The organism is Methylobacterium nigriterrae, from assembly GCF_037106235.1.
Taxonomy (GTDB): Bacteria; Pseudomonadota; Alphaproteobacteria; order Rhizobiales; family Beijerinckiaceae; genus Methylobacterium; species Methylobacterium nigriterrae.
Map to the genome: position 1 here is coordinate 224,797 of NZ_JBAWTG010000001.1, position 55,123 is coordinate 279,919.

The following is a 55,123-nucleotide window of genomic DNA, read 5'->3' on the forward strand; positions in this document are numbered from 1 at the left end:
GCGCGACCTGTCCGAGAGGCAGCAGCCAGATGGCGTGGTCGAGCAGCACGAGGTCGGGATGGCGTTCCAGCAATGGCCGCACGAGCTTCCTGATCTGTCTCGCTGTCGTCATCTTCGCGGCCTCACTTGAATAATGATGATCCTTGTAGTCTCCGGAAACATTCGCTTCGCTACCGTTGCGAAATAAAGAGCGCGCGAAGGTTCCAGCCCTTTTCGTCCGGTTTTGTAGTCGTAGACGCAGACGGTACCGGGCACGGTCCGCTCATACAGGTCGAGCCGTACGCTACCCTTCTTGCTGCCTCCCGGGTCCTTTCCATCTTTAGCGACGGATACTTCAGCACGTAAATTCGGATCCCCCTTGCGATTAAATATATCGGCAAGTTTGTAGTGCAAGATATCTCCAAACCGTTGAGGCGTCAGGGGCAAGCCCGACCGCCGGAGTTCCTCGGCGACCCTGTCCGTCTCCGCCTGGATCTCTTCGGCACGCGGACATGCGCGATTAAGGTCATCCAAATCGACAGTGCCCACCCAAATGGCCGGGTCCTGCTTGAAATCCTCGCTCGGCTTGTATTCCTGAGCCGACAGGCCCAGCACCGACCCGAACCCGCCATTCCGGGCGGCCAGAACCGCCAAGAGTATCGCGGCCAGTTCGACCGTCGCCGGGACGACGAGCGGAAGCGCCGGCAGAAAGGCCGGTTGGAGGGTCGCAGCCGGCTCCGCGCCCGTCGCTGTGAAGACGCTGCGCCCCAGCACCTCGCCCGTCGCCCCATCCCGGATGGTCTGCGTGTCGCCCGAGGTCTCGAAGACCCGGCTCTCCCCGTCCGGGCCCGTGACGGTGTGCTCCTCGTCGCCCGCGCGCGGGCCCGCATGGATCCGGATGCTGAGGACCTCGGACCCGTCCTCGAGCAGCGTGCGCTCCCGGCTGCGTTCCCCGGCGCCCGCATCGTCCTCGGAGGCGAGCGAGGTCCAGCGGCCCGGGCCCACGAGCGCGGGATCGACCAGCGCGGGATCGACCATCACGGGATCGGCCGTCGCGGGATCCCGCGTCGCCTCGGCGCCATCCCCGCCCGGCCCTCCGTCCTCGGAGACCCATCGCCCGCCATCCGGCTGCCCGGCCGGGGCGCGCGGCTGGTCGGGCCTGTACTTGCGGGAGAGGCTGCGCGAGAGCCGCACCAGCTCCGTCTCGACCGCGAGGCCCGCCAGCACGTGGCGGATCCGGCCGATCTCGCTCTCGCGCGGTGTGGGACTCAGCATCGGCTGCACCTGGGTTCATGTTTTGTTCTAGTTTGTGGTACAGATTCCTAGGTCTCCTGTCATATCACTTGCGCGTGAGAACCCGGCGCGGCGCGGCGCAACCACGAGAAACGCCGCCCCGCGGGGGCGGGGCGGCGTCAACGAAGACCGGATCTCGGGGCAGAGCTTGAGGCGTTTCGGGGCCTCAAGCGGCCTGGCGGGCCTTACCCAGCAACTTGCGATTGATGAGGACCTCGGCGATCTGCACGGCGTTCAGCGCCGCCCCCTTCCGCAGGTTGTCCGACACGCACCAGAAGGCGAGCCCGTTCTCGACCGTCGCGTCCTCGCGGATGCGCGAGACGTAGGTCGCGTCCTCGCCCGCCGCCTCGTGAGGCGTCATGTAGCCGCCGGGCTCGCGCTTATCGACCACGAGCACGCCCGGCGCCGCGCGCAGGATCTCGGTGGCCTGCTCGGGCGAGAGCGGGCGCTCGAACTCGACGTTGACCGATTCGGCGTGCCCGATAAAGACCGGCACGCGCACGGCGGTGGCCGTGAGCTTGATCTTCGGGTCGAGCATCTTCTTGGTCTCGGCGACCATCTTCCACTCTTCCTTCGTGTAGCCATCCTCCATGAAGACGTCGATATGGGGGATGACGTTGAAGGCGATGCGCTTACTGAACTTCTCGACCTTCACCTCGCCCGCCGTGAACACGGAGCGGGTCTGGTTGAAGAGCTCGTCCATGGCGTCCTTGCCGGCGCCCGAGACCGATTGGTAGGTCGAGACCACGACGCGCCGGATCGTCGCCGCCTCGTGGAGCGGCTTCAAGGCCACGACGAGCTGCGCGGTCGAGCAGTTCGGGTTGGCGATGATGTTGCGCTTGGTGAAGCCCACGACCGCGTCGGCATTCACCTCCGGCACGATGAGGGGCACGTCGGCGTCGTAGCGGAAGGCCGACGAGTTATCGATCACCACGCAGCCCTGGGCGCCGATGCGGGGCGACCACTCCTTCGAGGCCTCGCCGCCCGCCGACATCAGGCAGATGTCCGTGTCCGAGAAGTCGTAGGTGTCGAGCGCTTTGACCTTCAGGATCTTGTCGCCGAAGGAGACGTCCTGGCCCTGGCTGCGGCGCGAGGCGAGCGCCACGACCTCGTCGGCCGGGAAGGCCCGTTCGGCCAGGATATCGAGCATCTCGCGGCCCACGTTGCCCGTGGCACCGACGACGGCGACCTTGTAACCCATCTCTCCAACTCCGCTTGACCCCTCAACCCGGGGCAGCGCCGGCGCTCAGGCGACCATCAACGCATCCCGGGGCCTTCAGGCCGGGCCGCGCCCTCTCCGGGCAGCCGTTCGGCGAAGGCATCTCGACGCCCGGCAAGCGGGCGCACCCCCGACCCTGATTCACGATTACGCAGGTGGGTCTTCCGGGCGGCGAGAGCAAGACGCTCCGCATCCGCGCCTGTCAAGGGTGAAGATCCGGCAACGTCGACAATGCGGGCCGCAAGATTCGATTCACCGCAGCGGCAGAAAGGCCGGTCGCCGGAGCCTCGCGGCAACCGGATCGGAGGGGCCGGGCGCCAGCATGGCGGGAGAGAGACGGGGCGCAGTCCCGTCGCCCCGATGGCTGTGAGGCACCATGCACCGCGACCGCATCGAACCGCGCTTCGACGCCGATGAGGCGGATGACGCGCCCGAGACGCCGCGCGAGGGGAGAAGGCAGCGCCTCGGCGGCACCCCGCTCACCGGATCCCTCCTGCGCCTCGCCTGCGCGGCGGCCGTCATCGCCGGCATCAGCGTCGTCGCACGCGAGACCATGCGGGCGCAGCCACCGGTTCGCGCGCCGGAGGCGCCGCTCGGGCTCGCCTTCGTGCCGACCTCCGCCCTGCCGGTGCACCCGGCCGTGCCGGTCCTCGAGAACGGCCCGCGCTTCCGCCTGACCGGGACGGAGGCCGCCGATCCGGTCCGGACCGAGCCGGCGCGGCTCAGCCCGGCCACGGGCCTGCGCGAGACCGTCCTGTCCCAGGGCGAGTTCGCGGCGATCGAGGCGCCCCACCTGCGGCTGACCGTGACCGAGGGCGGGGGCGGCGAGACGGGCCCGGGCCTGTTCGTGACGATCGCCCGCCGCGCCGCTGACGGCCCCGGCCTCTCGGTCACCCGCACGGGCGAGCGCGGCCGGATCGACACGAAGTTCGGCGCGGTCGAGACCCTGGAGGCGACGCTCGTCGGCAGCGGCAGCCGCATCTGCACCGGATTCACCAGTCTCGAGGCAGCGCCCGCCCGGATCGACGGCTGGCTCTGCGCGCCGCTCGGCCAGCCACCCGAGCCCCGCGCCCTCGCCTGCGCGCTCGACCGGCTCATGCTCGACGGCTCGGGCGATGCCGCGATCGAGGCGGTGTTCCGCGAGGCGGACGGGCGGCGCGATCCCGGCTGCCGGCCGCCGCAGAGGCAGGCGACGGCGGCCGAATCCGCCGGTCAGACCGGCTCGATCTCGGTACAGCGCCGCACGCCCACGAAAAAATGAGGCGAATTTGGGGCGAAACGCGCAAGCTGGGCCGTGAGGCGGGAACAACGGCCGAGCTGGCACGTCATCCCCTCAGACACGCACCGGACACCGGACAATCTTAAACAGTCGGTGCCACGATCGCCCTCGATTTAAACAAGGTGCCTCATGCGCTCGTTCAAGATTGCCCTGATGGGTGCCCTCGCCGTGGCCGGTCTCGGCCTCTCCACCGCCGCCGATGCCCAGGGGCGCTACGCGCCGGGCGGATACTACCGCGTCAGCGGTCCGCTCCCGATCCGCATCCGCCCCCGCAGCTGGCTCGATGCCGGCAACGTGGTCGAGCCCGGCAGCACGGTGGCGGGCCTCGGAAACCCGGCCACGAACCCGCAGCTCATCGCGGCGTCGAACGCGCTGAACCCGGTCTGGGGCCGCAACGACCGCTTCGGCGCCGGCGCCCTGCCCGACCCGATCACCAACGGGCCCTTCATCGGCGCCCGCTCCTCGGCGATCCGCAACGTCGACTTTTCGGCGTTCGACGCGATCGACCCGACCTCCTACGTCTCGCGCTACGGCAACCCCTACTGAGGCGAGCCTCCGGGAATGCCGAAGGGGCGCCGTTCGGCGCCCCTTTCGTTTGTGCGGTGGCGGAGCCCGCACGTTCACGGGATCGGAGGCGCCTCCGCGACCCTTTGCGGGGCGGGAGTGTGCGCGACCCTCAGCCCACGCGCGCCTTCAGCGCCGCGATGACCGCCTCGCCCATGCCGGCGGTGCCGATTGCCCGAGCGCCGTCGCCCGCGATGTCCCTGGTGCGCGCGCCGCCGGCGAGCGCGTCGGTGATGGAACCGTCGAGGAGGTCGGCAGCCTCGCCGAGGCCGAAGGAGTAGCGCAGGCACATGGCGAGCGAGCCGATCATGGCGAGCGGGTTGGCGAGATCCTGGCCCGCGATGTCGGGGGCGGAGCCGTGGACGGGCTCGTAGAGCGCCTTGCGGGTGCCGCGCGCATCGACCGCCCCGAGCGAGGCGGAGGGCAGCATGCCGAGCGAACCCGTCAGCATGGCGGCCGCATCCGACAGGATGTCGCCGAACAGGTTGTCGGTCACCAGTACGTCGAACTGCTTGGGGCGCCGCACGAGCTGCATGGCGCAATTGTCGGCGAGCACGTGCTCGAGCTGCACGTCCGCGTAGTGATCGGCGTGGACCCTGGTGACGACCTCCTTCCAGAGGACGCCCGACTTCATCACGTTGTGCTTCTCGGCGGAGGCGACGCGGCCCGAGCGCTTGCGGGCGAGGTCGAAGGCCACGTGCGCGATCCGCTCGATCTCGGCGGTGGTGTAGACCTGCGTGTCGACGGCGCGCTTCGAGCCGTCTTCCAGGGTCGTGATCTCCTTCGGCTCGCCGAAATAGACGCCGCCGGTGAGCTCGCGCACGATCATGATGTCGAGCCCCTCGACGAGCTCGCGCTTCAGCGCCGAGGCGTCGGCCAGCGCCGGGTAGCAGATCGCCGGCCGCAGGTTCGCGAACAGGCCGAGATCCTTGCGCAGGCGCAGCAGGCCGGCCTCCGGACGGATGTCGTAGGCGACGCCGTTCCATTTCGGGCCGCCCACCGCCCCGAGCAGGATGGCGTCGGCGCCGTCCGCCCGCGCCAGGGTCTCGTCGGCGAGCGGTTTGCCGTGGGCGTCGATCGCGGCGCCCCCGACGAGGTCGGTCTCGGTCTCGAAGCGGGCGAGGCCCGCCTCGGCCAGCGCGTCGATGACCCGCTGCACCTGCGCCATCACCTCGGGGCCGATCCCGTCGCCGGGCAGGAGCAGGAGCTTGTAGGTGGTCATGGCGGCACTCATTCCGGGTTGAAACGCCGGGCGGCTGTATCGGCGCCGTCCGGGTGTTGGCAAGGTGTCGGCGGCCGCACCTCAGGCCTTGCGGGCCACCGTGAAGCGGGCGGCCTCCCGCAGGGTTGCGGCCCCGGCGCCCCAGCGGGACACCGCCTCCTCGCAGACGCCGACGAGCCGGTCGCACTCGGCGCGCGCCCCGTCGAGGCCGAGGCGGTCGACGAGCGTCGCCTTGCCGGCCTCCTTGTCCTTGCCGGTGGCCTTGCCCATCGCCTCCGGCGAGGCCTCGCGGTCGAGGATGTCGTCGGCGATCTGGAAGGCTTGGCCGAGCGCGAGCCCGTAGCGCAGGAGCGCGGCGCGCTCGTCACGGCCGGCGCCGCCGACGATCGCGCCGGCCTCGACCGAGAAGGCCAGGATGGCACCCGTCTTCATGGCCTGGAGCTGGAGCGTATCCTCGACGTCGAGCGAGACCGGGCCGAAGCGCCCCTCCGCCCCGAGGTCGAGGAGCTGGCCGCCCACCATGCCGCCGAGGCCCGAAGCCCTGGCGAGGCCGAGCACGAGGTCGGCCCGGATCGCGGCATCGGGCTGCCAGGCCGCGTCGGCCAGGATCTCGAAGGCCAGCGTCTGCAGCGCGTCGCCGACCAGGATCGCGGTCGCCTCGTCGTAGGCTCGGTGCACGGTCGGCTTGCCGCGGCGCAGGTCGTCGTTGTCCATGGCCGGCATGTCGTCGTGGACGAGGGAGTAGCAGTGCACGAGCTCGATCGCCGAGCCCGCCGCGAGCGCGCCCGCCTCCGAGCCGCCGAGCATGCGCGCGGTCTCGACCGCCAGGAACGGGCGCAGCCGCTTGCCGCCGCCGAGCACGGCATGGCGCATCGCCTCCATCAGCCGGGCCGGCCGGGCGATCTCGCCCGCGCGCGCCTCCGGCCCGAGCCGTTCGGCCAGGAAGGACTCGACCGCGTCCGCCACCGCGCCGAGCCTGTGGGAAAACGCCTCGGCCGAGGCATCCGCCTTGACCGGGGCGCGGGAAGCTTGCGTTGAGGTCATCGAGGGGCTCATCGGAACGTGGCCTTGGTGGGGAATGGAAGCGGCACGGTGGACAGGGAGGGCGATCGCGATGGGGAGCCGGACGGCGGCGTGACGCGCGCCGGCTCGGGCGGCACGCGCTCTCTCAGGCGGGTCGCGGGGATGGGGCGGCGCTGGCGGCCGCGGCGGATCGTCAACCTGATCCTGCTCCTGCCCATCCTGGGTCTCGTCCTCATGCTCATGCTCGCGCTCGTCTATAGCGCGGTGACGCCGCCCTCAACCCTGATGCTCGGGCGATGGTTGACGCGGCAGCCCGTGCAGCGCGAGGCCGTGGGGCTCGACGCGATCTCGCCGCACCTCGTGCAGGCGGTCGTCGCGTCCGAGGACCAGCGCTTCTGCGCGCATGACGGCGTCGACTGGGGCGCGCTGCGCACCGTCGTCGACGACGAGGAGGGACCGAGCCGCGGCGCCTCGACCATCACCATGCAGGCGGTCAAGAACGTCTTCCTGTGGCCGGGCCGCTCCTACATCCGCAAGGGCCTCGAGATCCCGCTCGCCGTCCTGGCCGACGCGATCTGGGGCAAGCGGCGGACGATGGAGATCTATCTCAACATCGCCGAGTGGGGGGAGGGGATCTTCGGCGCCGAGGCCGCGTCCCGGCACTGGTTCCGCAAGAGCGCGCGCGACCTGACCCGCAGCGAGGCCGCGCTGCTCGCCGCGACGCTGCCGAACCCGATCGCCCGCAGCGCGGGCCGGCCCTCGCGCGGCGTTCGGGCGGCCGCGGCCCGCATCCAGAGCCGGACAGGGCAGGTCGAGGGGCTGATGGGCTGCCTGAGGCGCTGATCGGGCGGAGATACAACTCAACTTAGGATGAAATCAGTCTCGATACCCACTATCAGAAGTACAGATCCATAATTACGGGCACCGACATGCATCTCTGAAGTATTAACCGAAAACATACACTCCTGCGCGATGGTGGATAATCAGCCGGATCGGATCGCGCCGATGCCGGCGGACGACCTCCTTCGACGAGGGGCCCATGAAACATGTCCTGGCCGGGGCGATCTTGGCCCTCGCGGGCCTCTGCGCCAGCCCATTCGCGGCCGGGGCCGATCCCGACGCGCTGAAGGCGCAGTTTCGGCGCCCGACCGCGATCCCGTTCCCCGAGGCGGCACCCTACTCGCCCCAGATGGCCACCCTCGGCAAGATGTTGTTCTTCGATCCGCGCCTGAGCGGCATGCAGAACATCAGTTGCGCGAGCTGCCATAACCCGTCCTTCGGATTCGAGGTGCCGGTGCCGGGCGCGATCGGCGCCGCGAACAAGCCGCTGCCCCGCAAGGCACCCACGGTTCTGAACGCCGCCTGGACTCCCGTCTTCTTCTGGGACGGCCGCGCGCCGAGTCTGGAGATCCAGGCCCAGGGGCCGATCACCGCCGATGTCGAGATGAACGGCAAATTCCCGGAGATCATCGCCCGCCTGAACCGGATCCCGGAATACAGGGCCCAGTTCGCGCAGCTCTTCCCGGGCAGCGGCGTCACGCAGGACAACATCCTGACGGCCATCGCCACGTTCGAGCGCACGGTGGTGTCGGGCTGGGCGCCGTTCGACCGCTGGGTCGAGGGCGAGGCCGACGCGATCCCGCCGGCCGCGCAGCGCGGATTCGCGCTGTTCACCGGAAAGGCAGGCTGCGCGGGCTGCCACACCGGCTGGAACTTCACCGACAACAAGTTTCACGACGTCGGCCTTCCGACCAAGGATATCGGCCGCGCCACGTTCGATCCGGACGAGCCGGCCGCCGCCTTCGCCTTCAAGACCCCGGGACTGCGCAACCTGACCTATCGCGGCCCCTTCGGCCATGCCGGCCAGTTCGCCGATCTCGACGCGATCCTGACCTTCTACGAGAGCGGCGGCATCGATCGCCCCTCCCGGTCGCCGCTGATGCGGCGGCTCAGCCTCAGCCCCGATGAGCACCAGGACCTCCTCGCGTTCCTGCGGGCGCTCACGGCGGACAGGACCGAGACGGCTCTGCCGAACCTGCCGAACTGAGCGCCCCTCCCGTCACCCCGCCAACGCCGCGACCCGTCACGCCCGCCTTCCGGACTACCGCATTTCGATCAGACACAAGATCCTCCTGCCCCTGCTCGCGTTTCTGGTCGCGGCCGGGATGCTCGCGGGCACGGTCGGCCTGCAGAGCCTGTCGGCCTTCGGCGCGATGACCGCCCTCACCGAGAGGACCATTGCGGTCGACGACGCGGCCCGGGGCGCGCGGGACGCTTTCGGGGCCGGCGATCAGATCCTCCAGCGCGTCCTCGCGATGACGGACTTCGTCGAGCCCCGGAAGGTCGAGACCGAGTTCTCGCGCGCCGCCGCGCGGCTCGCGGCCGATCTTGAGCGCCTCAAGGCGGCGGCCGCCTCGGAAGCGATGGAAACGCTCGCCCGGAAGACCGGCGCGGCCGCCGCCGAGTGGCGCGCCGACGCCGAGATCCTGCTCGGGATCCGGAATGCGGCGGCGATCCCCACCTCCGAGAGGCTTGGCCGCCACAGCGTCACGCTGCGGCGGCACTGAACGAAGCGATCGCGCTGGCAGGCGAGGAGGCCCGCAGCCAGATCGCCGGGGCGGGAGCGAGCCTCCGGGCGCAGGTCTGGTCGATCCTCGGAATCGGGGCGCTGGTCGGGCTCCTGGGCGCGGCCCTCGCCGTGCGGATCGCGGCTTCCGTCTCGAAGCCGCTCGTGCGCCTCGTCGCCGATGCGGGGCGTCTCGCCGCGGGCGACGTCAGCGTGACCTTCGTCGGTCTCGGGCGCCGCGACGAGATCGGCGGCGTCGCCAGGGCCATCGCGGGCTTCCGCGACGGCGTGGTGGAGCGGGCGTGCCTCGACGCGCGTTCGGCCGAGGAGCAATCCGCGCGGATCGAGCGCGGCCGCAGGGTCGAGGGTTACGTGCGGCTGTTCGAGGGTGAGGCCGGCGCGGCCCTCGGGCTCGTCGATCGGACGATCGACGGCGTGGCGGGCTCGGCCGATCGTCTCGGCGCGGTCGTGGGAGCGATGCGGCAGGAGGCGGATGGCGCGACCCGCGCCTCGGAGCGGACACGCTCGAACGTCGAGGGCGTCGCCGTTGCAGCTGGGCAGCTCGCCCGCTCGACCGAGTTGATCGCGGGGCGCATCGAGGAGGCCTCCCGCATGGTCGGCAAGGCCAACACCGATGCGCACGGGACGAGCCGGGCCGTGGCGCATCTCGCCGAGGCGGCACAGCGCATCGGCGACGTGGTCGGGCTGATCCATCAGGTCGCCGGTCAGACGAACCTTCTCGCCCTCAACGCGACCATCGAGGCGGCCCGCGCCGGCGAGGCGGGGCGCGGCTTCGCCGTGGTGGCCAGCGAGGTCAAGGTTCTCGCCAACCAGACCGCGCAGGCCACAGAGGAGATCGCCCGGCAGGTTGCGGGCATCCAGGCGGCCACGGGCGGCACCGTCGAGGCCATCCACGGCATTGCCGGGGCGATGGACGCGATCAACGCCATCGCGAGCGAGATTGCGGGCGAGATCGGGGAGCAGAAGCGGGCGACAGCCGAGATCAGCCGGAGCGCCGAGGCCGCGCGGCACCTGACCGCCGAGACCGGCACCGGGATCGACGCCACCGCGGAGGGAATCGGCCACACCGCGGAGGCAATCGACGGCGTGCGCCAGGCGGCGGGCGACGTGCATGCAGGCACGGCGCGGCTGCGCCAGGCCGTGCAGGATTTCGTCGCGAAGGTCTCGGCTGCCTGACCCTGCGCGACGCCTGCCCGTGTCGGATGCGGCCCGCACGGGTTCGCGTCCGCGCGAAATAGGGTAGTGAGCCTCACGGCATCGCGGGGCGCAGCTTGCATGAGCGGACAGGACATCGACGTCACCCTGGAGCGGATCGCGCTGATCCGCCGCCTGGTGGTGGCCTGGAATACCGGGGGGGAGGGCGCGCCGATCGTGCATCCGGACGCGCCCTACGGCAGCGCCGCCTGGGACGAGGACATCGCCAACGTCACGGGCGACGACGAGGGCGCGGCGGAGGAGCACCGGGCGGTGGGGGCGGCGCTCGCGGCCTTCGTGCGCCACGCGGTGCTGAAGCCCGGCCGCTACACCTACCACAACCCCCTGGAGAAGCTCGACACGCGCGATGTCGGCGACGTGTTCCGCGATGCCGGGACCGGCCGCTCGCCCGCCCAGATCACCTTCGACGTCACGGCCGAGCACCTGCGCCTGATCCCGCATCTCGCGGTCGCCTGGGACGAGGCGTGGGCCGTGCCGGCCGTCGACACGGCGCGGCCCTATGGCGGCACGGACCTCGCCGCGACGATGGCGGGGCATCTCGGCGTCGCGCCCGGCGAGACGGCTCGCCTCGACCGGCTGCACCACGAGATGCAGCCCGCGCTCCAGATCTTCCTGCGCTACGCCGATATCGCGCCGGGCCTGTACCGGTAGGGCGGAGCGTCCCGCAGCGCGACGCGCCTCTCCTCACCGCAGGGTGAGGGAGACCCGTCGCGTGTCAAAGACCTGCCGTCGCGCGCAGACGCGCGGCGGGCAGGCGCGCCTCAGCCGCCGATCTTCTTCTTCCGCTGGGCGAGCGTGCGCAGCCGCAGCGCGTTGAGCTTGATGAAGCCCGCCGCGTCGCGGTGGTCGTAGGCGACCGCGCCCTCCTCGAAGGTGACGAGGTCCTGGTCGTAGAGCGAGTTCGGGCTCTCGCGGCCGATCACGTGGACACCGCCCTTGTAGAGCTTGAGCCGGACCGTGCCGGTCACCTGCTCCTGGCTCCTGTCGATCAGCGCCTGCAGCATCTCGCGCTCGGGTGAGAACCAGAAGCCGTTATAGATGAGCTCCGCGTAGCGCGGCATCAGCTCGTCCTTGAGATGGGCCGCGCCCCGGTCCAGCGTGATCGACTCGATCGCCCTGTGGGCCGGCAGCAGGATGGTGCCGCCCGGCGTCTCGTACATGCCGCGGCTCTTCATGCCGACGAAGCGGTTCTCGACGAGGTCGAGCCGGCCGATGCCGTTGTCGTGCCCGAGCTGGTTGAGCCGGGCGAGGAGCGCGGCGGGCGAGAGCGCCTCGCCGTCGATCGAGACGGCGTCGCCCCGCTCGAAGCCGATCGTGATGATGGTGGGCTCGTCCGGCGCCTCCTCGGGCGACAGGGTGCGGGAATAGACGTAGTCCGGCACCTCCTCGGCGGGGTCCTCCAGCACCTTGCCCTCCGAGGAGGCGTGCAGGAGGTTCGCGTCCACCGAGAACGGGCTCTCGCCGCGCTTGTCCTTGGCGATCGGGATCTGGTGCTGCTCAGCGAAGGCGATGAGCGATTCGCGGCTCCGGAAGTCCCACTCGCGCCAGGGGGCGATCACGGTGACGTCGGGCTTCAGCGCGTAGTAGCCGAGCTCGAACCGGACCTGATCGTTGCCCTTGCCGGTGGCGCCGTGGCAGACCGCGTCCGCCCCGACCTTCTCGGCGATCTCGATCTGCTTCTTGGCGATGAGGGGGCGCGCGATCGAGGTGCCGAGCAGGTAGACCCCCTCGTACTGGGCGTTCGCCCGGAACATCGGGAAGACGTAGTCCCGCACGAATTCCTCGCGCAGGTCCTCGATGAAGATGTTCTCCGGCTTGATGCCGAGGAGCTCGGCCTTGCGGCGCGCGGGCTCGAGCTCCTCGCCCTGGCCGAGATCGGCCGTGAAGGTCACGACTTCACAACCATAGGTGGTCTGCAGCCATTTCAGGATGATCGACGTGTCGAGGCCGCCGGAATAGGCGAGCACGACCTTCTGCACGGGCTTCTTGTTCGAGTCGGACATCGGCTTCCGGGACTTCGGTTCGGACCAGATCGCGGCGGCTTATCGCGGTGGCACGCCGCCTGCAACCGGCGCGCCGGGCCGGACGTTCGTGAGACGCCCCCTTTCGCCTTATCGCCGACATGGTGCGGCGCGAAACGTCGGGACGGGACACGTTCCGGAGATTGCACGACATGGCGCGGCGGCCGACCCTGGAATTCTGGTACGAGTTCGCCTCCACCTACTCGTATCTCGCGGCCATGCGCGTGGAAGGGCTTGCCCAGGCGGCCGGCGTCGAGGTGCGCTGGCGCCCCTTCCTCCTCGGGCCGATCTTCGCCGCGCAGGGCTGGACCTCCTCGCCCTTCAACCTCTACCCGGCCAAGGGCCGCAACATGTGGCGCGACCTCGAGCGCGAGGCGGCACGCCTCGGCCTGCCCCCGGTGACGCGGCCGAACCCCTTCCCGCAGAACAGCCTGAGCGCGACGCGGGTGGCGACCTACGGGGCGGATCAGGACTGGCTGGTGCCCTTCTCCAAGGCCGTCTACGAGACCGCCTTCGCCAAGGGCCGGTCGATCGCCGAGCCGGCTTCGGTCGCGGCGATCCTCGACCGCCTCGGGCTCGACGGCACCCAGATCGTGAAGGCGGCCGCGAGCGAGGCGAACAAGACGCGCCTGCGCGTCTCCGGCGAGGAGGCGCGCTCGCGCGGCATCTACGGGGCGCCGACCTTCCTGACCGACGACGGCGAGCTGTTCTGGGGCAACGACCGGCTGGAGCAGGCGCTCGCCTGGGCGGCCGGCGAGCGCCCCGGCGGATTGCGCTGAGGCCGCCCGAGCCTTTCCGTCCCGACCCCGAGCCCTTCCGTCCTAACCCCGTTCTTTCCGTCCCGACCCATTGACGCTTAGAACGCATCCGCGCCCATCACGACGGATTGCCATGCAGATCGACCGACGCCGCCTCCTCGCCGCCGCCGCGGGCTTGGGGACCGCCCTGGGACTTGCCGGCGTCGCGGCCGCGCAGGGCTACGGCCAGACCTTCGCGGCGACGAACGACGATGGCAGGCCCATCGCCAACATGCGCCTGCCCGGCGAGATCACCGGGGAGATCCCGTCGCTGAAGGGCGTCACCTATCTCGGCCCGCGCGAGGCCGAGACCACGCTCTACGAGTTCTTCGACTTCAACTGCCCCTATTGCCGGAAGGCGGCCGCCGACGTCTCGGCGCTCGCCGCGAGCGATCCGGCGCTGCGCATCGGCCTCGTCCACAACCCGATCCTGTCGGTGCAATCCGCGCAGGCCGCGAAGGTGGCGCTCGCCGTCCAGCGCAAGCTCGGCTCGGCCGCCGCCTGGAACCTGTACGGGCAGCTCCTCGGGAAGCCCGGCCGCATCGACGGGCCGGCGGCGCTCGCGGTCGCCGGAAGCCTCGGCGCGCCGGCCTCCGAGCTCGAGGCGATCGCCGACAGCGAGGAGGTGCGCCTCGCCCTCAAGAGCCACATGCGGATGGCGGCCGATCTCGGCCTCTACGCCACGCCCTCGTACGTGCTCGGCAATACCGGGATCCTCGGCCATCCGGGCGTGCGCTCCCTGGCGCGGATGATCGCGTCCCTGCGCCGCTGCGACCGCATCGCGTGCTGAGATCCCCGCCTCACCTTCGCCACCGTTCACCATCACGCAAGCGGGTTTTCGGGGCCTGCCCAACGCCGGATCGCGGCGTCGGTTGCGTCGCCTTGCGCGCTTCCGGCTCCCATGCTAGGCGGTCGCCGCGTCGGCGGAGGGGGTTCCTGAGCGCTCCCGACGGGCCGGCACATTCCCAATACCCACGGTGCCAGTGCCGAACGCCGCCTCAGGCGTGATCCGGCCGGCACCACGGGCAAGGATAAGAGAGAGCGGCGGGTGGCGCAGAACGGTTCCGAAGCGGGTCCCCTGGTCGCGGGCGTAGCAGGCCGCTACGCCTCCGCCCTGTTCGAGTTGGCCCGCGACGAGCGTCAGGTCGACGCCGTCGCCGAGAGCCTCGACCGGTTCGACGCCCTCCTGAAGGAGAGCCCCGACCTGAGCCGCCTCGTCCGCAGCCCCGTCTTCTCCGGCGAGGAGCAGGCCGCCGCCCTCGGCGCCGTGCTCGACAGGGCGGGCATCTCGGGGCTCGCCGGCAACTTCATCCGCCTCGTCGCCAGCAACCGCCGCCTGTTCGCGCTGCCGGGCATGATCCGCGCCTTCCGCACCCTCGTGCGGGAGTCGAAGGGGATCGTCCGCGCCGAGGTGCGGGTGGCCGAGAAGCCCTCCGACGCGGTGCTGGAGGAGATCAGGTCCTCGCTCCGCGACGTCGCCAAGTCCGACGTCGACATCGACCTGCAGGTCGATCCGAGCCTGATCGGCGGCCTCGTCGTGAAGATGGGCAGCCGCATGGTCGACGCCAGCCTGCGCACCAAGCTCAACGGAATTCGCCTTGCGATGCGGGAAGCCCGGTAAGCGCGTCGGACGCGCAGCCCGCTCCCGTCCCTGACACCACACGTTTGAAGTAAGAGGCCCGACGATGGACATCCGCGCCGCCGAGATCTCCGCGATCCTGAAAGAGCAGATCAAGAACTTCGGCGAAGAGGCCGAGGTCACCGAGGTCGGCCAGGTCCTGTCCGTCGGCGACGGCATCGCCCGCGCCTACGGCCTCGACAACGTCCAGGCCGGCGAGATGGTCGAGTTCGAGTCGGGCGTGCGCGGCATGGCGCTCAACCTCGAGCAGGACAACGTCGGCATCGTGATCTTCGGCTCCGACCGCGAGATCAAGGAGGGCCAGACCGTCAAGCGCACCGGCGCCATCGTGGACGTGCCGGTCGGCAAGGGCCTGCTCGGCCGGGTCGTCGACGGCCTCGGCAACCCGATCGACGGCAAGGGCCCGATCGTCGCCGAGGAGCGCCGCCGCGTCGACGTCAAGGCGCCCGGCATCATCCCGCGCAAGTCCGTGCACGAGCCGATGGCGACGGGCCTCAAGGCCATCGACGCGCTCATCCCGGTCGGACGCGGCCAGCGCGAGCTGATCATCGGCGACCGCCAGACCGGCAAGACCGCGATCGCCCTCGACACGATCCTGAACCAGAAGCCCGCCCACCAGGGCACCGACGAGAAGGCCAAGCTCTACTGCGTCTACGTCGCGGTCGGCCAGAAGCGCTCCACCGTCGCCCAGTTCGTGAAGGTGCTGGAGGACCAGGGCGCGCTGGAATACTCCATCGTCATCGCCGCCACCGCCTCCGACGCCGCGCCGATGCAGTTCATCGCGCCCTTCTCGGGCTGCGCCATGGGCGAGTACTTCCGCGACAACGGCATGCACGCCGTGATCGTGTACGACGACCTCTCCAAACAGGCGGTGGCCTACCGCCAGATGTCGCTGCTGCTGCGCCGCCCGCCGGGCCGCGAGGCCTATCCGGGCGACGTGTTCTACCTGCACAGCCGCCTGCTCGAGCGCGCCGCCAAGATGGGCGACGCCGCCGGCGCCGGCTCGCTGACCGCGCTGCCCGTCATCGAGACCCAGGCCAACGACGTCTCGGCCTACATCCCGACGAACGTCATCTCGATCACCGACGGCCAGATCTTCCTCGAGACCGACCTGTTCTACCAGGGCATCCGCCCGGCGGTGAACGTCGGCCTCTCGGTCTCGCGCGTCGGCTCGGCGGCGCAGACCAAGGCGATGAAGAAGGTCGCCGGCAAGATCAAGGGCGAGCTCGCGCAGTACCGCGAGATGGCGGCCTTCGCGCAGTTCGGCTCGGACCTCGACGCCTCGACCCAGCAGCTCCTGAACCGCGGCTCGCGGCTCACCGAGCTCCTGAAGCAGCCGCAATTCTCGCCGCTGAAGATGGAGGAGCAGGTCGCGGTGATCTACGCGGGCGTCAACGGCTACCTCGACAAGCTGCCGCTCAACAAGGTGCGGGCCTTCGAGGATTCGCTGCTCTCGACGCTCCGCTCGAAGCACCAGGACCTGCTCACGGGCATCCGCGACTCGAAGGACCTCTCCGACGAGAACGCGGCCAAGCTGAAGGGTGTCGTCGAGGGCGTCGCCAAGACGATCAGCTGAAGGACGATCGGCTGATCGTCGTCCCTCCCCCCGGCGGGGAGGGATACGGGATCGAGGATCCCGCGTGGGGGTGGTGCCGCCCGAGGCTCGGCGCCTCCTGAACCATCCCCACCCCCGGCTTCTCCCCGCAAGGGGGAGGAGAGATTGCCCGAGTTGAACCGAACCGGCCTGGAAATCCCCCGATGGCGAGTTTGAAGGATCTGCGAAACCGCATCACCTCGGTGAAGGCGACGCAGAAGATCACCAAGGCGATGCAGATGGTCGCCGCCGCCAAGCTGCGGCGCGCCCAGAACGCCGCCGAGAGCGCGCGGCCCTACGCCGAGAAGATGGCGCAGGTGCTCGGCAACCTCGCCGGAAACCTCGTCGGCGGCGTCGGCGCCCCGCGCCTCCTCGCCGGCACGGGCGAGGACCGCACGCACCTGCTCGTCGTCTGCACGGCCGACCGCGGCCTCTGCGGCGCCTTCAACTCGTCGATCGCGCGCCTGGCCCGCGACCACGCCAACCGCCTGATGGCGGAGGGCAAGACAGTGAAGATCATGACCGTCGGCAAGAAGGGCCACGACATCCTGCGCCGCCAGTTCCGGCAGCAGATCATCGAGACCATGGACCTGCGCGGCAACAAGCCGGTCGATTACGAGTTCGCCTCCGAGATCGCCGAGAAGATCCTCGCGCGCTTCGATGCGGGCGAGTTCGACGTGGCGACGCTGTTCTATTCCGAGTTCCGCTCCGTCATCTCGCAGATCCCGACGGCCCAGAAGCTGATCCCGGCCGAACTGCCGGAAGGCGGCGAGAGCGCCACCGGCGCCCCGGCCGATTCCGCCATGGAGTTCGAGCCGAGCGAGGAGGCGATCCTGGCGACGCTCCTGCCGCGCAACCTCACCGTTCAGGTCTTCCGGGCGCTCCTCGAGAACGCGGCCTCGGAGCAGGGCTCACGCATGGGCGCCATGGACGCCGCCACCCGCAACGCGGGCGAGATGATCAAGAAGCAGACGCTGATCTACAACCGCACGCGCCAGGCCATGATCACCAAGGAACTGATCGAGATCATCTCGGGCGCCGAGGCTCTCTAGCGCGCTTTCCGCCAAAGTGGTTGCCGGTTTGGCGATCAGAAGGCGCGCTAAATCAATGGTTTGGAGCATTTTCCGTGATCCAAAAATCACGGAAAATGCTCTAGGAGCCGCCCGGACGCCCGCCCGCACAGAATCGAAGGACACGCACATCATGGCGAACACCGCTTCCCCCGCCGCCTCCAACAGGACCGGCCAGATCACCCAGGTCATCGGCCCCGTCGTCGACGTGCAGTTCGACGGTCATCTGCCGGAGATCCTGAACGCCCTCGAGACCAAGAACAACGGCGCCCGCCTCGTCCTCGAGGTGGCCCAGCAGCTCGGCGAGAACACCGTGCGCTGCGTCGCCATGGACACCTCGGAGGGTCTCGTTCGCGGCCAGGAGGTGACGGACACGGGTGAGCCCATCAAGGTGCCGGTCGGCGCCAACACGCTCGGCCGCATCATGAACGTCATCGGCGAGCCGATCGACGAGGCCGGTCCGATCGAGACCACCACCTTCCGGGCGATCCACCAGCCCGCCCCCTCCTACGCCGACCAGTCGACCGAGGCGCAGATCCTCGTGACCGGCATCAAGGTCGTGGACCTCCTCGCTCCATACGCCAAGGGCGGCAAGATCGGCCTGTTCGGCGGCGCCGGCGTCGGCAAGACCGTGCTGATCATGGAGCTGATCAACAACATCGCCAAGGCCCACTCGGGCTACTCGGTGTTCGCGGGCGTGGGCGAGCGGACCCGCGAGGGCAACGATCTCTACCACGAGATGATCGAGTCCAAGGTGAACATGGACCCGAAGGAGCATAACGGCTCGGCCGAGGGCTCGAAGTGCGCGCTGGTCTACGGCCAGATGAACGAGAGCCCCGGCGCCCGCTCGCGCGTCGCGCTCACCGGCCTCACCGTCGCCGAGCAGTTCCGCGACGAGGGCCAGGACGTGCTGTTCTTCGTCGACAACATCTTCCGCTTCACGCAGGCGGGCTCCGAGGTGTCGGCGCTTCTCGGCCGCATCCCGAGCGCCGTGGGTTACCAGCCGACGCTCGCCACCGACATGGGCGCCCTGCAGGAGCGCATCACCACCACGACCAAGGGCTCGATCACCTCGGTGCAGGCGATCTACGTGCCGGCCGACGACCTGACCGACCCGGCGCCCGCCGCCTCCTTCGCCCACCTCGACGCCACGACCGTGCTGTCGCGCTCGATCGCCGAGAAGGGCATCTACCCGGCGGTGGACCCGCTCGACTCAACCTCGCGCATGCTCTCGCCCGCGATCCTCGGCGAAGAGCATTACGAGGTCGCCCGCCGCGTCCAGCAGACCCTGCAGCGCTACAAGGCGCTCCAGGACATCATCGCGATCCTGGGCATGGACGAGCTGTCGGAAGAGGACAAGCTGTCGGTGGCCCGCGCCCGCAAGATCGAGCGCTTCCTGAGCCAGCCCTTCCACGTGGCCGAGGTCTTCACGGGCTCGCCGGGCAAGCTCGTCGCTCTCGAGGACACCATCAAGGGCTTCAAGGGCCTGGTGAACGGCGAGTTCGACGACCTGCCCGAGGCCGCCTTCTACATGGTCGGCACCATCGAGGAGGCCAAGGAGAAGGCCAAGAAGCTCTCGGCGGCCGCGTAACGGGGCCTCGCCCCTCTCCCTTGCGGGGAGGGGAAAAGGGGTGACGGTGGCGCCGATTGAAGCTCAGCGGCGCCTCCCGCTCCACCCTCACTTCCCGCTCCTCCCCGCCAGGGGAGGAGAGCTTCCGAAGAGATCCTGATCCGATGGCCACCTTCCAGTTCGATTTCGTCGGCCCCGAGCGGACGCTGTATTCCGGCGAGGTCGAGGCCGTTCAGCTGCCCGGCACCGAGGGCGAGATGACGGTCCTGCCCGGCCACGCCCCGGTCCTCACCTCGCTGAAGGTCGGCGTGATCGTGGTCACCGAGCGCCAGAACAGCGGCAAGCGCATCCTGGTCCGCGGCGGCTTCGCCGATATCGGCCCGACCGGCGTCACCGTCATCGCCGAGCGCGCGGCCCCGATCGAGGAGGTCACGCCCGCCTCGATCGACCGCGACATCGAGGCGGTCGAGCTGCAGCGCGACGCCACCGAGGATCTGCAGAAGCGCGAGGAACTCAACGCGCAGATCACGCAGCTCCAGGAAACCAAGGTGGCGCTCAACTTCTGAAGCGTCCGCCGCTCGGTACGATGTCTTGACGAGACCCGCCGGTCCCGCCTCAGGCGGGGCCGGCGGGTTTTTCGTCGGCGGCGGCGAGCGCCGCGGCGACGAGGACCGCGCGGGCGCCCGCATCCACCGGGCAGCCCTGTTCCAGCCAGAGCCTGCGCGCAGCCGCGAGAGCCCGGCCGATCCCGGGACCGGGGGCAAGGCCCCGCGCTACGAGATCCGCGCCCGTGACCGGCAGCACCGGCCGCCGTGCCCCGGGAGCCAGCAAGGCGTCGAGCGCGGCGCGCGCGCCGGGCGTCGGAACGGGCCGCGGCTCGCCCGCGAGAATCACCAGGGTGGCGGCGAGCGTCGCGGGCCCGTGCTCGGCGGCCAGCGCCCGCATCGCATCGGGCGCGATCGTCTCGCGCCCGTGCAGGGCGGCGAGGGCGCGGGCCTGCGCGAGAAGGCCGGCATGCTCGGCATTGGCGAGCCGCAGGGCCTCGCGCAGCCGGTCGGCGTCGGCCTCGCTCTGGACGGCGAGTGCTGCGAGCCGGCCGATCGCCGCTTGACCGGCCGCGATGCTGCGGCCGAGCCGTCCGAGTTCCGCGACGCCGCCGGTCAGGCGCTGCAGCAGGCCGGTCTCGCTCAGGGTCTCGACCGCCGCGAGCGCGCCGGGCGCCGCCAGGAGCTTCAGGAACTCCGCGCGCACGCGCTCGCGCGAGAGCCCGTCGAGGCTGCCGCGGGCCCGGATGCAGGCGGAGAGCCCGGCCGGATCCGGCGCGGCCCGTCCGTAGCGGGCATGGAAGCGGAAGAAGCGCAGGATGCGCAGGGCATCCTCGCGGATGCGGGTCGCGGGCTCGCCGATGAAGCGCACGCGGCCGGCCGCGAGATCCTCGACGCCGCCCGTCGTGTCGTGGAGCCGCCCGTCCGCCCCGAGCGAGAGGGCGTTGACGGTGAAGTCGCGCCGCTCGGCATCCTGCGCGAAGTCGCGGCCGAAGCGCACCACGGCGTGGCGCCCGTCGGTCTCGACATCCTCCCGCAGGGTCGTGACCTCGAAGGGCGCTCCCTCCACCACCACCGTGATCGTGCCGTGCTCGATGCCCGTCGGGACCGCCTTGAGTCCCGCCGCCTCGGCGCGCGCGCGCGTCGCCTCCGGCAGCAGGGTCGTGGCGAGGTCGATGTCGGAGACGTCGCGTCCGAGGAGCGCGTCGCGCACGCAGCCGCCGACGAGGCGCGTCTCCTCGCCGGGCGTCTCGAGGGCCGCCAGAACTGTCGCGACGCCGGGCCGCGACAGGAGCCTGCGCAGGCCCGCCTCGTCGAGGGATCGGGCCATCATCGGAACCGGCCCGGCACGAGGCGGCCGTTCTCCATATGGGCCGGCACGTAGCCGTCGGCATGGCGCTCCGAGAACAGGCCCGTGAGCACGAGCGAGGCGATCACGACGGCGAGGCCGGCCAGCACGAGCCGGAAGACCTGCGCATCCCAGTGCACCCGGTGCAGCGGGTTGCGGCCGACGAGCACGAGGTAGCCGAAGAAGAGGAGGAACGGCAGGAGGAAGAGGGCGAGCTCCTCCAGGACGCTGCGCAGCATGGCACCCGATCATCCGGGCGGGCGGAAGGCCCGCAGATTACAGACATATGCGCTCGTAGAGGTTGTGCAGGATGCCCGCGGTGACGCCCCAGATCATGCGCTCGCCGAAGGGCAGCGCGTAGAAATGGCGCGTGCGGCCCTGCCAGAGCCGCGACTTCAGCTCGTAGCGCGCCGGGTCCATCAGGTGGGCGAGCGGCACCTCGAAGATCTCCGCGACCTCTTCCGGGTTCGGCGCGAGCCGGACCTCGCCCTCGATCAGCCCGATCACTGGGGTCACGAGGAAGCCGGTGGCCGAGAGATAGGGATCGAGATAGCCGAGGGGCCGCACGTCCGAGGGCGCGAGCCCGATCTCCTCCTCGGCCTCGCGCAGGGCCGCGGCGAGCGGCGTCGGGTCGGCCGGGTCGATCTTGCCGCCCGGGAAGGCGACCTGCCCCGAATGGTCGCGCAGGTGCAGGGCCCGCTTCGTCAGAAGGAGCGAGAGCGGGCCGCCGCGCGCCACCACCGGCACCAGCACGGCGGCCCGGCGGTGCGGTTCCGGCGGCGCCACGGCGTCGCCGGCCGGGTCGAGGCTGTGGTCGCCGCGTGGATTCGAGAGCCGGTCGCCCGGGCCCGGTGGATCCTGCGCCAGCCGCGCGGACGCCCGCGCCAGGAAATCGGCGCGCGGGTCGTGCGCGCCGGGGGCGATCGCCTGCGCCGCGCTCATGCGGCCTCGGCGGGGGCGATCGGGTGGAACCTGCCGGCGGCCGCGAGCCCGAACCAGCGGGTGCCGTCGACGTCGCGCTCCTCGCCCATCCCGGCGAGGTCGTAGGCGAGCGCGCGCGTCAGCAGCGCCCAGAGGCCGCGCCGGACATGGATGTAGGGGCGGAACCCACCCTCCCGATCCGCCTCGAAGCGCAGGCCGTGCTCGGCATCGAGGGGCACGAGGTCGTCGACATTCGTCCGGAAGCCGATGCGCCGCGCCTCGCCCGCGCCGTCCACCGCCATCTCGACGGCGACGAAGGGGGCGTCGTCGACCCGGATGCCGACGCGCTCCACCGGCGTGACGAGGACGATGCGCCCGTCCGCCTCGCGCCGCAGGATCGAGGCGAACAGCTTGACGAGGGCCGGGCGCCGGATCGGCGATCCGTTGTGGAACCAGGTGCCGTCGGCGGCGATCCGCATGTCGATCTCGCCGCAATAGGGTGGGTTCCAGTCCTCGACGGGCGGCTGCCCGCGCCTCGGCAGCCCGCCGAGCGCCGCGCTCAGGCGGCTCAGGGTCGGGTCGGGCGGAGCTTCGGAGGCGTCGGCGGTCATGGCTGCATCAGATAGGGCGCGGCCGGCGCTGGCAATCCGCGGCGCGGTGCGGCGGGGCGGTCGAAGGCGGGCACCGTCACGCCTGCGGCCGCCGCCGCAGGATCTTCCAGATCCCGGTCGCGGCACCGACGAGGCGCTCGCCGGCCGTCAGCTCGGTCCGCATGAAGACGAGCGAGCCGGTGCGCCGCGTCACCTGCGGCCGCGCCTCGATCCAGTCGCCGATGCGGCCCGCGCCGATGAACTGCATCTGCATCTCGATCGTGACGCAGTTCGCGCCCTCGGCCGCCTGCATGGCAGTGACGCCGAGCGCCCGGTCGGCGAAGGTCATCAGCATGCCGCCCTGCACGACGCCGATCAGGTTGGCGTGCTTGGGCCGGGCCAGGAAGGCGTAGGCGCCGTCAGCGGCGCGGTGATGGACGGGGCCGACGAGATCGATGAAGCCGGTATCGGCGACGATCTCCCAGCCGGCGCGGACGGGATCGGCGGGCGGGCCCGCGTCGTCGATGCGTTGCATGGCTCCTCGGCAGGGATCCTCGAACGGGATCCTCGAACGGGATCCTGGGCATGAATCCTGGTTAAGCGCGGCAGCGGATCCGATCAACCGCGGGCGCCGGGCGGCGGCCCCGGGGCGGCGTCATGGGCCCGAGAGCCCTGCGGCGACACTGACCTTGCCAGCCCGCCTCAAAGGGCGCCACACTCCGCGGCCTCGGACACCCCCTGACCGCAGGCCCGTTCCGGGTCGCGAGAGACGGAAGCGACACGCATGACGCATGGCTCCGCGCCGGCCACCAGCCTCGACGACGGCATCGTCGCGGCCGCAGAATCCTGCCTCGCCGCGGTCGGCCAGGCCCGGGAGGCGATCCACGGCGTGATCTTCGGCCAGGAGCGGGTGGTCGACCTCGCCCTCGTGACGATCCTGTCGGGCGGACACGGGCTCCTCGTCGGCCTGCCGGGCCTGGCCAAGACCAAGCTCGTCGAGACGCTGGGCACCGTGCTCGGCCTCGATGCGCGGCGCGTGCAGTTCACCCCCGACCTGATGCCCTCGGACATCCTCGGCACCGAGATCCTCGACGAGGATGCCGAGCGCCGTCGCTCCTTCCGCTTCGTGAAGGGCCCGGTCTTCACGCAGCTCCTGATGGCCGACGAGATCAACCGCGCGAGCCCCCGCACGCAGTCGGCGCTCCTCCAGGCGATGCAGGAGCATTTCGTGTCGGTGGCGGGCGAGCGCCACGACCTGCCGCGCCCCTTCCACGTCCTGGCGACCCAGAACCCGATCGAGCAGGAGGGTACCTATCCGCTGCCCGAGGCGCAGCTCGACCGCTTCCTCCTGGAGATCGACGTCGGCTATCCCGACCGTGCCGCCGAGCGCCGCATCCTGATCGAGACGACCGGCGTCGAGGAGAGCCGCGCCCGGTCCGTGATGACGACGGACGCCCTCCTCGCGGCGCAGCGCCTCGTGCGGCGCCTGCCGGTGGGCGAGGCGGTCATCGACGCGATCCTCGACCTCGTGCGCTCGGCCCGGCCCGACAGCGGCGACCCGCTGGTGAAGGGCAAGCTGCTCTGGGGACCCGGCCCCCGCGCCAGCCAGGCGCTGACGCTCGCGGTGCGCGCCCGCGCCCTGATCGAGGGCCGCGTCGCCCCCTCGATCGCCGACGTGAAGGCGCTGGCCGAGCCGGTGCTCAAGCACCGCATGGCGCTGAGCTTCGCGGCGCGCGCCGACGGAGAGACCGTGCCGGGCCTCATCACGCAGCTCGCGGGCAAGCTCTAGCGGATGGCCGCGCGGATCTCCGGCGCCGCCGAGCGCGTCCCACAGCGGCGGGAGACCGAGAGCGCCCTGTCGCTGGCTGAGCGGATGCCCCGCCTCGTGCTGGAGGCGCGCCGCGTCTCGACCACCCTCGCGCACGGGCTGCACGGCCGCCGGCGGGCGGGGCCGGGCGAGAGCTTCTGGCAGTTCCGGCCCTTCGTCACCGGCGAGGCGGCCGCCCGCATCGACTGGCGCCGCTCCGCCCGCGACGACCGGCTCTACGTGCGCGAGCGCGAGTGGGAGGCCGCCCACAATATCTGGTTCTGGATCGACCGCTCGGCCTCGATGGGCTTCACCTCCGACCTCGCGCTCGCCCCGAAGGTGGAGCGGGCGCTCGTGCTCGGCCTCGCGCTCGCCGACACGCTGGTGGAGAGCGGCGAGCGCACCGGGCTCCTCGGCCTCACCCGGCCGACCGCCTCGCGCCGCATCATCGAGACCATGGCGCAGGCCCTCGCGGGAGACGAGGCCGGGCTCGAGGCCGACCTGCCGCCCCGCGCCGCGCCGGGCCGCTTCGACGAGGCGATCCTGATCAGCGATTTCCTGACGCCGCTCAGGGCGGTGGAGGGCACGGTGCGCACGCTCTCGGGCCACGGCACCCGCGGCCACCTCGTGCTCGTGGTCGATCCGGTCGAGGAGACCTTCCCGTTCGCGGGACAGGCCGTGCTGCACGACCTCGAATCGCGCTTCAGCCTCGACGTCGGCGACGCCGCCGCCTGGGGCGAGGCCTACCGGACGCGGATCGCCGCCCACCGCGACGGTCTCTCGGAGATCGCCCGCGGCCAGGGCTGGACGCTCACCGTGCATCGCACCGACCGGCCCGCGAGCGAGGCGGCGCTTCGCCTTCTCACGCTCGTCTCCGCCGCCCGCGGCACCGGCTGAGGAGGGCGACGTGCTCGGACCCCTGACCTTCGCCGCCCCCTTCGCCCTCGCGGCGCTCGTCGCCCTGCCGGCCCTGTGGTTCCTGCTGCGGGTGACGCCGCCGCGCCCGCGCCGGATCGACTTCCCGCCGCTGAAGCTCGTCGCCGACCTGCTGCCCCAGCGCGAGACCCCGGCCCGTACGCCGCCCTGGCTGCTGATCCTCAGGATCCTGGCGGCGGCCGCCCTCATCCTCGCGGTGTCGGGGCCGGTCTGGAACCCGGCCGGCATCGGGGCGAATGGCGGGCGCACGCCGCTCCTCCTGATGATCGACAACGGCTTCGCGGCCGCCCACGACTGGCGCGAGCGCCTGCGGGTGGCCACCGACGCCGTCGAGGGCGCCGCCCGCGACGGGCGCCCGGTGGCCATCCTAGCGACCGCCGACCCGGCCGCGGCCTTCGAGGCCAAGACCCCGGCCGCGGCCCTCGAGCGGCTGCGCGCGGTGGCGCCGCGCCCGCATCCCGGCGACCGCGCCGTCCACCTGCCGGCGATCGGCACCTTCCTCGAGCGGGTTTCCGGCTCCGGCATCGTCTGGATCAGCGACGGCGTCGCCGGCACGGGGGAGGGCGCCTTCGCCCGGGACCTCGAAGCCCTCGCGGCCCGCAACGGCGCGGCGCTGACGATCCTCAAGGCCGACCAGCCGCCGGCGCTCGCGCTCACCGGGGCCGAGGCCGGCGACCGCCTGTCGGCCCACGTCCTGCGGGCGGCACCGAACGGGCGCGATGCCGGCCTGGTGCGGGCCCTCGACCTGAAGGGGCTGCCGCTCGCCGAGCACGATTTCCGCTTCGGCAACGGGGCCACCGAGGCCGAGATCGCCTTCGAGCTGCCGGTCGAGCTGCGCAACGCCATCGCGCGGCTCGAGATCGCGGGCGAGCGCTCGGCCGGGGCCGTCACCCTGATGGACGAGCGCGGCAAGCGCCGCCGCGTCGGCCTCGTCTTCGGCGGCACCAGCGATCAGGCGCAGCCGCTCCTGGCGCCGACCTACTACCTCGCCAAGGCGCTCACGCCCTTCGCGGACGTGCAGGAGCCGCGCGGCGCCAAGGGCACGGCCGAATCGATCGGCCAGCTCCTCGACAACCAGGTCTCGGTCCTGGTCCTGGCCGATGTCGGCGCGATGGACGAGCAGACGCTCGCCCGCGTCACGAAGTTCGTCGATGCCGGCGGCCTGCTCCTGCGCTTCGCCGGGCCCCGGCTCGCCGCCGGCAACGATCCGCTCGTGCCGGTGCACCTGCGCCGGGGCGGCCGGACCCTCGGCGGCACCCTGTCCTGGGACAGCCCCAAGACCTTCGCGCCCTTCGCGCCCGAGAGCCCCTTCGCGGGCCTCCTGCCGCCGGCCGATATCGGCGTGCGCCGCCAGATCCTGGCCGAGCCCGACGGCGACCTGCCGAGCCGCACCTGGGCCTCGCTGCAGGACGGCACGCCGATCGTCACGGCCGAGAAGCGGGGGCGGGGGCAGGGGCTCGTGGTCCTGTTCCACGTCACCGCCGACACCACTTGGTCGAACCTGCCGCTCTCGGGCCTGTTCATCGACATGCTGCGCCGGGTCGTGGGGCTTGCCGGCACCGCCGCGGCGCCGGCAGGCGACGGCGGCCCCCGCCCGGCCGCCGCGATCCTCGCGCCGCGCCTGACGCTCGACGGCTTCGGCGCGCTCGGCAGCCCGCCGGCCGGGGCCACCGCGGTCTCGGCCGATTACGGCGACCGCGCCACCCCCGAGCACCCGCCGGGCTTCTACGGACCTGCCGACGGCGGCATCGCCGTGAACGCGCTCAAGCCGGACGACCGCCTGACGCCCCTCGACCTCGCGAGCGTCGCCGGCGCCCGGGTCGGCTCGCTCGCCGGCGCCGAGACCCTTGACCTCAGGGCCTTCCTCTTCACCCTGGCGCTGATGCTGCTCGTCCTCGACACGCTCGCCGGCCTCTGGCTCGGCGGCTTCCTCAGCCGTTCGCCCGGCGGCCTGATCGGGCGCCTCGGCGGCCGGCCGGCGGCCCTGGCGCTCGCGGCGATCGCGCTCTCGGCGATGCTCGCGGACGGGCCCGCCCGCGCGCAGGAGCCGCCGGCCAACCGCCCGAACGGCTTCGAATCGGCCCTCGTGACGCGCCTCGCCTACGTCATCACCGGCGATGCGGCGATCGACGAGGCGAGCCGGGCCGGGCTCACCGGCCTCACCCAGATGCTCGCCACCCGCACGGCGCTCGAGCCGGGCGAGCCCGCGGGCCTCGACCCGGCCAAGGACGAGCTGGCCTTCTATCCGCTGATCTATTGGCCGATCGCCCCGAACCGGCCGCAGCCGGGCGAGGCCGCGATCCGACGCATCGACGCCTTCATGCGCAACGGCGGCACCGTGCTGTTCGACACCCGCGACGGACTCACCGCCCGCCCCGGCGCCGCGCCGACGCCGGAGGCCGCCTACCTGCGCAAGATGCTCGGAACCCTCGAAGTGCCCGAGCTCGAGCCCGTGCCCCTCGACCACGTTCTCACCAAGGCCTTCTACCTCGTCGACACCTTCCCGGGCCGCTACGGCACCGGCCAGACCTGGGTCGAGGCGCTGCCGCCGGCAGCCGAGGGCGCCGAGCGCCGCCCCGCCCGCGCTGGCGACGGCGTCAGTCCCATCATCATCACGGGCAACGACCTCGCGGCCGCCTGGGCGGTCGGGCGCCGGGGCGAGGCGCTCTATCCGGTCGTCGGCGGCGACCAGCGCCAGCGCGAGATGGCCTTCCGGGGCGGCATCAACATCGTGATGTACACGCTGACCGGCAACTACAAGGCCGACCAGGTCCACGTGCCGGCCCTGCTGGAGCGGCTCGGCCAGTGAGCGATCCTTCAGCCAAGACTGCTGCGCATCCCAACTCCCCGCCCCACTCCCCGCGCGGGGAGTGGGGCCCTCGCGCCGATCACTGAAGGCCCCGCCCCATGCTGAGCCTCAGCTTCACGCCCCTCCTGCCCTGGCCGGCGCTCGCCGGGCTCGGAATCCTCGCCGCGCTGTTCTGCCTCCTCGCCTTCGCGGCGCGCGGGCGCACGGCCGTCCTGCGCGCGCTCGTGCTGGCGCTCGTGCTCGCGGCGCTCGCCAACCCCGCTCTGGTGCGCGAGGACCGCGAGCCGGTGAAGGACATCGCCGCCGTGGTGGTGGACCGCTCGGGCTCGCAGAGCCTCGGCGACCGGCCGGCCATGACCGATCAGGTCCGGGCCGAGCTGCAGCGCCGGTTCGGGGCGCTCAGCAACATCGAGCCCCGCTTCATCGACGTGCCGGATGCCCGCGACGGCGACGACGGCACCAAGCTGTTCACCGCGCTCGGCCAGGCGCTGGCCGACGTGCCCCCGGAGCGCCTGGCGGGCGTCGTGATGCTGACCGACGGCGTCGTGCACGACATCCCGGCCTCGCTCGCCGGGCTCGGCATCAAGGCGCCGCTCCATGTCCTGGTGACCGGCCACGCCGATGAGCGCGACCGGCAGATCAAGCTCATCGAGGCCCCCCGCTTCGGCATCGTCGGCCGCGACCTCGCGATCCGGGCCGAGGTGATGGAGCGCGGCGGCACCGGCAACGCCGTCGTCACGGTGCGGCGCGACGGCGAGCAGATCGGCCGGCGCAGCGTCCCGACCGGCCAGCCCTTCAGCCTCACCACCCGGATCGAGCACGGCGGCCCGAACGTCGTCGAGATCGAGGTCGAGCCGCTGCCGGGCGAATTGACGACGATCAACAACCGCGCGGTCCTGCCCATCGAGGGGATCCGCGAGAAGCTGCGGGTGCTGCTCGTCTCGGGCGAGCCGCACCAGGGCGAGCGCACCTGGCGCAACCTCCTGAAGTCGGACGCCAACGTCGACCTCGTGCACTTCACCATCCTGCGCCCGCCCGAGAAGCAGGACGGCACCCCGATCTCGGAACTCTCGCTGATCGCCTTCCCGACCCGCGAGCTGTTCGTCCAGAAGATCAAGGATTTCGACCTCATCATCTTCGACCGCTACGCCAACCAGAGCGTGCTGCCCTCGGCCTATTTCGACAACATCGTCCGCTACGTGCACGACGGCGGCGCGCTCCTGATCGCGGCGGGACCGGAATTCGCCTCGTCGTCGAGCCTCGCCCGCACCCGCCTCGCGTCGATCCTGCCGGGCGACCCGAACGGGCGCGTGGTGGAGCGGCCCTACAAGGCGGCGCTCACCCAGACGGGCGCCCGCCATCCCGTCACCCGGGCGCTGCCGGGCTCGGACGCGAAGCCTCCGGCCTGGGGCGACTGGCTGCGGATCGTCTCGGCCCAGACCCGGCCCGGCATCCAGCCGATCCTGTCGGGCGCCGACAGCCTGCCGCTGCTCGCGCTCTCGCGCGAGGACAAGGGCCGGGTCGCGCTGCTCCTGTCCGATCATGCCTGGCTGTGGGCGCGCGGCTACCAGGAGGGCGGCCCCTATCTCGACCTGCTGCGCCGCCTCGCCCACTGGCTGATGAAGGAGCCGGCGCTGGAGGAGGAGGCTCTGCGCGCCCAGATGACCGGCCACGGCCGCGAGGTCAGGGTCGAGCGCCAGACCATGGCGGAGACGACCGACCCGGTCACCGTGACGGGGCCGACCGGCAACGCCCGCACCCTGACGCTCGCCCAGGCCGAGCCCGGCCTGTTCTCGGCGACCTTCGAGGCGGGCGAGCTCGGCCTGCACACCCTGCGCTCGGGCAACCTCGTGGCCTTCGTGAGCGTCGGCCCGGCCAACCCGCGCGAGCTTGCCGACGTGTTCAGCGACACCGAGCGCCTGAAGCCGGTGGCGGACGCCTCCGGCGGCTCGATCCGCCGGGTGGCGGATGCGGGCGGCCTCAGCGTGCCGCGGCTCCAGAGCGTGCGCAGCGGCCGTCTCAGCGGCGCCGACTGGATCGGCTTCCGCCCGAGCGACAGCGCCAATATCCGGGGCGTCGAGGTCTACCCGCTGGCGCTCGGCCTCGCGGCGCTCGCCGCGCTCGCCGCCGCCGTCCTGGCGATGTGGCTGGTGGAGGGACGGCGGGGACGTTCGGCCTGAGGACCGGCCAGCCGCGCCGGTCCGCGCCCGGACCTACCGTTCCACGGCCGGCCGCACGCTTCCCCGGATGCGCGCGCGCGCGCCCTCCGTCAGTTCGAGCCAGAGGAAGCGGGCCGGGTCGACGGGCCCGGGCAGGGTCAGGCGCCCCGCCGGCACCGGCTCGAAGCCGAAGCGGCGGTAATAGGGCGCGTCGCCCACCAGGATGATGAGGCCGTGGCCGCCGGCCCGCGCGGCCGCGAGGCTCGCCTCCATCAGGGCCGAGCCGATGCCGCGCCCGTCGAAGCTCGGATCGACCGTCAGCGGGCCGAGGACGAGGAGCGGCTCGTCGTCGGCGAGCACCGGGCCGACGCGGATCGAACCGACGAGGTAGGTGCCGACGAGGGCCGTGAAGCTGAGGGCGGCCAGATGCGGCACGCCCTCGCGCAGGCGGTAGGTCGTGCGCGCGAAGCGGCCGGGCCCGAAGGTGCGCGCGTGCAGGCGCTCGATCGCCGGCCCGTCGTCGGGATGCTCGGGACGGATGACGAGGGAGAGCGGGGACACGATGGATTCCGAGGGACTTCGCGCCCGATAGCAGCGGGCGCGCCGGCCTGCAAATCGTGATCTCACGAAACGGCGAGGCGATGCCGTGGCGGCGGACAAGGGCCCTCCGCGTGATCATCATCACCGGTCGCTCGCTTGAAAGCGAGCAAATAGTAACATATATGGTACTATATGGATGCGGATCGCGGAGTTCGTGGATGAGCGGGGTGTCAGCCCCTTCGCCGCTTGGTTCGATCGTCTCGATCCCCACTCGGCCGCGAAGGTTACCGTCGCGCTCACGCGGATCGAGCAGGGTAACCTGTCGAATGTGAAATCGGTGGGCGGCGGCGTGTCGGAGATCCGCCTCGACTTCGGCCCGGGCTACCGACTGTATGTCGGACGCGATGGCGACTGCCTGATCATTCTTCTGGCCGGCGGAACCAAGCGGCGGCAGCAGCAGGACATCATCAAGGCGCAAGCACGATGGGCGCAATACAGGCAAGCGAAGAAGGACAGCCGATGGCACTGACCCGAAGCTTCATGGAAACCGTCAAGGCGCGCATGGACCGCGACCCGGCGTTCCGCGATGCGCTGCTGGCTGAGGCCGTCGATCAGTTCCTGCTCGGAGATCTGGCCACCGGCAAGGCGCTGTTGCGCGACACCGTCAATGCAACGATCGGCTTCGAGCGCTTGGCCACCGCGACGGGCTCCTCGTCAAAGAGCCTGATGCGCATGCTCGGGCCGGCCGGCAATCCGACTGCCAGCAACCTGTTCGCGATCCTGCGCGCCGTGCAGGAGGAAATCGGCGTGCGGCTCGAGGCGATCGCGAGGCCGCGGCGCGTCACCGAGCCGGCCTGAAAGCCTCCGTCCGCTTCGCCCCCGCCCTCACGTCGCCCGCGCCGAGAAGTCGATGCGGGGGTCGATCCAGACGTAGATCATGTCGGAGAGGAGGTTCACCGCGAGGCCGAGCAGCGAGAAGATGTACAGGGTCGCGAACACGACCGGGTAGTCGCGGCCGACGATCGACTGGAAGGAGAGGAGGCCGAGCCCGTCGAGGCTGAAGATCGTCTCGATCAGGAGCGAGCCCGTGAAGAAGGCCGAGATGAAGGCGCCGGGGAAGCCCGCCACCACGATCAGCATGGCGTTGCGGAAGACGTGGCCGTAGAGCACGCGGCGCTCGCTGAGGCCCTTCATGCGGGCGGTGAGCACGTATTGCTTGCGGATCTCGTCGAGGAACGAGTTCTTGGTGAGCAGCGTCGAGGTCGCGAAGGCGCCGATCACGAGCGCGGTCAGAGGCAGCACCATGTGCCAGGCGTAGTCGGCGGCCTTCTGGGCGAGCGTGAAGCTCTCCCAGCCCTCGCTGGTGAGGCCGCGCAGGGGAAAGATCTGCAGGAACGAGCCGCCCGCGAGCAGGATGATCAGCATCAGGCCGAACAGGAAGCCGGGAATCGCGTAGCCGATGATGACCACGAACGAGGTCCAGACGTCGAAGCGCGAGCCGTCCCTGACGGCCTTGCGGATGCCGAGCGGGATCGAGATCGCGTAGGACAGGAGCGTCATCCAGAGGCCGAGCGAGATCGAGACCGGCAGCCGCTCGCGGATCAGCTGCAGCACGCTGACATCGCGGAAATAGCTGCGGCCGAAATCGAACCGGGCATAGTCCCACAGCATCTTGGCGAAGCGCTCGGGCGCCGGCCGGTCGAAGCCGAACTGCTGCTCCAGCTTGGCGATGAATTCGGGGCTCAATCCCTGCGCGCCCCTGTACTTCGCGTTGGCCTCGCCGCCGCGGTTCGTCGCCATGCCGCCGCCGAGGTCGCCCGCGCCGCCGGTCACCCGCGAGAGGGCGCCGTCGCCCTGGCCCTGCAGCTGCGCCAGCACCCGCTCGACGGGGCCGCCGGGGGCGAACTGCACGATCGCGAAGGTGATCAGCATGATCCCGAACAGGGTCGGGATCATCAGGGCGATGCGGCGCAGGACGTAGTTGAGCATGGCCTGCCCCTAGAGCACGATGCAAAGAAGCGGAATCCGGTTCTCCGGACTCATCGTGCGACCACAATAAGATGGAGCATGCTGCCGTTTCCGCGACAGTGCAGCATGCTCTAGTTCCGGCCGATGTTGCGCGCCCGGTCGGCCTCGAACCACCAGACGTTCGGCACCCCGAGCCCGTATCTCGGCCCCTGCGCGGGACGCCCGTAGACGTCCCAGAGGGCGAGCCGGTGCGAGCCCGAGTACCACATCGGCACCCAGTAGCGGCCGGCCCGCAGGCAGCGGTCGAGGGCTCGGCAGGCGGTGACGAGCTCGGACCGGGATCGCGCATTGGCGACCCGGTCGAGCAGCGTATCGACGGCCGGGCTCGCGATGCCGGCGAGGTTGTTCGACCCCTGCGTCCCGGCCGCGCGCGCGCCGTAGGCCTCGCGCAGCTCGGGTCCCGGCGTCAGGCCGCTGGTGAAGCGGCGCGAGGTCAGATCGAAGTCGAAGTCCTTCAGCCGCGACTGGTACTGCGCCGGGTCGATCTGCCGGATCGTGCCCTTGATGCCGATGAGGCCGAGATTGCGGATGAAGGGGTGGGTGTGCGGCTCCAGCGCCGGGTCGGTGTCCAGGAACTCGATCTCGAGCGGCCTGCCGCCCGGCAGGCGGACGGTGCCGCCCTCGCGGGTGCAGCCGGCCTCGCGCAGGAGGGCGACGGCGCGGCTCAGCATCGCCCGGTCCTGGCCGGACCCGTCCGAGACCGCCGGCATCCAGGCCGGGCCGAACACCTCGGCGGGCAGGTCCGCGCGCAGCGGGTCGAGCAGCGCCAGCTCCTCGGGCGAGGGCGCGCCCGTGGCCTTGAGGTCGGAATTCTCGAAGAACGAGGCCGTGCGCGCGTAGGCGCCGTACATCAGGTTCCGGTTGGTCCACTCGAAATCGAAGCAGAGGCCGATCGCCTCGCGCACCCGCGCATCGCGAAAGGCCTCGCGCCGGGTGTTGATCCACCAGCCCTGCGTGCCGGACGGCGTCGCGTCGGGGATCGTCCGGCGCACGACGCGGCCCTCCGCCACGGCCGGGAAGTCGTAGCCCGTGGCCCAGACGCGCGCCGTGAACTCCTCCCGGAAGGTGAAGGCGCCGCTCTTGAACGCCTCGAAGGCGACCTGCCGGTCGCGGAAGTACTCGTACCGGATCGCATCGAAATTGTGCTGGCCGACATTCACCGGCAGGTCCGCGGCCCAGTAGTCGCGCACCCTCTCGAGCTCGATGAAGCGCCCGACATCGAGTCGCCCGACCTGATAGGGGCCGGAGCCGAGCGGCGGCTCGAGCGTCGAGGCCTCGAAATCGCGGCCCGCGTAGTAGTCGGCGGAGAAGACCGGCAAGGTCGCGACGACGAGCGGCAGGTCGCGGCTGCGGCCGGGGGCGAAGCTGACGATGACGGTCTCGTCGTCCGGCGCCAGCGCGTCCGTCATGTCGCGGATCACCTGCGCGATCTCGGGATGGCCCTTCTCGCGCAGAAGCTTCAGCGAGACGGCGACGTCGCGCGCGGTCAGGCGGGTGCCGTCGTGGAAGCGGGCCTGCGGGCGCAGCCGGAACGTGTAGGCGAGCCCATCCTCGCTGACCTCGACCGCGCGGGCGAGAAGGCCGTAGAGCGCGTCCGGCTCGTCGAGCGCCCGCACCATCAGACTGTCGAAGGTCAGGTTCATGCCCGCCGCGCCCTCGCCGCGCAGGACGTAGACGTTGAGCGTATTGAAGGTGTTGAGCGACTGGTTGCCGAAGGTGCCGGAGAGCTGGGCCGAGTAGCGGCCGCCCTTGGGAGCCGCCGGGTTCACGTAGTCGAAGTTCGGGAAGTCGGCCGGGTATTTCAGCTCGCCGAAGCTCGACAGGCCGTGCGCGCTCCGCGCCGGCTCGGCGGCGCCCCGGACGGGCAGGCAGGCGGCGCCCGCGAGCGCGCCCGCGCCGAGCACGAGGTCGCGCCGGCTCGGCGCGAGGCTGCGCCGGCCCGAGGTGAGGCTGCGCCGGCCCGGGCCGCTCAACGGGGCGCTCCCGTCTTGGCGGCGAGCGCCTCGTCGTACCACCACGTCGTCGGGAAGCCGGAGCTGCCGTATTGCGGCAGGAGCGCGGGGTGGCTGAAGCGGTTCCAGCGCAGGGTCCGGGAGACGTTCGAGGCCCATTGCGGCACCACGAAATTGTGGGCGAGCAGCACGCGGTCGAGCGCGTGGGTCGCCGCGATCACGCCCGGCCGATCCTTGGCGAAGATCACCCCCTCGACGAGCGCGTCGATGGCCGGGTCCTTGATCCCCGCGATGTTGCGCGATCCCGGCCGGTCGGCCGAGGCCGAGCCCCAGAACTCGCGCTGCTCGTTGCCGGGCGAGAGCGATTCCGGCCAGGAGCTCGTGGTGATGTCGAACTCGAAGGCGCGCATCCGGTTCTGGTACTGCGCCTGGTCGATCACCCTGAGCGTCGAGTCGATGCCGATCAGCCGCAGCTGCGCGGCGAAGGGCAGGATCACCCGCTCGAACACGTTCTGGAATTCCAGGAACTCCACCGTGAGGGGCTCGCCGGTCTTCGCGTTGACCATCTTGCCGCCGCGCAGCTCGTAGCCGGCCTCGCGCAGGAGCTTGACCGCCTCGCGCAGGTTCGCCCGCACCGCCTCCGGCGTGTCGTTGACGGGGTTCCGGTAGGGCGTGGTGAGGACGGAGGCCGGGATCTTGTCCTTCAGGCCCTCGAGGATCGCCTTCTCGTCGCCCTCCGGCAGGCCCGAGGAGGCGAGTTCGGAGCCGAAATAGTAGGAGTCGATGCGCTTGTAGAGGCCGTAGAACAGGGCCCGGTTCATCTCCTCGAAGTTCATCGCGAGGTTGAAGGCGCGCCGCACTCGCTCGTCCTTGAACTTGTCCCGGCGCAGGTTGAACACGAAGGCCTGCATGTTGCCGTTGCCGCGGTCGGGGAATTCCTCCTTGACGAGGCGGCCCTCCTTGACGGCCGGGAAGTCGTCGTAGGCGGTGGCCCAGTTGCGGGCGATGTTCTCGGCGCGGAAATCGTAGAGGTCGCCCTTGAGCGCCTCCACCAGCACCGTCGCGTCGCGAAAATACTCGTTGCGGATCGTGCCGAGGTTGTTGCGCCCGGCATTCACCGGCAGGTCCTTGCCCCAGTAATCGGGCACGCGCTCGTAGGTCGCCGAGCGGCCGGGATCGAACTTGGCGAGGCGGTAGGGGCCGGAGCCGAGCGGGATCTCCAGCGTCGTCTCGGTGGGGCTGCGCGCCTTGCCGGCGGCGTCCTTGCCCGTCCACCAGTGCTTGGGCAGCACGCGCAACTGCCCGAGCACCTGAGGCAATTCGCGGTTGCCGGTCTCCGCGAAGGCGAAGGTCACCTCGCGCGGGCCCGTCGCCTCGGCCTTCGAGACGTTGTGGTAATAGGCCGCGTAGAACGGGCTGTTCTCCTTCAGGACGGTGAAGGACCAGATCACGTCCTCGGGCGTCACGGGCGTCCCGTCGTGCCAGCGGGCGTTCTCACGCAGGCGGTACGAGACGGACGAGAGATCGGGCGCCACCCGCACCGCCTCGGCGAGGAGCCCGTAGGAGGTGAAGGGCTCGTCGAGGGATTCCGTCATCAGCGTGTCGTAGACGAGCAGGATCCCGCCCTCGAGGTCGCCCTTCAGGCCCGACACGACGAGGTTGAAATTGTCGAAGCCGCCCTGGGCGCCGAGCCGCACGAGGCCGCCCTTCGGGGCGTCCGGGTTGGCGTAGTCGAAATGCGTGAAGCCGGCCTTGTACTTCGGCTCGCCCATCAGGGTGATGGCATGCGCCCAAGCACCCGAGGGCGCGGCGAGCGCCGCGGCCGGGGCGGCCGCGTCGGGCGCCGCGCGTGCCGGAAGCCCGAGTGAGGCGACGGCGAGCGTCGCGGCGAGGAGGCGTCCGATCACGGCCTGTGCTGTCACGGTCTGGCGATCTCCCGATTCCGTCATCGGCTCCGCGCGGCGGGGCCGGGCGACGTTCTAGGACGGCGGGGAGGCGCACGCCAAGCCGTCGCGTGCGCGCAGGGTGTCGAGGATGCCCTCAGGATCGCGGCCGCGGCCGCGGCACCGGCTCGGTATCGATGCGACGCAGCAGCCTCAGCGAGGCCTCGATGCGCGCGCGGCTGGTGTCGAGCGCCAGCCGGGTCAGGGCGAGGCAGCGATCCGTGCGCGCCTGGAAGGCCAGATCGATCCGGGGCGGGTGCTCAAGCTTGCGCATCCGGTAGATCTGCCGCCGCCTCGGCGGAGCGCGCATTCACTTGGATCAAGGGCTTGCACTTGGATCAACCGCTTGCACTTGGATCAACCGCTTGCACTTGGATCAACCGCTTGCATCGCCCTTCCGGATCGAGCCTGCGCGAGACCCGGCATCGCGCCGCGCAGGCCGGCGCCCGGCCCACGAAAAGGCCGGGCGTCGGCCCGGCCTCGAAGGAATGTCCCCCGGACAGTGCGGCCTATTGCTGGGCCGGCTTCTCGGAGGCGTTGCCCGAATCCTTGCCGACCTCGAGGTCCTTCGCCTTCTGCTCGGCGGCCGGATCGGCCTTGGCGGGCGCCTCCTTGGGATCGACCCCGGCCGGCGCGCCCGGCGCGGTCTTGGCGGTCGAGTCCGGCGTCGGGCCGCTCGCCTCCGGCGCCTGCTGGGGGGCGACCTCGTTGTGGCCCTCGACGCTGCCGGCCGGCTTCGGCCCGACGGGCGTGGCCGCGCCGGTATCGGCGGGCTTGGCCGGGCTGTCCTTGCCCTCGGAGGGCTTGCCGGTCGCGGGCGTCGCGGCGGTCGGCTTGCCGTCCTGGGGCTTGGCCTCGGCGGGCTTGCCTTCCGCGGGCTTGGCCTCGGCCTCCTCGGCGGCCGGGAGCGGCTTCGGGCTGTCCGAGAGGGTGTGCAGGTAGGCGATGACGTTGGCGCGCTCCTGCGGCGAGGCGATGCCCGCGAAGGCCATCTTGGTGCCCTTCACGTAGCCCTTGGGGCTTTCCAGGAAGTGGTCGAGGTCCTCGTAGGTCCAGGCGCCGCCCTTCTCCTTCATGCCGGCGGAGTAGTCGAAGCTGGGCTCGTGGCCCTTCTGGCGCTCGACCACGTCCCAGAGATGGGGCCCGACCTTGTTGGGGCCGCCCTTCTCGAAGCTGTGGCACGACTGGCAAGCCTTGGTGCCGGCCTGGCCCTTCTCGACATTGGCGCTCGCGAGGCGGACCGCGATGGGCTCGGCCTTGGCGGCGGCCGGGGCGCCGGGCGCCTCCTTCGGCTCGGGCAATTCGTAGCCGGCATTGCCGGCCGGCTTCGGATGATAGATCAGCTCGGCGACGAATCCCGATCCCAGGGCGAACAGCAAGGTCCCGAGCACCGCACCGGCAACCTTGTTAAACTCGAACGAGTCCATTCTCGACAACTCCGGCGCGCATGGCGAGGGGCGGCCCCGGCAGCGCAGAACAGCGACCGGCGGAGCGAAGCGCCGGACCTTTGAAATGTTCGAGGGTGCCTTAGCCGCTCTGCCCCGATCTTGACAATGGCGACAGGGCGTTCCCGTAGTCGCAGAGCACCCCTGTTGAAACCCGTCGCGGAGGCCGCCGGGCGGCGCGCCGCCGCGGGCCCGCCGCCGCGAACCCGCCATGACAACGCGCGCGGCGCCTGCTAAGCACCCGGCCCGCGAGACCTTGCCCGGCACCCGAGTTAATCCGGCACCCATGTCCCACCGGCGCCCATGTCCCTCCGGCCCATGTCCGATCCCCTCGTCCTGATCCCCGCGCGCCTCGCCGCGACGCGCCTGCCGAGCAAGCCGCTCGCTGACATCGCGGGCGAGCCCATGATCGTGCATGTCTGGCGCCGCGCCATCGAGGCCGGCATCGGCCCGGTGGTGGTGGCGACCGACACGCGGGCGATCGCCGAGGCCGTCGAGGCGGTCGGCGGCACCGCGGTGATGACCCGGCCCGACCATCCCTCGGGCTCCGACCGCCTCGCCGAGGCCCTGGAGATCGTCGACCCCGAAGGTCACCACGACGTCGTGGTCAACCTGCAGGGCGACCTGCCGACGATCGATCCCCGGGCCATCGGCGCCGCCGTGACGCCGCTCGCCGACCGCGGCGTCGACATCGCCACGCTCTGCGCGGTGATCACCCGGGCCGAGGAGATCAGCGATCCGAACGTGGTCAAGCTCGTGGGCCACCCCGTCGGCCCGCAGCGGCTGCGCGCCCTCTACTTCACCCGGGCGCAGGCGCCCTGGGGGGAGGGGCCCCTGTTCCACCATATCGGCCTCTACGCCTATCGCCGCGCGGCGCTCGCGCGCTTCATGGCGCTGCCGCCCGGCACGCTCGAGACCCGCGAGAAGCTGGAGCAGCTGCGCGCGCTCGAGGCCGGGATGCGCATCGACGCGACCATCGTCGACGACCTGCCGCTCGGCGTCGACACCCCCGCAGACCTCGAACGCGCCCGCGCCGCCCTGTCGGCGCGCCGCCTGAACTGATCCGCGATGACGAACCGCACCATCTCCTACCAGGGCGAGCCCGGCGCCAACTCGCACATCCTCTGCGCGCAGGCCTATCCGGACTGGACGCCGCTCGCCTGCCCGACCTTCGAGGACGCCTTCGCGGCGGTGACGGAGGGCCGCGCGGCGCTCGCCATGATCCCGATCGAGAACTCGGTCGCGGGCCGCGTCGCCGACATCCACCACCTGATCCCGACCTCGGCGCTGCACATCGTGGCCGAGCACTTCCTGCCGATCCACTTCCAGCTCATGGCGCTGCCGGGCGCGGCCCAGGAGGGCCTCAGGAGCGTGCACAGCCACGTCCACGCGCTCGGCCAGTGCCGCCGCGTCATCCGGCGCCTCGGCCTCAAGGCGGTTGTGGCGGGCGACACGGCGGGCGCGGCCCGCGAGGTGGCGGAAGCCGGCGACCCGACCCGCGCGGCGCTGGCGCCGGCCCTCGCCGCCGAGGTCTACGGCCTCGACATCCTGGCGCGCGACGTCGAGGACGAGGCCCACAACACCACGCGCTTCGTGGTGTTCTCGCCCGATCCCGAACCCGCCTCGCCGGGGGAGGGCGCGATGGTCACGAGCTTCATCTTCCGGGTGCGCAACATCCCGGCTGCCCTCTACAAGGCGCTCGGGGGCTTCGCCACGAACGGCGTCAACATGTCGAAGCTCGAGAGCTACATGCTCGAGGGACAGTTCACCGCGACCCAGTTCTACGCCGAGGTCGACGGCCATCCGGAGGATCCGCCGCTCGCCCGGGCGCTCGACGAGCTGCGCTACTTCTCCCGCGAGTGCAAGATCATCGGCACCTACCCGGCCCACCCGTTCCGCGAGGCGGCGCGGCTCGCCGCGGAATAGGGCAGGGGCCGCCGCTACTCCCGCCGGATCACCCGGTCCACCACGAGGTCCGACCAGAAGCCCGGGCGGAAGTCGCGCCTGAGCGCCTCCGCGTCGTAGTCCGTCTCGACCCAGGTCAGGAAGTCGAGCCCCTTCGGCTCGCCCTCGCGCAGGTAGAGCGCGAAGAAGGCGTCGAGGATGCCGGTCTTGGCGAAGCGGAAATGGCCGTAGCGCGCCGAGAGCTGGCGCGCCGCCTCGGCGACCGGACGGTTCTCGTGGAGGATCAGGTAGAGGGCGGCGGCGAGCCCGGCCCGGTCCGCCCCGGACTTGCAGTGCATCACGGCCGGATACTCGACGCCCGCGAAGAAGTCGCGGGCGGACAGGATCGTCTCCCGGGACGGCGCCTCGCGCGAGCGCAGGACGAACTCGACGAGCCGGAGCCCGTGGCGCTCGCAGGCCTCCCGCTGCAGCGGCCAGGAGCCGTGCTCGCGCCCGCCGCGCAGCGAGATGATGGTGCGGACCCCGTCGCGGCGGAAGCGCGCGAGGTCGCGCGGGCTCGGCTGGGCCGAGCGCCAGAGCTCGCCCGCGCCGACCCGGTGGCGGTTCAGGTAGGCGAGGCGAAAGACGCCGTGATCGACGAGCAGCATGTTCGCCCACGCCATCAGGCGCGCGCGCGAGCCCACGATCGGCCTCTCGAAGCGGGCGATCCGCGCCATGCGGCGGGCGTACCGGGTCTCGGGCTTGAGGAAGCGGTTGAACACGGGCGCGGCGGGCTCGGGTCTCGGGAAGGCTCTCGGGGGCGAAGAGTGTCGGGCGCGAAGGCTGTCGGGCTGCCGGCAGGCTCTAACAGCCCCGCCGCGGCCGGGCAATTCGCGGCCCTCCGGCCGGGCGGCACCGCACTTGCCTGTTCCGATTGCCGAAGTCCGATTGCCTCGCCCGATTGCCATGTCTTTGCCGGCATCGGGGCCGAACCTGACGGGCAAGGTGCGGGTTACCTGACCGGCAACGACGCGGGACGCCTCGAACAGCAAGGAATCCGGGCTCATGAGCACGCGCAGCACCACCAGCATCCGCCGGGCCCGCGATTCCGACGCGGCGGCGCTCTCGGGGGTGTTCGACGCGGCCTGGCGCGAGGCCTATCGCGGCGTCATCCCGGGCGTCGCCCTGGAGCGGCTGATCGCCCAGCGGGACGGGCGCTGGTGGCGCGGGGCCCTGCGGCGGGGACGGCCGATCGCGGTGGTCGAGACGGCCGGCACGGTGGTCGGCTACGCGGCCTACGGCCGGGCGCGCAGCAACCTCCTCAAGGCCGAGGGCGAGATCGACGAGCTCTACCTGCTGCCGGAATACCAGGGGATCGGTCTCGGGCGCCGCCTGTTCCGGGCTGTGCGCAACGACCTCGCCGATCACGGGCTGACCCGGCTCGGCGTCTGGACGCTGGAAGAGAACGCGCGGGCCGCGGGCTTCTACGAGAGCCTCGGCGGCCTGGCCGGGCCGCGCACCCTCGACCGGGTGGCGGGCGTGCCGCTCGCCAAGGTCGGCTACCGCTTCGGCTGAGAGCGCCTGCCGCGACGATTTCCCGCAAACGTCGCGGCGCTGCGCCCGGCCTGATTTTCTTTGTCGGGCAACGGCTCTAAGAGACCGGCAGAACGGGGCCGTCAGCTCCGGTATCCGGGAGACCAGCAGCCATGCGCATCGACGCCATCTCGATCGGCAAGAACCCGCCGCACGACGTCAACGTGATCATCGAGGTTCCGCTCGGCGGCGAGCCGATCAAGTACGAGATGGACAAGGAGGCCGGCGCCCTCGTGGTCGACCGCTTCCTCTACACCTCGATGGTCTATCCCGGCAATTACGGCTTCATCCCCCACACCCTCTCGGGCGACGGGGACCCCTGCGACGTGCTCGTGGCCAATACCCGGGCCATCGCGCCCGGCGCCGTCATGAGCGTGCGACCCGTGGGCGTCCTGGTGATGGAGGACAATGCCGGCGAGGACGAGAAGATCATCGCGGTGCCCTCGCGCAACCTCACCATGCGCTACGACCGGATCGAGAACTACACGGACCTGCCCGACATCACGCTCAGCCAGATCCAGCACTTCTTCGAGCACTACAAGGACCTCGAGCCCGGCAAGTGGGTCAAGGTCGTGCGCTGGGGCGACAAGGCCGAGGCGCACCGCCTGATCCTCGAGGGCGTCGAGCGCGCCAAGGGCGGGCCGGCCGCCTAGAGCGCGCTGCGAGACGGACGGATCAGGCCGCGACCGCCTTGAGGAAGCGGCCGATCTCCGCTTCCAGCCCGGCCGCCACCTCCTCGACGGAGGAGGCCGCGCTCTCGACATTGGCGGCCATCTCGACGGTGCGCTGCGCGGCGGCAGCCACCGTGCCGAGGTCGCGCGCGATCGCGACGCTCGTCTGAGCCGTCTCGTTGACGTTGCGTGAGATCTCGTCGGTGGCCGCGCCTTGCGCCGCGACCGCGCCCGAGAGGTCGGCCGTGGTGCTGCTGATCGTGCCCATGCGCCCGGTCATCCGGCCGATCGCCTCGACGGCGACGCCGGTCGCGTTCTGCACGCGGGTGACCTGGGCGGCGATCTCGTCGGTGGCGTTGGCGGTCTGGCTCGCCAGCGCCTTCACCTCCGCGGCGACGACCGCGAAGCCGCGGCCCGCCTCGCCGGCGCGGGCGGCCTCGATCGTGGCGTTGAGCGCCAGCAGGTTCGTCTGCTCGGCCACCGCGCGGATCATGCCGACCACGTCGCCGATGCGCTGGGCCGTGGCCGAGAGGTCGCCGACCTGCGCGTTCATGGCCGCGGCCTCGCCGAAGGCGCCGTCGACCTCGTGCTTCGCCCGGTCGATGCGGCCCTGGATCTCGGCGACCGAGGCGGAGAGCTCGTCCGCCGCGCTCGCCACGGTCTGCACGTTGGCGGAGGTCTCGCGCGAGCCCGCCGAGGCGCCCGCGATCGCCGCCGTGGCCTCGGCCGAGAGCGAGGCCATCGCGGCAGCGCGCCCGCGCATCTCGCCGGTGCGGGCATTGAAGACCGCGATCGAGCGCTGCACCTGGACGCGGAACCGCTCGACCTCGGCGTCGAGGTGCTCGCGGCGCTGCCGCTCGCCCTCGCTCGTCAGGCGCTGGCCGGATTCGAGGCTGCGGGCGTGCCGGCTCGTGTCGCGCAGCGCGCCGAGGGCGCGGGCCACGGCGCCGATCTCGTCGCGGCGCCCCTGCGAGGGGATCGGGCCGTCGAGATCGCCGTCGGCCAGGCGCGTCGTGCGGGCCGCGATCTCGGTGAGAGGCCGGAACAGCCGCAGGCCGATCGGCGCCATCACCAGGCAGGCCAGGATCGCGACGATCAGGCTCGCGGTCGCCATCGTGCCGAGGGTGCCGTGATAGTCGGCATAGTAGCGCTCCAGCGGGATGCCGACGTAGAGGATGCCGTTGACTCGGCCGGCCGCGTCGAAGGTCGGGTGGTAGACGGTCCAGAACGGGCGTCCGAACAGGTCGACGGGCCCCGAATAGGCCTTCCCGGACCGCACCACCGCGTTGGCCGGGCTGTCGGCGGCGAGCACCGTGCCGACCGCGCGCTCGCCGTTCTCCTTCTTCACGTTGGTGATGCGCCGCACGAAGCGGTCGCCGCCCGCCTCGTAGGCGAACACCGTGGCGTTGCCCCCGATATACGAGGTCACGTCGTCCACCACCGAGAGATCGCTCAAGGTCCCGAGATCCGGCGCCGTGACGCGGCCGACGCGGGCGTTCTCGAAGGCGATCCCTGATCCCGGCACCTTCGCGCCGAAGACGAGCGCCAGTGTCCGGATGTGCATCTCGGCCTCGACCCGCTGCTTGGCCTCGATCTGGGACCAGATCTCGCGGCTCGTCACGCCGAGAAGGATGCCGACTGTCAGGATGATCGCCGCACCGGCGAGGAGAATGATCTTTGTCGTCAGGCTGCGCAGGCGGTGCATGGCGGTGCTCGTCGGGCGAAATCTTGATGATTTCGCACGATGAGGCTGGATGCTTTATAGTTCGTTTATGAGACTACCTTGCCCGTAACGATTGCCGTCCGGTGTCGAGCCGGCCGGGCTAGCCCTGCCAGACCTGGCCTGGCCGCAGGGCCAGGAAGCTCTCGGGCGGCCGCCCCGCCGCCGCGAGGGCGGCGGCGAGCGCCTCGGCCGGCCGCTCGGCGCCCTCGTCGGTGAGCCGGAACGTGCCCCAGTGGTGGCCGAGCGCCTGGGGGTTGCCGAGGAGGCGCAGGGCCTCGACGGCGTCCTCCGGGTTCATGTGCTGCGGCTTCATGAACCAGCGCGGCTCGTAGGCGCCGATCGGCAGGGTGGCGAGGCGCGGCGCCCCGAATCGCTCGGCCACCGCGCGGAAGATGGCGCCGTCGCCGAGGCCCGAATCGCCGACATGGTAGTGCAGCCCCCAGGGCGAGGTGATCGCGTAGGCGCACCAGAGCGCCATGCGCCGGTCGTTGAGGCCGCGGGCCGACCAGTGGTTGGCCGGCAGGAGATGCGCGCGGACGCCGCCGCCGAGGTCGACCGAATCGCCCCAGTCCCGCGCCTCGACATGCATGGTCTCGTCGTAGCCGCGCAGGATCGCGTCGTTGCCGAGCGGCGCCACGATCAGGGGCTGGTGCTGCTGCCAGAGCCGCGCGACCGCCGGCCCGTCGAGATGGTCGTAGTGGTTGTGGGTGATCAGCACCGCGTCGATGGGCGGCAGGTCCGCGAAGGCGATGCCGGGCGGGTTCGCGCGCTTCGGCCCGGCGAAGCGCAGCGGGCTCGCGCGCTTGGCGAAGACGGGATCGACCAGGATGTTGCGGCCGGCCACCTGAAACAGGTAGCTCGCGTGCCCGATCAGCACGACCCGCAGGGCGTCGACGCGCTCGGGCGGCTTGTCGGCCGGGAACGGACTGGGCAGGCTCGCCGGCCAGGGCTCGCCGGCCCGGGCGAGCTGCCAGCGGATCACCTCGGTGAGATTCTTGTCGGCGGCCTGGTCGGGGCTGTGGAAGCGCACCCCGTCGAAATGGTCGCTGCTCGGCCCCCGGTAATACGGGTTCGTGGAGCGCCGGTGCGCGGCGTAGCCGACCCCGCCGAGGGTCATCACCGTGGCGGCGCTCACGGCCTTGAGGAGGCTTCGCCGTTTCATCGCGGGTGAGATGGCGGGTCGGACGGCCCCGTCAAGCACCCCGGCCACGGTGCCGCAGGGCGCCGGCCGGCGCGGGATCGCAGGAGGCGCTCACCTCTCCCGTGCGAGCCCGGCGGTTGACGGATCCATGCCGGCGAAGAACGGACCGCCACCGGATCGGGCGCCTCCCACCGCTCCCGTTCGGGAGAGGTCGAGTCCGCGGAACGCGGACCGGGTGAGGGGTGCGACGCATCCGGAGAGGTCGCGCCCCTCACCCTGTCCCTCTCCCGCACGGGAGAGGGGACCCGCGCCCGGGTGAGAAGCGCTACTGGCCCGGCACCCACGTGATCGTGCGGACCGCCGAGCCCGCACGGCAGGGAGCGCCTCGCGGGCTCGGCGTCGATGAACCTGCGCGGCCGCCCTCACGAGCGCCAGCGCAGTTCCTGCGGCTGCAGCGGGTTTCGGAAGGGCCGGCCCTCGCGGGCGGCCTGCAGGGCCTCGCGCTTCAGGCGGAAATACCATTGCGAGGGCAGGTCGCTCTGCCCGAACAGCACCATGGTGGGCTTGCGGTCGAGGCCCTTCTGGGCGTGCTGCAGCACCTGCTGGTCCTGGGTCAGGAACTGGCGCATCAGCGGCCGGGCCAGCGGCTTCAGGAGGTTGAGCGCCGGCATGCTCCAGTAGAGCGCGTTCGTCAGCAGGGTGCGGTCGTGGCTCATCGGCGTCGCGAAGGTGTAGTTCGCCACCCGCCGCGCCCCCGCCCGGATCCGCTCCAGCCGCACGCCCGGCAGCCGGAACTCGATCTCGACCTCCGGCGCGCCGCCGAGCAGGCGGTAGACCGGGGAACTCTTCGTGGTGGCGTGGCTCGTCATGGTGAAGCCGTGCGGCGTCGGCGCGAAGCGCTTCACCTTCTCGCGCAGCTCCTTCGAGGGCCGGAACCACCAGGAATCGTGCACGAAGGCGACGTGGCCGGGATCGACGAGGCTCAAGGTGGTGAGGTCGAAGGAGGCCTCCACCTCGAGCGCCACCACGAGGCAGCCGGCCGGCTCGAAGTCGAGGGCGGGCAGCGCCGGCGGCTCGGCGCCGCCCCGCGGCCCGAGATGCGGGTTCACCCAGGCGAAGCCCGCGCTCTCAAGCACGGGAAAACGCTGGACGGCGATGCGGGAGAAGTCGGCTGCATCGGCGGAGGAGAGGGTCGGCACGTCCCGGCAACGCCCGTCGGTGCCGAAGCGCCAGCCGTGGAACGGGCAGGTCAGCGCCGCGCCGTCGAATCGGCCCTTCGAGAGGGCCATGCCCCGGTGCGGGCAGCGGTCGCGCAAGGCGAAGAGCGCGCCCGCCGCGTCGCGCCCCACCACCATCTGCTCGCCGTCGAGCTCGACCGCCCGCAAGGCGTTGCCCGCGAAGTCCGTGGCTCGCCCGACGCAGTACCACGCGTCGGCGAGCGGCCGGCGCATGGCATCAGGATCGAGGACGTCCTCGTCCGCGGAGGCCGGATCGCGCCGGCTCGGCAGGGGGGCGTGGGACACGGGCGGTTCGGGTCGCTGGATCTCGGCCGCCGGTGCGGCGGGCCCGCTCTCATACGCCGGGGCGCCGGCGCTTGCCAGGGCGGGCGGCCGCGCCAGCGGCGAGAGGGCGCAGGCCGGGGCCTTTTCATCCTCGGTGCGGATCCCTACTTTCGGGCTCCCAGCAACAAGCGAAAGGAGGTGATCCAGTGTCTCATTGTCATCAGCCGCGGTCGTCGGCTCACCGGACCTGGACCGTCGCCTCCGGCGCTTTCGTCTAAGCGCTCAGGCAGGCGAGACAGTTTCGGCCGGACCGCGGTTCGGCAATGGAAGGGCCGCCCCATGGGGCGGCCCTTCGGCGTTTCCGGGCTCTCTCGCGGGCGCCCGCCCCGCCTCAGCGCTTCTGGAACAGGGGCTGGGCCAGGGCCTCGGCGCGGGCCTGCCAGAGGTCGCGCTCCTCGCGGATCGCCTGAAGCTCGCTCATCTCGTCCTGCACGTGCCTGCGCAGCTCGCGGATCTCCTGGGCCAGCATCGCCTGCAGCTCGGCGTAGCGGTCGGTCTCCAGGCGGAGCTTGGCCTTGAGCATCAGGTTCTCGGCCATCAGCTCCGAGAGGTCCTCGGACTCGGCGCCGTCGAGCGCGGCCCCGGCGGATGGGACCGCGCGCTGCGTCCAGGCCGGCTCGGGCACGCGGGCCGGCTCGGAGCGCGGCGGGACCTTCTCGGCGGGCGCCTGCGCCTTCATGGCGGCGAGCCAGTCGCGCAGGGGGCCGGGCGTCGGGCGGCTCGCCGTCTCGTGCGGCGGGAAGTGGCGGGCGGGTTCCGACATCGACGGGCGTCCTTGCGATCTCGGGACCGATCGGACCAAAATAGGCTTAACGAAGGGTAAACCTTAACGAAGTTTCCCAGTGCCGCGCCGGGAATTGCCGTGCCGGGAATTTGACATTTCCGGCGCCGGCGCCTAAGGCCCGCCCTCCCAATCCGACGCATCGACGTCAACCCGAAAGCCGCCCGGCCCCGCGAGGCCGGAGGCCAACGCCCGACAGCGCGTTCGCGCCCTCGGGCGTGCTCGGCGTTGGAATCGAGCCCGCGGCCGGGTGGTCCGCCCGTCTGAGAGGCGCCATGACGAACGAACGCGAGGTCCCGTTGCGCATCGAGAACGAACGCGAGGTCCCGTTGCGCATCGAGGATGCCGTGAACGACGCCTGCCCCTGGTCGGGCAAGCCGATCGCGGCGGATTCGCTGACGCTCTACAACGGCGCGGTGGTGGGCTTCTGCAATCCCGACTGCCGCGACAAGTTCGCCCGCGCGGTGCAGAGCTTCGAGAACGCGCTCCAGGCCCGCCGGGTCGAGCGGGCGGGCCTCCACCAGTGACGCGCAGCCACGGAATCGCCTGACCATGTTCGAAGGCCTGTCCGACCGCCTCTCCGGCATCCTCTCGGGGCTGACGCGCCGCGGCGCGCTGACCGAGGCCGACGTCACGGCCGCGATGCGCGAGGTGCGCCGCGCGCTGCTCGAGGCCGACGTGGCGCTCGAGGTGGTGCGGGGCTTCACCGACCGGGTGCGCGAGAAGGCGGTGGGCGCCACCGTCCTCAAGTCGATCACCCCCGGCCAGATGGTCGTCAAGATCGTCAACGACGAGCTCGTGGCGATGCTGGGCGATCAGGCCGAGGTGATCGACCTCAACGCGCCGGCGCCCGTCGCCGTCCTGATGGTCGGCCTGCAGGGCTCGGGCAAGACGACCACCACCGCCAAGATCGCCCGCCGCCTCTCCGAGCGCGAGCGCCGGCGGGTGCTGCTGGCCTCCCTCGACACCCGCCGCCCGGCCGCCATGGAGCAGCTCGCGGTGCTGGCGGCCCAAGTCGAGGTCGAGAGCCTGCCGATCGTGGCCGGCCAGTCGGCGGTGCAGATCGCCCGGCGCGCCATGGATGCGGCCCGCCTCGGCGGCTTCGACGTGGTGATGCTCGACACGGCCGGCCGCACCACGATCGACGAGGCGCTGATGGCCGAGGCCGCCGAGGTGAAAGCGGCGACGAGGCCCCACGAGGTGCTCCTCGTCGCCGACGCCCTCACCGGCCAGGACGCCGTCAACACCGCCCGCGCCTTCGATCAGCGCCTCGGCGTCACCGGCATCGTGCTGACCCGCATGGACGGCGATTCGCGCGGCGGCGCCGCGCTCTCGATGCGCGCGGTGACCGGCAAGCCGATCAAGCTCGTCGGCACCGGCGAGAAGGTCGAAGCGCTGGAGGAGTTCCACCCGGCGCGGGTCGCCAACCGCATCCTCGGCATGGGCGACATCGTCTCGCTCGTCGAGAAGGCGGCGGAGACGATCGACGCCGAGCAGGCGATGCGCACCGCCGAGAAGATGCGCAAGGGCAAGTTCGACCTCGAGGACTTGTCGATGCAGCTCGGCCAGATGGAGAAGATGGGCGGGATCGGCGGCCTGATGGGCATGCTGCCCGGCATGGGCCAGATCAAGAAGCAGGTCGAGGGCGCCAACCTCGACGAGAAGATGTTCCGGCGCCAGCGCGCCATCATCTCCTCGATGACGCCGCAGGAGCGCAAGACCCCCGACCTCCTCAAGAACTCGCGCAAGAAGCGCATCGCGGCGGGCGCGGGCGTGAAGGTCGAGGAGATCAACAAGCTCCTCAAGATGCACCGGACCATGGCCGACATGATGAAGGCGATGGGCTCGGGCAAGCGCGGCATCGGGCAGGCGCTCGGCTCCATGTTCGGGCTCGGCGGCGGGGGCATGCCCGGCGGCATGCCGCAGATGCCGCCCGGCATGCCCGAGCCGACTCCGGAGCAGATCGCGCAGATCGAGAAGCAGTTCGGCGGCAAGCTGCCGCCGATGCCGCCCGGGATGGGCGGCGGAAAGATGCCGGGCCTTCCGGGGCTCGGCGGGCCGAAGATGCCGGGCCTGCCCGGCCTCGGCGGGTTCCCGTTCGGGAAGAAGAAGTAGGCAACGAGCGCGTCGTGAGCAGCGAATAGCCGATAGTGGCTCCTTTCTCTTCGCTGCTCGCTGCTCGCTTACAAGAAGCACAATCAGGAGTTACTAGATGTCCCTCAAGATCCGTCTCACCCGCGGCGGCGCCAAGAGGCGCCCCTACTACCGCATCGTCGTCGCCGATGCCCGCGCGCCGCGCGACGGCCGCTTCATCGAGAAGGTCGGCGCCTACGATCCCATGAAGGCCAAGGACGATCCGGCCCGCGTGCAGCTCGAGACCGACAAGATCCAGGCCTGGCTCGCCAAGGGCGCGCAGCCGACCGACCGCGTCCTGCGCTTCCTCGACGCCGCCGGCCTCGCCAAGCGCCCGGCCCGCAACAACCCGCAGAAGGCCGAGCCCGGCGAGAAGGCCAAGGAGCGTGCCGCCAAGCGCGCCGAGGCGGCCGCCGCCCCGGCCGAGGACGCCGCCGCCTAAGGCGCCGGGCGATGGCGCGCCGTCCCGGCGGACATCCACCCCGCGGGGAGGGCGCGCGTCGCGCGAGGCCGCCGCGCCTCGCGGCCGCGGCCGAGACCTCGCCCCGGCCCCGAGCCGCCGAGGCGGGGCCCGCTCCCGCGACGCCCGCACCCGCGCCGCCCGATCCCGGCCTCGTCCTCTTGGGCGAGTTCGGCCGGGCGCACGGGCTCAACGGCGAGATTCGCCTGAAATCCTACACGGCCGATCCTGCGGGAATCGCGACCTACGGGCCGCTCCGCACCGCCGACGGCCGCCGCATCGAGATCGTGAGCGCCCGCCCGGCGCCCGGCCCCGCGCCGGACATCCTCGTCGCGCGCGTGAAGGGCGTCTCGGACCGCAGCGCGGCGGAGGCGCTGAACCGCACCGGCCTCTACGTTCCGCGCGAGACGCTCGGGCAGGCCGAGGACGAGGACGAGTTCTTCACGGCCGACCTCGTCGGACTCGCCGTCGTCGATACGGGCGGAAAGCCGCTCGGCACCGTGGTCTCGGTCCCGAATTACGGCGGCGGCGACCTCCTGGAGATCCGCCCCGAGGCGGGAGGCCCGACCGCGCTCCTGCCCTTCACCAAGGCGTTCGTGCCGGGGCTCGATGTTCCCGGCGGCCGCGTCACCGTCGATCCGCCGGACGACCTCTTCGCCCCGGCCGCCCCGAAGCCGCCGGACGAGCCGGCCTGAGGCGCCGGCGCTCCCGGTCCATCGCCTACTTCGCGCCCCGGCTCGCCTCGTCCGAGCAGGGCCGGATCGTGCGCGGGTCGGGCCGCCGGTCCGGGGCCGGGGCCTCGAAGATCGCCAGGTAGCCGACGCCGCCCTCCAGCACCGTGTAGCCGGTCTCGCGGTAGCCCGCGGCGGCGAGCTCGCAGCGCAGGAGCGCCGGCGGCGTGCCGTGGCGCGCGGGGATGTCGTCGGAATCCACGATCCCGACCCGGCCGCCGGGCTTCATGGCGGCCGCGAGGTTGTGCAGGAGCCCGTAGGGCTGGCCGATCTCGTGGTACATGTGCACGAGGAGCGCGGCATCGACGGAAGCCGGCTCGAGGCGCGGGTCGTGCGGCTCGCCCCGCACCACCGCGATGTTCGCGAGCCCGGCCCGGCGCACCCGCCGCGACAGGCCGGCGAGGTAGCGCGGGATCACGTCCTCCGCGAGGACGCGGCCCTCGGGCCCGACCGCCCCGGCGAGGCGCAGCGCGTAGTAGCCGCTGCCGGCCCCGATATCGGCGACGGTCTCGCCCGGCCGGATGCCCATGAGCCGGACCACCTGCCCGAACTCGTCGGCCCTCTCGCGCTCCTTCTCGAGCGCCCACTGCGCCGCCACGATCTCGGCCACCGGCCGGTCCGGTTTCGGGAAGGCGGAGGCCGGGGCGCCCGCCGGCCCGAGCGGCTCGGCGGCAGGCGCGGGCCCCGTCAATGCGAGGATGACGAGCAGGACGGGCGGGCTCGTGCGCGGCATGGCGTGTCCCGGAACTGTTCACGGCCGTGGGCGACCCCTTCCGCCGTGCGGGGAGGCTTGCGGAGCGGAGAGATGCCCGGCGGAGAATAGAGGGCTCGCCGGGCCCGGGAAGGCGGCTCCCTGTCCCGGCCGCGCCCCGGCCATTGACCCCCGGAGGCCGGCCGCGCCATGACCCTGCCATGGAATCCGACGCGAACGCCCGGCCCGCCCCCTGGCGGGCCACCGTGCTGACCCTCTACCCGGAGATGTTCCCCGGCCCGCTCGGCGTCTCGCTGTCGGGCGACGCGCTGGCGCGGGGCGCCTGGGCCATCGAGGCCCGCAACATCCGCGCGCACGGGATCGGCCGGCACCGCAGCGTCGACGACACCCCGGCCGGCGGCGGCGCCGGGATGGTGCTGCGCTGCGACGTGCTGGCCGCTGCCATCGACGCCGCCGCGGGCCCCGGGGATCCGCGCCCGCGCCTGCTGATGTCGCCGCGCGGGCGCCCGCTCGCCCAGGCCCGGGTGCGCGCGCTCGCCTCCGGGCCCGGCCTCGTGATCGTCTGCGGCCGGTTCGAGGGCGTCGACGAGCGCGTCATCGCGGCCCGCGGGCTCGAGGAGGTCTCGGTCGGCGACTACGTCCTGTCGGGGGGCGAGATCGCGGCCATGGTGCTGGTCGATGCCTGCGTGCGCCTGCTGCCGGGCGTGATGGGCAAGGCGGCGTCCGGCGTCGAGGAGAGCTTCGAGGGCGACCGGCTCGAATACCCGCACTACACGCGGCCCCGCGCGTGGGAGGGCCGGGCGATCCCCGACGTCCTCACCGGCGGCAACCACGCGGCCATCGCCCGCTGGCGCGAGGCCGAGGCGCTCCACCTGACGCGGGAGCGTCGCCCCGATCTTCTCGGAATGCCCGATCCTCCCACAATGAACGTGAGGTCGGATACAGACTAGACGCCGGATCGTGACAGGCGCGGCACGGTGCGTGACTTTAGCTGTCCGGCATCTTGCTTTCGCGATCGACTTCGCTCATGCCCGTCGGCGGGACACTCCTCCCCAACGAGGAGCGCCCATCTGTAAGGATGGATCAGATGATGAACCGGCCCAACACGCGCCCGCGCGTGCCCTCTTTCTCGTCCGGACCCTGCGCCAAGCGCCCCGGCTGGCGCCTCGATGCCCTCTCGGACGCCGCGCTCGGCCGCTCGCACCGCTCCCCCCTCGGCAAGGGCAAGCTCAAGGAAGCCATCGACCTGACGCGCAGGGTCCTGCGCGTGCCGGCCGATTACCGCATCGGCATCGTGCCGGGCTCCGATACCGGCGCCGTCGAGATGGCCATGTGGACGATGCTGGGCCCGAAGACCGTCGAGGTCGCGGCCTGGGAAGCCTTCGGATCCGAGTGGGTCACGGACGCGCTGAAGGAGCTGAAGATCAGCCCCGTCGTGCACCGGACGCCCTACGGCGTGCTGCCGGACCTCGCGAGGATCGACACCAGGCGCAACGACGTCATCTTCACCTGGAACGGCACGGCCGCCGGCGTGAAGGTGCCGAACGGCGACTGGATCGCGGCCGACCGCGAGGGGATCACGATCTGCGACGCCACCTCGGCGGCCTTCGCGCAGCCGCTGCCTTTCGACAAGCTCGATGTCGTCACCTTCTCCTGGCAGAAGGTGATGGGCGGCGAGGCCGCGCACGGCATCCTGATCCTGTCGCCCCGCGCGGTCGCCCGCATCGAGAGCCACACGCCGGCCTGGCCGGTCCCGAAGGTGTTCCGCCTCGCCAAGGACGGCAAGCTCATCGAGGGCATCTTCAAGGGCGACACCATCAACACGCCCTCGATGCTGGCGGTCGAGGATTACCTCGACGCCCTGCGCTGGGCCGAATCGATCGGCGGCCTCGACGCGCTGCACGCGCGCGCCGACGCCAATGCCGCGGTGATCCGCGACTGGGTGGCGCGCACGCCCTGGATCGGCCACCTCGCGGCGGACCCCTCCACCATCTCGAACACGGGCGTCTGCCTCGTGATCGCGGATCCTGACGTGCTCGCCCGCGGCGACGCGGCGGTGGCGACGATCGCCCGGGACATCGTCGAGATCCTGGAGCGGGAGGGCGTCGCCCTCGACATCGGCGCCTACCGGGACGCCCCCGCGGGGCTTCGCATCTGGTGCGGCGGCACCGTGGAGCGGGCCGACCTCGAGGCGCTCACCCCCTGGCTCGACTGGGCCTTCGCCGAGGCCAAGGCGAAGCTCGCCAAGGCCGCGTAGGGCCCGCCCCCGCGCCGCGCCCCACCTCTCCCGTGCGGGAGAGGTCGAGTCCGCGGAACGCGGACCGGGTGAGGGGTTTGCCGTCCCCGGACAGGTCGCACCCCTCACCCCAACCCTCTCCCGAACGGGAGAGGGCGTGCGCCGCGCCGTCCGCGCCCTTCGAGATTGCCCCGGCCGGCCCGCCCGGCCGCTCCCCCATCGTTCCAGAGCAGGAGGCACGCATGCCCGCTCCCAAGGTGCTCATCTCCGACGCGCTGTCGGAGGCCGCGATCCAGATCTTCCGCGATCGCGGCATCGACGTCGATTTCCGTCCCGAACTCGGCAAGGACAAGGAAGCGCTCGCCGCCGTCATCGGCCGGTATGACGGGCTCGCCATCCGCTCCGCCACCAAGGTGACGCCGAAGGTCCTGGCCGAGGCGAGCCGGCTGCGCGTCGTCGGGCGCGCCGGCATCGGCGTCGACAACGTCGACGTGGCCGCGGCGACCGCCAGGGGCGTGATCGTGATGAACACGCCCTTCGGCAATTCCATCACCACCGCCGAGCACGCCGTCGCGCTGATGTTCGCGCTGGCCCGCCAGATCCCGCAGGCCGACGCCTCGACGCAGGCCGGCCGGTGGGAGAAGAACCGCTTCATGGGCGTCGAGCTGACCGGCAAGACGCTCGGCGTCATCGGCTGCGGCAATATCGGGGCGATCGTGGCCGACCGGGCCATCGGCCTGAAGCTGAAGGTCGTGGCCTACGATCCATTCCTGTCGCCCGAGCGCGCCCGCGAGATCGGCGTCGAGAAGGTCGAGCTCGACGGGCTGCTGGCGCGGGCCGACATCATCACGCTGCACGTGCCGATGACGGACAAGACCCGCAACATCCTGTCGGCCGAGGCACTCGCCCGGACGAAGCGCGGCGTGCGCATCGTCAACTGCGCCCGCGGCGGCCTGGTGGACGAGGCGGCCTTGCGCGCCGCCCTCGATACCGGCCACGTCGCGGGCGCGGCCTTCGACGTGTTCGTGGAGGAGCCCGCGACGGAGAACCCGCTCTTCGGCCATCCGAACGTGATCTGCACGCCCCATCTCGGCGCCTCGACCAACGAGGCGCAGGAGAACGTGGCGCTGCAGGTGGCCGAGCAGATGTCGGACTACCTCCTCAGCGGCGCCATCACCAACGCCATCAACTTCCCGTCGATATCCGCCGAGGAGGCGCCGCGCCTGAAGCCCTTCGTGTCGCTCGCCGACAAGCTCGGCTCGTTCCTCGGCCAGCTCACCGACGCGCCGATCAAGGGCATCCGCATCACCTACGAGGGCGAGGTGGCGGGCATGAACACCCGCGCGCTGACCTCGGCGGCGGTCACCGGCGTGCTGCGCCCGTTCCTCGCCGAGATCAACA

At 71.6% G+C, this 55,123-nt stretch carries 54 protein-coding genes (2 of these 54 running past the window's edge); 31 read left to right on the forward strand and 23 right to left on the reverse strand.

Annotation, left to right across the window (positions count from 1 at the left end; all coding sequences use genetic code 11):
* The 3 genes from WDW90_RS01050 to WDW90_RS01060 form a co-directional block, all read right to left on the reverse strand.
* Positions 1-112: the 5' end (the start) of a hypothetical protein gene (locus WDW90_RS01050; RefSeq protein ID WP_336485392.1), read on the reverse strand. 587 nt of this gene lie to the left of the window's left edge; 112 of the gene's 699 nt are visible here — the first part of the coding sequence; its start codon is at positions 110-112; its stop codon lies beyond the left edge, outside the window.
* Entirely contained in the window at positions 109-1,254 is a 1,146-nt protein-coding gene (locus WDW90_RS01055) for a hypothetical protein (protein ID WP_336485393.1), read from the reverse strand. Before WDW90_RS01055 ends, WDW90_RS01050 begins: the two co-directional genes overlap by 4 nt.
* Before the next feature lie 184 nt (positions 1,255-1,438).
* The gene (locus tag WDW90_RS01060) at positions 1,439-2,473 is read right to left on the reverse strand and encodes an aspartate-semialdehyde dehydrogenase (RefSeq protein WP_336485394.1); all 1,035 of its coding nucleotides are present in this window, start codon (positions 2,471-2,473) and stop codon (positions 1,439-1,441) included.
* A 394-nt stretch (positions 2,474-2,867) separates the two neighbouring features.
* On the opposite strand from WDW90_RS01060, the gene WDW90_RS01065 reads away from it, so the two are divergent.
* Together WDW90_RS01065 and WDW90_RS01070 are read left to right on the forward strand one after the other, a co-directional pair.
* The gene (locus WDW90_RS01065; protein ID WP_336485395.1) at positions 2,868-3,752 is read left to right on the forward strand and encodes a hypothetical protein; all 885 of its coding nucleotides are present in this window, start codon (positions 2,868-2,870) and stop codon (positions 3,750-3,752) included.
* 147 nt (positions 3,753-3,899) lie between these two features.
* On the forward strand, positions 3,900-4,316 hold the full coding sequence (locus tag WDW90_RS01070) for a hypothetical protein (RefSeq protein WP_336485396.1): 417 nt from the start codon (positions 3,900-3,902) through the stop codon (positions 4,314-4,316).
* 130 nt (positions 4,317-4,446) lie between these two features.
* On the opposite strand, the gene leuB is transcribed toward WDW90_RS01070, so the two are convergent.
* Both leuB and WDW90_RS01080 read right to left on the reverse strand, forming a co-directional pair.
* A complete protein-coding gene (gene leuB, locus WDW90_RS01075) occupies positions 4,447-5,556 on the reverse strand; it encodes a 3-isopropylmalate dehydrogenase (RefSeq protein ID WP_336485397.1) in 1,110 nt (369 codons plus the stop codon).
* 81 nt (positions 5,557-5,637) lie between these two features.
* Positions 5,638-6,600, reverse strand: coding sequence for a polyprenyl synthetase family protein (locus WDW90_RS01080; RefSeq protein ID WP_336485398.1), 963 nt, complete (start codon positions 6,598-6,600; stop codon positions 5,638-5,640).
* A gap of 141 nt (positions 6,601-6,741) precedes the next feature.
* Between WDW90_RS01080 and mtgA the strand changes: the two genes are divergently transcribed.
* The 5 genes from mtgA (at position 6,742) to WDW90_RS01105 (ending at position 11,032) form a co-directional block, all read left to right on the forward strand.
* A complete protein-coding gene (gene mtgA / locus WDW90_RS01085; RefSeq protein ID WP_336485503.1) occupies positions 6,742-7,422 on the forward strand; it encodes a monofunctional biosynthetic peptidoglycan transglycosylase in 681 nt (226 codons plus the stop codon).
* 196 nt (positions 7,423-7,618) lie between these two features.
* Positions 7,619-8,626 (forward strand): cytochrome-c peroxidase, encoded by a 1,008-nt coding sequence (locus WDW90_RS01090; RefSeq protein ID WP_336485399.1) that lies wholly within the window; start codon positions 7,619-7,621, stop codon positions 8,624-8,626.
* Between the two features lie 118 nt (positions 8,627-8,744).
* Positions 8,745-9,146, forward strand: a complete 402-nt coding sequence (locus WDW90_RS01095) for a hypothetical protein (protein WP_336485400.1) — start codon at positions 8,745-8,747, stop codon at positions 9,144-9,146.
* Entirely contained in the window at positions 9,044-10,342 is a 1,299-nt protein-coding gene (locus WDW90_RS01100) for a methyl-accepting chemotaxis protein (protein ID WP_336485401.1), read from the forward strand. The genes WDW90_RS01095 and WDW90_RS01100 overlap by 103 nt, the downstream gene beginning before the upstream one ends.
* A gap of 99 nt (positions 10,343-10,441) precedes the next feature.
* Complete coding sequence (locus tag WDW90_RS01105; protein WP_336485402.1) at positions 10,442-11,032, forward strand: hypothetical protein; 591 nt, start codon at positions 10,442-10,444, stop codon at positions 11,030-11,032.
* 110 nt (positions 11,033-11,142) lie between these two features.
* On the opposite strand, the gene WDW90_RS01110 is transcribed toward WDW90_RS01105, so the two are convergent.
* The gene (locus WDW90_RS01110) at positions 11,143-12,384 is read right to left on the reverse strand and encodes an argininosuccinate synthase (RefSeq protein WP_336485403.1); all 1,242 of its coding nucleotides are present in this window, start codon (positions 12,382-12,384) and stop codon (positions 11,143-11,145) included.
* A gap of 170 nt (positions 12,385-12,554) precedes the next feature.
* Here WDW90_RS01110 and WDW90_RS01115 point away from each other — a divergent pair, with 170 nt between their 5' ends.
* The 7 genes from WDW90_RS01115 (at position 12,555) to WDW90_RS01145 (ending at position 19,638) form a co-directional block, all read left to right on the forward strand.
* Positions 12,555-13,181: a 2-hydroxychromene-2-carboxylate isomerase gene (locus tag WDW90_RS01115; protein WP_336485404.1), complete on the forward strand. Its 627-nt coding sequence runs from the start codon at positions 12,555-12,557 to the stop codon at positions 13,179-13,181.
* A 112-nt stretch (positions 13,182-13,293) separates the two neighbouring features.
* On the forward strand, positions 13,294-13,989 hold the full coding sequence (locus WDW90_RS01120; RefSeq protein WP_336485405.1) for a DsbA family protein: 696 nt from the start codon (positions 13,294-13,296) through the stop codon (positions 13,987-13,989).
* A 258-nt stretch (positions 13,990-14,247) separates the two neighbouring features.
* Positions 14,248-14,820, forward strand: a complete 573-nt coding sequence (locus WDW90_RS01125; protein ID WP_336485406.1) for a F0F1 ATP synthase subunit delta — start codon at positions 14,248-14,250, stop codon at positions 14,818-14,820.
* Between the two features lie 64 nt (positions 14,821-14,884).
* Positions 14,885-16,414, forward strand: coding sequence for a F0F1 ATP synthase subunit alpha (atpA, locus tag WDW90_RS01130; RefSeq protein ID WP_336485407.1), 1,530 nt, complete (start codon positions 14,885-14,887; stop codon positions 16,412-16,414).
* A gap of 182 nt (positions 16,415-16,596) precedes the next feature.
* On the forward strand, positions 16,597-17,484 hold the full coding sequence (locus WDW90_RS01135) for a F0F1 ATP synthase subunit gamma (RefSeq protein ID WP_336485408.1): 888 nt from the start codon (positions 16,597-16,599) through the stop codon (positions 17,482-17,484).
* 151 nt (positions 17,485-17,635) lie between these two features.
* Entirely contained in the window at positions 17,636-19,093 is a 1,458-nt protein-coding gene (gene atpD, locus WDW90_RS01140) for a F0F1 ATP synthase subunit beta (RefSeq protein WP_336485409.1), read from the forward strand.
* 143 nt (positions 19,094-19,236) lie between these two features.
* The gene (locus WDW90_RS01145; protein ID WP_336485410.1) at positions 19,237-19,638 is read left to right on the forward strand and encodes a F0F1 ATP synthase subunit epsilon; all 402 of its coding nucleotides are present in this window, start codon (positions 19,237-19,239) and stop codon (positions 19,636-19,638) included.
* 49 nt (positions 19,639-19,687) lie between these two features.
* Here WDW90_RS01145 and WDW90_RS01150 read toward each other — a convergent pair whose 3' ends face one another.
* The 5 genes from WDW90_RS01150 to WDW90_RS01170 form a co-directional block, all read right to left on the reverse strand.
* The gene (locus WDW90_RS01150; RefSeq protein WP_336485504.1) at positions 19,688-20,947 is read right to left on the reverse strand and encodes a CCA tRNA nucleotidyltransferase; all 1,260 of its coding nucleotides are present in this window, start codon (positions 20,945-20,947) and stop codon (positions 19,688-19,690) included.
* Positions 20,947-21,204, reverse strand: a complete 258-nt coding sequence (locus tag WDW90_RS01155) for a DUF6111 family protein (protein ID WP_336485411.1) — start codon at positions 21,202-21,204, stop codon at positions 20,947-20,949. The genes WDW90_RS01150 and WDW90_RS01155 overlap by 1 nt, the downstream gene beginning before the upstream one ends.
* 37 nt (positions 21,205-21,241) lie before the next feature.
* Positions 21,242-21,907, reverse strand: coding sequence for a CoA pyrophosphatase (locus tag WDW90_RS01160; protein WP_336485412.1), 666 nt, complete (start codon positions 21,905-21,907; stop codon positions 21,242-21,244).
* Positions 21,904-22,497: a DUF1285 domain-containing protein gene (locus WDW90_RS01165; protein WP_336485413.1), complete on the reverse strand. Its 594-nt coding sequence runs from the start codon at positions 22,495-22,497 to the stop codon at positions 21,904-21,906. Before WDW90_RS01165 ends, WDW90_RS01160 begins: the two co-directional genes overlap by 4 nt.
* 76 nt (positions 22,498-22,573) lie before the next feature.
* Complete coding sequence (locus WDW90_RS01170) at positions 22,574-23,011, reverse strand: PaaI family thioesterase (protein WP_336485414.1); 438 nt, start codon at positions 23,009-23,011, stop codon at positions 22,574-22,576.
* A 249-nt stretch (positions 23,012-23,260) separates the two neighbouring features.
* Between WDW90_RS01170 and WDW90_RS01175 the strand changes: the two genes are divergently transcribed.
* The 4 genes from WDW90_RS01175 to WDW90_RS01190 all read left to right on the forward strand — a co-directional run bounded on the left by WDW90_RS01175 (position 23,261) and on the right by WDW90_RS01190 (position 30,208).
* Positions 23,261-24,265 (forward strand): AAA family ATPase, encoded by a 1,005-nt coding sequence (locus WDW90_RS01175; protein ID WP_336485415.1) that lies wholly within the window; start codon positions 23,261-23,263, stop codon positions 24,263-24,265.
* A 3-nt stretch (positions 24,266-24,268) separates the two neighbouring features.
* Positions 24,269-25,180 (forward strand): DUF58 domain-containing protein, encoded by a 912-nt coding sequence (locus tag WDW90_RS01180; RefSeq protein ID WP_336485416.1) that lies wholly within the window; start codon positions 24,269-24,271, stop codon positions 25,178-25,180.
* 10 nt (positions 25,181-25,190) lie between these two features.
* Positions 25,191-28,028 (forward strand): DUF4159 domain-containing protein, encoded by a 2,838-nt coding sequence (locus tag WDW90_RS01185; RefSeq protein ID WP_336485417.1) that lies wholly within the window; start codon positions 25,191-25,193, stop codon positions 28,026-28,028.
* Positions 28,029-28,126: 98 nt separating this feature from the next.
* Entirely contained in the window at positions 28,127-30,208 is a 2,082-nt protein-coding gene (locus WDW90_RS01190) for a hypothetical protein (RefSeq protein WP_336485418.1), read from the forward strand.
* A 33-nt stretch (positions 30,209-30,241) separates the two neighbouring features.
* Here the strand turns inward: WDW90_RS01190 and WDW90_RS01195 are convergent, their stop codons facing one another.
* Positions 30,242-30,748 (reverse strand): GNAT family N-acetyltransferase, encoded by a 507-nt coding sequence (locus tag WDW90_RS01195; RefSeq protein WP_336485419.1) that lies wholly within the window; start codon positions 30,746-30,748, stop codon positions 30,242-30,244.
* 175 nt (positions 30,749-30,923) lie between these two features.
* Between WDW90_RS01195 and WDW90_RS01200 the strand changes: the two genes are divergently transcribed.
* Together WDW90_RS01200 and WDW90_RS01205 are read left to right on the forward strand one after the other, a co-directional pair.
* Entirely contained in the window at positions 30,924-31,256 is a 333-nt protein-coding gene (locus WDW90_RS01200; RefSeq protein WP_336485420.1) for a type II toxin-antitoxin system RelE/ParE family toxin, read from the forward strand.
* On the forward strand, positions 31,247-31,585 hold the full coding sequence (locus WDW90_RS01205; RefSeq protein ID WP_336485505.1) for a helix-turn-helix domain-containing transcriptional regulator: 339 nt from the start codon (positions 31,247-31,249) through the stop codon (positions 31,583-31,585). The genes WDW90_RS01200 and WDW90_RS01205 overlap by 10 nt, the downstream gene beginning before the upstream one ends.
* A gap of 27 nt (positions 31,586-31,612) precedes the next feature.
* On the opposite strand, the gene WDW90_RS01210 is transcribed toward WDW90_RS01205, so the two are convergent.
* From WDW90_RS01210 to WDW90_RS01230, 5 genes are all read right to left on the reverse strand, one after another.
* A complete protein-coding gene (locus WDW90_RS01210; protein WP_336485421.1) occupies positions 31,613-32,716 on the reverse strand; it encodes a microcin C ABC transporter permease YejB in 1,104 nt (367 codons plus the stop codon).
* A gap of 110 nt (positions 32,717-32,826) precedes the next feature.
* Positions 32,827-34,728 (reverse strand): extracellular solute-binding protein, encoded by a 1,902-nt coding sequence (locus WDW90_RS01215; protein WP_336485422.1) that lies wholly within the window; start codon positions 34,726-34,728, stop codon positions 32,827-32,829.
* Complete coding sequence (locus tag WDW90_RS01220) at positions 34,725-36,656, reverse strand: extracellular solute-binding protein (RefSeq protein WP_336485423.1); 1,932 nt, start codon at positions 36,654-36,656, stop codon at positions 34,725-34,727. The genes WDW90_RS01215 and WDW90_RS01220 overlap by 4 nt, the downstream gene beginning before the upstream one ends.
* Before the next feature lie 91 nt (positions 36,657-36,747).
* Entirely contained in the window at positions 36,748-36,960 is a 213-nt protein-coding gene (locus WDW90_RS01225; protein WP_336485424.1) for a hypothetical protein, read from the reverse strand.
* 199 nt (positions 36,961-37,159) lie between these two features.
* Complete coding sequence (locus tag WDW90_RS01230) at positions 37,160-38,077, reverse strand: c-type cytochrome (RefSeq protein ID WP_336485425.1); 918 nt, start codon at positions 38,075-38,077, stop codon at positions 37,160-37,162.
* A gap of 336 nt (positions 38,078-38,413) precedes the next feature.
* On the opposite strand from WDW90_RS01230, the gene WDW90_RS01235 reads away from it, so the two are divergent.
* Positions 38,414-39,157 carry a 3-deoxy-manno-octulosonate cytidylyltransferase gene (locus WDW90_RS01235; protein WP_336485426.1) on the forward strand — a complete coding sequence of 248 codons (744 nt, stop codon included), beginning with the start codon at positions 38,414-38,416 and terminating at the stop codon, positions 39,155-39,157.
* Positions 39,158-39,163: 6 nt separating this feature from the next.
* Entirely contained in the window at positions 39,164-40,021 is an 858-nt protein-coding gene (locus tag WDW90_RS01240) for a prephenate dehydratase (protein WP_336485427.1), read from the forward strand.
* Between the two features lie 14 nt (positions 40,022-40,035).
* On the opposite strand, the gene WDW90_RS01245 is transcribed toward WDW90_RS01240, so the two are convergent.
* On the reverse strand, positions 40,036-40,761 hold the full coding sequence (locus WDW90_RS01245) for a fused DSP-PTPase phosphatase/NAD kinase-like protein (protein WP_336485428.1): 726 nt from the start codon (positions 40,759-40,761) through the stop codon (positions 40,036-40,038).
* Positions 40,762-41,044: 283 nt separating this feature from the next.
* On the opposite strand from WDW90_RS01245, the gene WDW90_RS01250 reads away from it, so the two are divergent.
* Together WDW90_RS01250 and ppa are read left to right on the forward strand one after the other, a co-directional pair.
* Positions 41,045-41,554, forward strand: coding sequence for a GNAT family N-acetyltransferase (locus WDW90_RS01250; protein WP_336485429.1), 510 nt, complete (start codon positions 41,045-41,047; stop codon positions 41,552-41,554).
* 131 nt (positions 41,555-41,685) lie between these two features.
* Positions 41,686-42,225, forward strand: a complete 540-nt coding sequence (gene ppa, locus WDW90_RS01255; RefSeq protein ID WP_336485430.1) for an inorganic diphosphatase — start codon at positions 41,686-41,688, stop codon at positions 42,223-42,225.
* A gap of 22 nt (positions 42,226-42,247) precedes the next feature.
* Here ppa and WDW90_RS01260 read toward each other — a convergent pair whose 3' ends face one another.
* From WDW90_RS01260 to WDW90_RS01275, 4 genes are all read right to left on the reverse strand, one after another.
* Entirely contained in the window at positions 42,248-43,948 is a 1,701-nt protein-coding gene (locus WDW90_RS01260) for a methyl-accepting chemotaxis protein (RefSeq protein ID WP_336485431.1), read from the reverse strand.
* Between the two features lie 118 nt (positions 43,949-44,066).
* Positions 44,067-45,128 (reverse strand): MBL fold metallo-hydrolase, encoded by a 1,062-nt coding sequence (locus WDW90_RS01265; RefSeq protein WP_336485432.1) that lies wholly within the window; start codon positions 45,126-45,128, stop codon positions 44,067-44,069.
* 401 nt (positions 45,129-45,529) lie between these two features.
* Positions 45,530-46,558, reverse strand: coding sequence for an aromatic ring-hydroxylating oxygenase subunit alpha (locus tag WDW90_RS01270; RefSeq protein ID WP_336485506.1), 1,029 nt, complete (start codon positions 46,556-46,558; stop codon positions 45,530-45,532).
* Between the two features lie 442 nt (positions 46,559-47,000).
* A complete protein-coding gene (locus WDW90_RS01275) occupies positions 47,001-47,432 on the reverse strand; it encodes a flagellar biosynthesis protein FlhF (protein WP_336485433.1) in 432 nt (143 codons plus the stop codon).
* Between the two features lie 293 nt (positions 47,433-47,725).
* Between WDW90_RS01275 and WDW90_RS01280 the strand changes: the two genes are divergently transcribed.
* The 4 genes from WDW90_RS01280 to rimM all read left to right on the forward strand — a co-directional run bounded on the left by WDW90_RS01280 (position 47,726) and on the right by rimM (position 50,738).
* Complete coding sequence (locus WDW90_RS01280; RefSeq protein WP_336485434.1) at positions 47,726-47,977, forward strand: glutathione S-transferase; 252 nt, start codon at positions 47,726-47,728, stop codon at positions 47,975-47,977.
* Between the two features lie 25 nt (positions 47,978-48,002).
* Positions 48,003-49,565: a signal recognition particle protein gene (gene ffh, locus WDW90_RS01285; protein WP_336485435.1), complete on the forward strand. Its 1,563-nt coding sequence runs from the start codon at positions 48,003-48,005 to the stop codon at positions 49,563-49,565.
* Positions 49,566-49,662: 97 nt separating this feature from the next.
* Positions 49,663-50,025: a 30S ribosomal protein S16 gene (gene rpsP, locus WDW90_RS01290; protein WP_336485436.1), complete on the forward strand. Its 363-nt coding sequence runs from the start codon at positions 49,663-49,665 to the stop codon at positions 50,023-50,025.
* An 11-nt stretch (positions 50,026-50,036) separates the two neighbouring features.
* Positions 50,037-50,738 carry a ribosome maturation factor RimM gene (rimM, locus tag WDW90_RS01295; protein ID WP_336485437.1) on the forward strand — a complete coding sequence of 234 codons (702 nt, stop codon included), beginning with the start codon at positions 50,037-50,039 and terminating at the stop codon, positions 50,736-50,738.
* 25 nt (positions 50,739-50,763) lie between these two features.
* Here the strand turns inward: rimM and WDW90_RS01300 are convergent, their stop codons facing one another.
* Positions 50,764-51,507: a methyltransferase domain-containing protein gene (locus WDW90_RS01300; protein ID WP_336485438.1), complete on the reverse strand. Its 744-nt coding sequence runs from the start codon at positions 51,505-51,507 to the stop codon at positions 50,764-50,766.
* Between the two features lie 179 nt (positions 51,508-51,686).
* On the opposite strand from WDW90_RS01300, the gene trmD reads away from it, so the two are divergent.
* The 3 genes from trmD to serA all read left to right on the forward strand — a co-directional run.
* Complete coding sequence (gene trmD / locus WDW90_RS01305) at positions 51,687-52,436, forward strand: tRNA (guanosine(37)-N1)-methyltransferase TrmD (protein ID WP_336485439.1); 750 nt, start codon at positions 51,687-51,689, stop codon at positions 52,434-52,436.
* A 137-nt stretch (positions 52,437-52,573) separates the two neighbouring features.
* Positions 52,574-53,743 carry a phosphoserine transaminase gene (locus tag WDW90_RS01310; protein ID WP_336485440.1) on the forward strand — a complete coding sequence of 390 codons (1,170 nt, stop codon included), beginning with the start codon at positions 52,574-52,576 and terminating at the stop codon, positions 53,741-53,743.
* 221 nt (positions 53,744-53,964) lie between these two features.
* Positions 53,965-55,123: the 5' portion of a phosphoglycerate dehydrogenase gene (serA, locus tag WDW90_RS01315; RefSeq protein ID WP_336485441.1), read on the forward strand. The gene runs 434 nt beyond the window's last position; only the first 1,159 of its 1,593 coding nucleotides appear in the window; its start codon is at positions 53,965-53,967; its stop codon lies beyond the right edge, outside the window.

Excerpts from the sequence above, each read along its gene's own strand:
- WDW90_RS01055 (WP_336485393.1), bottom strand. The coding sequence starts at position 1,254 with ATGCTGAGTCCCACACCGCGCGAGAGCGAGATCGGCCGGATCCGCCAC.
- WDW90_RS01110 (WP_336485403.1), bottom strand. The coding sequence starts at position 12,384 with ATGTCCGACTCGAACAAGAAGCCCGTGCAGAAGGTCGTGCTCGCCTAT.
- WDW90_RS01165 (WP_336485413.1), bottom strand. The coding sequence starts at position 22,497 with ATGACCGCCGACGCCTCCGAAGCTCCGCCCGACCCGACCCTGAGCCGC.
- WDW90_RS01275 (WP_336485433.1), bottom strand. The coding sequence starts at position 47,432 with ATGTCGGAACCCGCCCGCCACTTCCCGCCGCACGAGACGGCGAGCCGC.
- WDW90_RS01065 (WP_336485395.1), top strand. The coding sequence starts at position 2,868 with ATGCACCGCGACCGCATCGAACCGCGCTTCGACGCCGATGAGGCGGAT.
- WDW90_RS01270 (WP_336485506.1), bottom strand. The coding sequence starts at position 46,558 with ATGCGCCGGCCGCTCGCCGACGCGTGGTACTGCGTCGGGCGAGCCACG.
- WDW90_RS01280 (WP_336485434.1), top strand. The coding sequence starts at position 47,726 with ATGACGAACGAACGCGAGGTCCCGTTGCGCATCGAGAACGAACGCGAG.
- WDW90_RS01200 (WP_336485420.1), top strand. The coding sequence starts at position 30,924 with ATGCGGATCGCGGAGTTCGTGGATGAGCGGGGTGTCAGCCCCTTCGCC.
- WDW90_RS01190 (WP_336485418.1), top strand. The coding sequence starts at position 28,127 with ATGCTGAGCCTCAGCTTCACGCCCCTCCTGCCCTGGCCGGCGCTCGCC.
- WDW90_RS01120 (WP_336485405.1), top strand. The coding sequence starts at position 13,294 with ATGCAGATCGACCGACGCCGCCTCCTCGCCGCCGCCGCGGGCTTGGGG.
- WDW90_RS01220 (WP_336485423.1), bottom strand. The coding sequence starts at position 36,656 with ATGACGGAATCGGGAGATCGCCAGACCGTGACAGCACAGGCCGTGATC.
- WDW90_RS01210 (WP_336485421.1), bottom strand. The coding sequence starts at position 32,716 with ATGCTCAACTACGTCCTGCGCCGCATCGCCCTGATGATCCCGACCCTG.
- WDW90_RS01155 (WP_336485411.1), bottom strand. The coding sequence starts at position 21,204 with ATGCTGCGCAGCGTCCTGGAGGAGCTCGCCCTCTTCCTCCTGCCGTTC.
- WDW90_RS01105 (WP_336485402.1), top strand. The coding sequence starts at position 10,442 with ATGAGCGGACAGGACATCGACGTCACCCTGGAGCGGATCGCGCTGATC.
- WDW90_RS01080 (WP_336485398.1), bottom strand. The coding sequence starts at position 6,600 with ATGACCTCAACGCAAGCTTCCCGCGCCCCGGTCAAGGCGGATGCCTCG.
- WDW90_RS01115 (WP_336485404.1), top strand. The coding sequence starts at position 12,555 with ATGGCGCGGCGGCCGACCCTGGAATTCTGGTACGAGTTCGCCTCCACC.
- WDW90_RS01095 (WP_336485400.1), top strand. The coding sequence starts at position 8,745 with ATGCTCGCGGGCACGGTCGGCCTGCAGAGCCTGTCGGCCTTCGGCGCG.
- WDW90_RS01150 (WP_336485504.1), bottom strand. The coding sequence starts at position 20,947 with ATGGCCCGATCCCTCGACGAGGCGGGCCTGCGCAGGCTCCTGTCGCGG.
- WDW90_RS01135 (WP_336485408.1), top strand. The coding sequence starts at position 16,597 with ATGGCGAGTTTGAAGGATCTGCGAAACCGCATCACCTCGGTGAAGGCG.
- WDW90_RS01260 (WP_336485431.1), bottom strand. The coding sequence starts at position 43,948 with ATGCACCGCCTGCGCAGCCTGACGACAAAGATCATTCTCCTCGCCGGT.
- mtgA (WP_336485503.1), top strand. The coding sequence starts at position 6,742 with ATGGGGCGGCGCTGGCGGCCGCGGCGGATCGTCAACCTGATCCTGCTC.
- WDW90_RS01175 (WP_336485415.1), top strand. The coding sequence starts at position 23,261 with ATGACGCATGGCTCCGCGCCGGCCACCAGCCTCGACGACGGCATCGTC.
- WDW90_RS01235 (WP_336485426.1), top strand. The coding sequence starts at position 38,414 with ATGTCCGATCCCCTCGTCCTGATCCCCGCGCGCCTCGCCGCGACGCGC.
- WDW90_RS01060 (WP_336485394.1), bottom strand. The coding sequence starts at position 2,473 with ATGGGTTACAAGGTCGCCGTCGTCGGTGCCACGGGCAACGTGGGCCGC.
- WDW90_RS01300 (WP_336485438.1), bottom strand. The coding sequence starts at position 51,507 with ATGCCGCGCACGAGCCCGCCCGTCCTGCTCGTCATCCTCGCATTGACG.
- WDW90_RS01240 (WP_336485427.1), top strand. The coding sequence starts at position 39,164 with ATGACGAACCGCACCATCTCCTACCAGGGCGAGCCCGGCGCCAACTCG.
- WDW90_RS01230 (WP_336485425.1), bottom strand. The coding sequence starts at position 38,077 with ATGGACTCGTTCGAGTTTAACAAGGTTGCCGGTGCGGTGCTCGGGACC.
- ffh (WP_336485435.1), top strand. The coding sequence starts at position 48,003 with ATGTTCGAAGGCCTGTCCGACCGCCTCTCCGGCATCCTCTCGGGGCTG.
- WDW90_RS01145 (WP_336485410.1), top strand. The coding sequence starts at position 19,237 with ATGGCCACCTTCCAGTTCGATTTCGTCGGCCCCGAGCGGACGCTGTAT.
- WDW90_RS01205 (WP_336485505.1), top strand. The coding sequence starts at position 31,247 with ATGGCACTGACCCGAAGCTTCATGGAAACCGTCAAGGCGCGCATGGAC.
- WDW90_RS01265 (WP_336485432.1), bottom strand. The coding sequence starts at position 45,128 with ATGAAACGGCGAAGCCTCCTCAAGGCCGTGAGCGCCGCCACGGTGATG.
- leuB (WP_336485397.1), bottom strand. The coding sequence starts at position 5,556 with ATGACCACCTACAAGCTCCTGCTCCTGCCCGGCGACGGGATCGGCCCC.
- WDW90_RS01070 (WP_336485396.1), top strand. The coding sequence starts at position 3,900 with ATGCGCTCGTTCAAGATTGCCCTGATGGGTGCCCTCGCCGTGGCCGGT.
- WDW90_RS01225 (WP_336485424.1), bottom strand. The coding sequence starts at position 36,960 with ATGCGCGCTCCGCCGAGGCGGCGGCAGATCTACCGGATGCGCAAGCTT.
- WDW90_RS01180 (WP_336485416.1), top strand. The coding sequence starts at position 24,269 with ATGGCCGCGCGGATCTCCGGCGCCGCCGAGCGCGTCCCACAGCGGCGG.
- WDW90_RS01310 (WP_336485440.1), top strand. The coding sequence starts at position 52,574 with ATGATGAACCGGCCCAACACGCGCCCGCGCGTGCCCTCTTTCTCGTCC.
- rimM (WP_336485437.1), top strand. The coding sequence starts at position 50,037 with ATGGCGCGCCGTCCCGGCGGACATCCACCCCGCGGGGAGGGCGCGCGT.
- WDW90_RS01250 (WP_336485429.1), top strand. The coding sequence starts at position 41,045 with ATGAGCACGCGCAGCACCACCAGCATCCGCCGGGCCCGCGATTCCGAC.
- trmD (WP_336485439.1), top strand. The coding sequence starts at position 51,687 with ATGGAATCCGACGCGAACGCCCGGCCCGCCCCCTGGCGGGCCACCGTG.
- WDW90_RS01170 (WP_336485414.1), bottom strand. The coding sequence starts at position 23,011 with ATGCAACGCATCGACGACGCGGGCCCGCCCGCCGATCCCGTCCGCGCC.
- rpsP (WP_336485436.1), top strand. The coding sequence starts at position 49,663 with ATGTCCCTCAAGATCCGTCTCACCCGCGGCGGCGCCAAGAGGCGCCCC.
- WDW90_RS01090 (WP_336485399.1), top strand. The coding sequence starts at position 7,619 with ATGAAACATGTCCTGGCCGGGGCGATCTTGGCCCTCGCGGGCCTCTGC.
- atpA (WP_336485407.1), top strand. The coding sequence starts at position 14,885 with ATGGACATCCGCGCCGCCGAGATCTCCGCGATCCTGAAAGAGCAGATC.
- ppa (WP_336485430.1), top strand. The coding sequence starts at position 41,686 with ATGCGCATCGACGCCATCTCGATCGGCAAGAACCCGCCGCACGACGTC.
- atpD (WP_336485409.1), top strand. The coding sequence starts at position 17,636 with ATGGCGAACACCGCTTCCCCCGCCGCCTCCAACAGGACCGGCCAGATC.
- WDW90_RS01160 (WP_336485412.1), bottom strand. The coding sequence starts at position 21,907 with ATGAGCGCGGCGCAGGCGATCGCCCCCGGCGCGCACGACCCGCGCGCC.